The following is a 57671-nucleotide window of genomic DNA, read 5'->3' on the forward strand; positions in this document are numbered from 1 at the left end:
CAACAGCACTTGTATATTTATTACCTGCTTCTGTAAGTTTCTGGTATTCTTTGCTATAACGACAACCCGTTGATAAAGTTGCAACCACAGTAGCTAAGATAAACGTTTTGCTAAATTTATTGAGCATAATTTCTAATCCTTTATTTGATTGTTTGTATTTCTACTGCATATTTGCTGTACTAGGATATAGGAGTGATTAGATTTAACTTATGCAGTAATAATGGCTACTATGACGTGATAGTTGCAATTTAAATTAACTTATGCAGATAAAAGTGGCATTGCTGATTTCATCTATGAAAATAATTTTGCGTAATGCCAAAACCCTTGTAGAGAGACGATATATCGCCTCTCTACATCCTGATTCATATTGCGATTCAGCAACGCCAAAAGAGTTATACAACTTGTGTGCAGACGTATCGCAAATAATAACTGCTCACCCACACATCTGAACCATTACCTGTTTTATTAATGAATCGGTGTTCTAGGAGATTGAGATGCACTTAACTCCTCAATTTTTTTTCGTGCATTCTCCAAATACTTTAGCTTTTTTTGCTTTTGATAAAGGTCTGCTGCTTTCTGATAATTCTCGATCGCTTCGTGCTTCTTTCCTTTGATAAGAGTTTGGGTAAAACCCATAGCATAGTAGGCATCAGCATTGTTAGAATCAATCGCGATCGCCTGTTTATAATCTTCGCTTGCCCGTTCGTGATTGCCCATACTGGAGTAGGCAATGCCTCTGTTAATGTAAGCATCAGCATTTTTACGATCTATCTCGATCGCCTGTTCATAATCTTTGATCGCCTGTTCGTGTTTTTTTTGAGTAGAGTAGGCAATACCTCTGTTAATGTAAGCGGCAGCATTTTTAGGAGCGATCCTATCAATCACCTGAGTGTAATCCTTAATAGCCAGAGCATATTGTTTCTGCCGGAAGTAAATAACCCCTCTATTGACATAAGCATCCGCTGTTTGTTCGGCATTATTAGAATCGGGATTTTCAATAATTTTGGTATATTTCGCAATCAGTTTTTTGTCAGGTTGTTCGCTTCCTCTTGTATAGTAGTCTTGTGCGATCGCCTGTAGGGCTGGAGAAAAATCTTCTGGAGTAAGGGTAGACGAAGATGGAGGAGAGTTTTGAGATGTAACTAAAGCTGGTACATCATCGCACAGATGGCGATCGCTCTCCTCTAAATTTAGGTTCTGATTTAGATACGGGAGCATCCAATTGCAAGCCCGTTGCATCAGTTCGTCAGATGATTGAATTGGCCACAATTTAACGCTACCATCACTCCCCACAGTCGTCAGTAATTTACCATCAGAACTTAAACTAATACTGTTAACAGCAGATTGTTGAGTTTGCCATGCTGCTAATGGTAATTGCCCTTTAGGGTCTTGCAAATTCCACAATAGTATGCGACCTTTATCATCGCTGCTAATAATCCTTTGAGTGTCTGGGCTAAAAGTTACTGAGGTGATTTGAGGGCCATATATTTGAAATATTCTTTCCCATTTACCTTGTAAATTCCACAAACGAATAGTACCGTCTTCACCACCACTAACTATTTGCTTGTCATCTGAACTAAACGCCACACTATTGACATCGCCCAAATGAGCTTTAAATGGTTTGCCCAAGGGTTTACCTTGCAAGTTCCACAAACGAATAGTACCGTCAGTGCCATCATTACCACCACTAACTATTTGCTTGTCATCTGAACTAAACGCCACACTCTTAACAGCACCTAAATGAGCTTTAAATGGTTTGCCCAAGGGTTTACCTTGCAAGTTCCACAAACGAATAGTACCGTCCTCACCACCACTAACTATTTGCTTGTCATCTGAACTAAATGCCACACTCTTAACAGCACCTAAATGAGCTTTAAATGGTTCGCCCAAAGGTTTACCTTGCAAGTTCCAAAAACGAATAATACCGTCTTCACCGCCACTAACTATTTTCTTACCATCCGTACTCAAACTAATCGCACTTAAATTAACACTGCTTGCATGCTTATTATGTTCAAACTTCTTTAATTCCCGACCCTGTAAATCCCAGATGCGAACCATCGTATCATCGCTGCTACTCGCTAATTGCCGACCATCTGGACTAAAACTCACACTTCTAACTGGCCCTTTATGACCGACAAATGTCTCCAATTCCTTACCTTGTAAACTCCAAACCTTAACAGTACCGTTTCCTCCTGCGCTAGCCAATCGCCTACCATCTAAGCTGAATACTATACTCCAGAGTTTGTCTTGTTGTGCATTCCATTCTTGAACGAACTCACCCTGTAAGTTCCACAGTCGCACAAAGCCGTCTTCTCCAGCACTAGCAAGTAGTTTACCATTTGGGCTAAAACTCAGACTGGTTGCAGGGCCTTTAGTACCTGCAATTTTTTTTAACTCCTGACCCTGAAAGTTCGACAAGCGTATAGTTCCATCATCTGACGCACTTGCTATTAGCTGACCATTCGGACTAAAACTAAGATTTTTGACTGGCTTCTGATGCCCTTTTAATTCTACTGATAACTGACCCTGCAAGTTCCACAAACGTGCAGTATTGTTATCTCCTGCGCTAACCACGAACTTACCATCACGGCTAAACTCAATCTCCCACAATTTACCTTGTTGTGCATTCCATTCTGTAACTGACTCATCCCGTAAATTCCACAAACGCACAAATCCGTCATCTCCAGCAGTTGCAACTAGCTGGCCACTAGGGCTATATTTGATACTTCTTACCGAACCTTCGTGTTTTTCAAATCTCTGCAATTCCTTACCCTGCAAATTCCACAAGCGGGCTGTACCGTCATCTCCACCGGTAGCCAATTGCTCGCCATCTGGGCTAAAAACCACACTTCTAACGGGGCGATCGTAACCTTCCAAGCGGTTGCGTTCTCTGACTGTATAAACTGCTCGTTGTAGGGTTCCTTCGATTTCTTTCTGTAGCAGAGGACTGGGTGGGTAAATCTGTAAAAGTGGTTTTTTAAGAGTATTTCCTGCTTGCAAAATCTCAATCATTCCATCTAAAGATTGATTATCATCCAAGTTTATTTCTGCCGATTCTCTGAATGTACTCGCTTCTCTTATCTGTGAGATTCTCAGAAAAAATAAAAGCCCAAGAGTCAAACCGCTTAAACCCAGAATTACGGTAATAAGAAACCGCCACCGCCAACTTACGTTCCGACGTTTTTGCAAAACGCTACGCCCGACAAACTCAGCTTCTAACTTGTTGAACCAATTTTGCTCAAAGTTGAGTTGCTCATTTAAGACATCAAGATAAGGGTTAGCATTCCAAAGAAATTCTGCGGGTTTTTCTTTTGAAGACTTTTGCTGATGAGATTGCGATCGCTTCCACAGTCGGATCAACTCGGTACTAGTTTTGCTAAGTAAGTTTTCAACGGTGTAGAGTTGGCGATCCAACCAATCAATCGCAGGTTCAATCTTGGCTGTAAAACCGGATGCTTGTTCCTTGGTTTTAACACTTTGCCACTCCACCGCAGCTGGTGTCAGTCGCCGTTGTAAAATTAAACTTTCTTCCTCATCTTGTTTCCACAGCAGCAGCTTTTGCCAACCTCGTACTAAAGCATCATGGGCTGGTTCCACATAGGGTTTACCCTCAGCGTCTTGCCCTTCCACCACCAGACGCGCATCTGTAAAACGCCGAATTATCTCTTTGATGCGGGTATTTTCGGGTTCGGGATACTCTAGTTCGGATAAAGGCACCCGTCTACGCGCCAATTCTGGGCTACCCACTGCCACCATCCGCAGCATCACTTTACGGATAGTACGAGCATACGCCGTATTTTTTTTAACTAATTCATCATATTCATGGTCTGCTCTTTGAGTGAGACTGCGGCTTACTCCTCCCAATTGTTCGTAATCTGTTTGGGTAATTGCCCGGTCGTTTCTTGCTCCTTCTCTAAAACTCTTTAGGTACTTCAAATACAATTCGCTTAAGGTAAAAGAAAGTAACGGTAACGCCCCTGGCATCTGGGCTACTTCATCAATTAACTGTTCTACTAAACTGTGCGGCTCAAAATACATTACCCGCGCTGAGGCTGGTTCCTCGATGCAAGCGCGTAATTCCTCCCGCGTCATTGCTGGAACAATAAACCGAGATGAATACCAATATGGTTCTAAGGCAGAGTTGGACAATTGAGGTTCAAAATCACTGCGTAGTGTCAGTACAACTCGTAAGTTGTCTGAATTATTAGCTACTAATACAGCAAATAGCTTGAGAAAGTCTTCCCGCTCTTGCTCGTTGCAACATAAAGTAAACAATTCTTCTGCCTGGTCAATAACTAGCATTAATTTTGACTGAGGATTTTGCTGTAACCAATTAACAACATGAGCTTCTGTATTAAGCAGTAAATGATCTGTAAATAATGTCTGATTTAAAGTATTGTATAAAGCCTTTAATGGTGACTCTCCCGGACGTATCGGTTCGAGAATATGCCATTGCTGTCCCCTGTTGCTTTTTATATAAGGTATCAATCCCGCTTTCACCAAACTGGATTTTCCGGTTCCCGAAGCACCTAACACTACTGTTAATGGTTGTTTGCAAACTTGTTGATACAATTGTTCTATTAAAGCTTGTCTGCCGAAAAATAGTTGACTGTGTTCCTCTTCAAAAGCTTGTAAACCACGATAGGGATTTTTTGACTCGTCTAAAGGTGGTGCTGGTGGTAGATTTAGTTCGTGACCGGGAGAAAGAAAGATATACTCGCCTTTATCGTGTTTGTTTAAACTCCAAATACCAGGCGTTTGGCGCTGACGGTATTGTTCTGTAGGAATTTCGACTCTATCCCGTAAATATAAATATAGTTCCGTAGCAGTAATCACCCCATCTCCCCTAGATTTACCTGGTTGAGGGGGAGGATAGATATCTGCTGCACCTTCGAGGGCTTCTAATAACGCACTTGCAAAAGGCGAATGATTACCGACTTGACCGCGTTGGGTATCTAAATTAAAGTTATCTAATGCTTTTTGATCGGAAGCTGAAGAAGTAATTATTTGCCATGCTGGGTCTGTAATAAAACGGTCATAACGTTCTTTGTGGATGACTTCTGGTGTAGTTAATAAATCCCTCGTACTCGACCACCGGAAAGCGCCAGCAAAACAGCAATCGAGAATTCCCAAAAAATGACGACAAGGTAATTTACTTAAAGCATCGTGTAACTTCGTCATCGGCAGATAACTATCAGTATCGCCCCCTTTTGCATCTTGAGGAATTAAATAACCAGCAGGCCCATCATCGCCGTTGAGGGCGACTCCATGACCAGCAAAGTAAAATAACAAGCGGTCATTTTCAATAACTTGTTCTGGTAATGTTTTTTCTAAAAGTTGATTTAGGTTAGCCAGGGTTGCAACTTCGTCTAAACATACCCATACTTGGTAATTATGGTGTTTGCGGAGAATTTCTACTAGTTTTTTGGCATCGTTAACAGCGGTTTTTAGGGGGGAAATGCCGTTACTGTAGTTATTGATGCCAATGATAAATGCCAGGTTGCGTTCAAATCCATTCTTAGCGATCGCTTCTGTTTCGCTAAATATTTTATCTTCAGTGATATTCACAATACACCTCCGATTTTGATGTATTTTTTGTACTAGTTATTGTTGGTGCGTGACGCCATAGATTATTGATTTGGGATCATATATTTTCGTTGCGTTACACACCCTACGTTCTTTACTAGAAGAAGCAGCGCTAATGCGGTTAATCCTTCTTGATCGCTGAAGTAACTGATGTGTCGGAACCAACTTGATGAATTTAAGGTTGGGGAATGCGATCGCTATTGACGCTTGTGATACTCTTGACGCTTACATCTGTATCATTAGGTTGAGCGAAGAATACCAAATCTACTTTAAACGTTAATGCTATATTGCTCGAAATGTTCTGGAAACTTCAACAGCATTAACACCTTTAACTTGAGAAAGTGCATCCATTTGTGTCGATTCGACTGAGCCAGTAATTACTCCAAGTATTGGCATAATATTTTCTACATTCATGCCAACTGCTTGTAAATCTGCAACTACTTCCAGAATTTTGTCTGCATATTCATCATCTACGGAAACAGAAATATTCACATTAGACATGATGAATCTCCTCTGTTTGATCTAAAAAGCGCGTATGGGTACGGTATCATGCCATACCCCTACATTTATTATCTGTGTCCGGTGTGTCCGCTGTATTGTATTACTGAACGGGAGCTTGAGCTAGTCCAATACCGACATCTCGTGAGGGTAAATTTAAACGTAGAGCATTTTGAGTGAGTACGCTCCACAGTTCTCGTCCTCTCAATCCGGTAGTTTGAGCGTGCAGTGCAGCAATACCCGCGACGTGTGGTGTCGCCATACTTGTTCCAGCATAACGGTCATACTGCTTTGGCATGGGAACGCTAGAATAAACGTCTACCCCTGGAGCTGCAATATCAACTTGTCCGCCTTCTGCATCTGTTCCACCACAAGAAAAATCAGCAACTTGCAGTTTAGAGTCTAAAGCTGCAACTGCCATGATGGAGGGACAGTTAGCTGGGCTTGCGACGGGTTTAATTATTCCACGAGCGCGATCACTTTCATTACCAGCGGCGGCGATTACTAGAGTACCTCTGCCGAGTATTCTTTTGGCAACAGTTTCATAGAACTCAGAGAAGGGTTCGCCTGGTTCAGTAGCAGAGCCAAGGGACATAGAAATAATATGACAACCGCTAGCAAGTGCCCATTCCATACCTGCAAGAATCCAAGCACCATTACCAAAGCCTAAATTTCCAAGCACTTTTCCTACATAAATTTCTGCTTCATGAGCAACTCCATAGCGGGGTGATTTGCTTGGTTTTAATCCGCCGCAAGCTGTACCCGCACAATGAGTACCATGTCCGAGTACATCCTGTACATCTTCATCGGGAACAAAGGACTTGCTGACAATTGTCCGTCCTTGAAAATCAGGGTGTTTTAGATCTAAACCTGTATCTAGAATTGCTACCTTCATGCCTGCACCAGTAGCATCAGAATCAACTACACCTGTTGCCTGTAATCCCCAGGTATATTCAGATTCATCCAATTGTGTTGATGTTGCAGTATCTTTTAAATTGACAATTGGATAAAAGAATCTTTCTGGTTCAATCGCTAAAATTGGACTATCGGTAAGACTTCTGGTGCTTGTGCTCAACTCTTCTGGTGCAGCATCAACAACAGCAACACCTAAATTTTCAAAACTTACGATACTATCTACACTTCTAGTAGCAACACGCTCTCTTAGCATTTGTATGTCTTGTGCTACTGCGCCTTGGCGTAACAAAACTAAACTTCTACCTGTAAAACGAGGTCTATCAGCAATAGACATTTTCTACTCTCCTTGTAATCAAGTTAAAATCAGAATTCAAAACACTTGTTAGTCTAAGAATGCAGTATGTTTTTTGCATTCTGACTTTAGATAATTGCAGAATTTTTAACTTATGCAGTTGGGTTAATCACTTTATAAAAGACTCTACAAAAGTCAAAAAAATACAGGTGAATATCGGAATATTAATTCCGGATTTACCTGTGGTAGCAAGCGCTTAGGTCAGTATTAAATAGCGATCGCTTCTCTTTGAGAGATGGAAACCAACATACGATCCGCGTAGGAATTCTCACTCTTTTTCAATTATGCTGATTGTTGGTGCGTGATTACGCTATATAGATTATTGATTTGAGATAATATAATTTTGTTGCGTCACTTACCCTACAAGAAAAATTTATTAATTGCGAAGCTGAATTTGCTGTTGATTAGAAGGTTTTACATTTAGCGACTGCTGCGATATAAACCAGCCTGTCATTATTGATGTAAATCCTAAGAATGCAATTATCAAACTCATTAACCATGCCCTACTATTTCCAGTATTATTGTCTGCTCTACCTGTACCAGGAGGCACAGATACAATCTGGATGGGTTTGTCTTGAGTTCCCATCAACGCCGTAGCAAGTGCGGTTAATCCTTCTTGATCGCTGAAGTAACTGATGTGATCGGAACCAACTTGATGAATTTGAGGTTGGGGTGTGCGATCGCTATTCACGCTTGTGATACTCTTGACACTTACAGCTGTATCATTAGGTTGAGAAAAAAATAATAAACCTATTGATTGATTTCGCAGTTTTTGCATTAGTCGCTGCAATTTCTCCTTTTCAATCGTTGCAGATAGGATTGAGTTATCGCCAGCAATTATAGAATAGGCAATACCGGGGTCTGGACTCGTAGCCAAGGATTTAAGAAAATCTGACCCTATTCGCATTTGATCTAGTGAAATGTCAATAGTTTCAACAGCAGCAATCAAACTACCCAATATCTTCACGGGTAAAGCGGCTGTAGATAAGCTATTTAACCCAAGTGTTATTAACATTATTGCCCAATCTTCTACTCTAGCCCAAGGCGAACCACCGTTTGGCGTACCTAACATAATCAAATGATTGACGATTTGGTTCCCACCTTCGCGTTCGATAAACCAACGAGATATTAAACCACCCATCGAGTGCGCGACTATTTGCAGTTGCTTACCATGATTTTTACCCAAACCCACCGCTTCGAGGCGTTGTTTTAATAGTCTGGCGTTTTCCTCGATGGAAGTATGAAGATTTTCGTAGTCAAAGGAAAGAATCAAATCATACGCTTGGGCTAGTGATTTTTCTTGACCTTCTACTTCCAATTTTGCCCTTTGCATACAGGGTAGTAAACTTTCAGTTTCACCAGTAATACCGTGAATAAACAAGACTATTTTCTGTGCTTGCTTAACTCGTTGTTTAACTTGTTCTGTGTCTAATTCATAACTAACACTTTCATCTACTGCTACATTTGCTACTGCTAGATGCGGATAGGAATATTCTAATCCTAGTTTTTCACTTGCTATTTTTTGGAAGAAAATCCGCAAAGCACCTTTTAAATCGCGTTCTCCTTGGTTTTCCGGTTCTGGTAGACGTTCTAATCTAATTTCAGTTTTACCGTTGCAAGAATATCCAACTCCCAAGGGCAGATAAAATTCACCATCATAAGCAATTGGTAAAACTTTTTCTCCCGGTGCTAAGGGAGTATCAACAATTAATTTCAGGGGTTTTTCGCGGGTGACTGTTGGGATCGTTTCAGCATTTACATCCCTTAGTTCTAAAGCGTTTGAACCCGGTTCGATTGCCCGACTGCTAGTTAATACAAAGGGTTGACTGATTGTTTCGTTTTCCCGTAACAATGGTGGTAAATGATGATTGTCTAAATCTCTGGTAGATGGGGAAATATTTGTGAGGCGAGCGTTAGCTTGTAGGTGTGGATGAGCTTTTAATAATACTCCTGCACCGAGAGACACCCCATTTCCAGAGTTGGGTATGGGCGTAGTTTCTAGGGGTCTAATAGTTTTAATTACGATTTGAGAAGTCACCCAATCATCGTATTCTTGTGCTTCATCATCAAGGATTAAATCACGCTCTTGCAGGCAATTCATTAAACGATTGAGAGTACTTGTCTGCGAAGTGCGGTGAGTATATTTTTGACGCGGTAAATCGAGTTTATCCTGTTCTAGAAGCGTAGCGTCAAATTCTGAGGTGCAAACAATAAGTTTCAAGATATCTTGACATTCAGTGATTCCCTGTTCCCATAAATCTTGGGGAACGCTAGCCTGAATCGATTTTTTACCTAGCGCCCAAGCTTGTTGGTTTGGTTCAAGTTTGACACAACCAGTTTCAAAAAAGCCCGCATTAATCGCAAATTGTTCGGTTAAATCCAGCAACGCACAATAGAGGGTTTCATCGCTAGTATTTTTGAGCTTAACTTTAAAAGCAGGTTTGTTCCATTTACCACTATCATCTTGATAGTAATTGAGGTGGATTTCACCATTAGACAAGACTTTATCGCCTTGATAAATTTCCATTACAATCGCATCAGGGCGAATGCGACTATTCGCAGGGCTGGAAAGTTCGCTCAGATTTGTCCACCGGGTAATATGTTCGAGTCGTTGAATTACTTTAATGGCGCTATCTTTGGTATAGTCTTGAATTTGATTAACTATTGGTAAACCATCAGCAGGTCGAGTAATGATATATTCTCCGTTACAAGCCAATATCTTAAATTCTGCTTTTTCGCTATCGTTAACTTCTCGCACGTATAGCGAAGGTTGATGATTATCTGTAATGGTTTGTAATGCTTGTTGTAATAGTTGCACGCCTTCTGTGTCGCCTGCAAAGCGTACACTTTTGGGCGGTAAAGGCAAGCTGGTAATGACGGCTTTAAAAGTTTGTTCTTGATTTAAGTTGGTAACACTGCTAATTGTGACTTGACTCAATTGCGGTAAAACTTCCGTTACTTGGGCTACTCCGATTTTATTGGCTAGTTTTCGCAAATCTTGTCCTTGAGTTTCAATCGAGAAAAGAGCCAAATGCATAGTTTCGGAACCATCCCGACGAGGTACCCCATGTACCGCACCACCATCAATTACCCAACCATATTGTTTGTGATATGAAACAGTATAGTAGGGATGGCGATCGCTAATTGCACCACCTAAAAAGAATTGGTCTAAATCTCTTGTATTGATTGCTTCTAATTGCGGAGATTGTTGTTTAATTTTACTGCTTACTAAAGCATTAGTTCGTTTAAATAAATCTCGATAAGTTAGATTTCCCTGGGTTTGCTTAAGAGTTTGCGTCAAAAAGTAACAAAATGCTCCCCGGTGTTCGCCATCTGCATAATATTCTTTGGCGGTTTCCGAATTTTGACAAGATGCAAACAAAATATGTTGTCCTCTGGGTAAGTTCCAACCAGAAGCTTGTCGAGCTGATGATATTAAATTTTGAATCTCTTGGGGTGAAAAAATAAAACTATCTAAAGGACGCGATCGCTCATCAATCGTATATTCACGGACTGCGGTTTCCTGGAGTGGTTCTCTAGTTCCCGAACCAGAATGACAGCAATCAAAAATCAGGGTAATGTGGGGATTTTTTTGAGCAACTTCTGAAATTAACTTGGCTAATTCCTTATCTGCTAAATCCCAACCTCCTGGAAGACGACTGTCATAACAAACTAGGGTTTCATTCAATCTATCTGGTTCCAAATGCCAAAATTCTGGTGGTGCTGGCTCTCGCGAACCATGACCACTGTAATAAAATAATGCTACATCGTTGCTATCTGCCTGACACAAAGAAGAGCGAAAACTCTCAATAATTGCTTGGCGCGTTGCTTGCTCATCTTTAAGAATTTTTAAATGTAAATTCCATCCTTCTGTTTTCACCCGTGCTCGCAAATATTCTTCTATCGCTATGACATCATTAATGCAACCTTTGAGAGGACTAACAGGTGCGGGATAGTTGTCGATACCTACTAGTAATGCATAAATGTTGCTATTCATAACTATGTATCTCCTATAGTTAAATTGTTATAGAAATTGCGCGATTGAACTTATGCAGTATGTCGATGTCTGCGACAATGTGCAGTGTGCAATAGACATCGACCGAATTTAAATATGCGTTCTCCAGAAACCTTGTAGAGTTGTAGCTTGGATATAGAAACGGGAAAATGTCACCACTGTCGTCAGTAGTCTGAAAAAGATGAATTTATGCGATCGCTATTGTTCCACCAGCAACCTATTTTGCAGTGCTATATCTGTATAAAGAACCGGGAGATAAACCATTACATGCTTTGGGTGCAGAACTGTGGCTTCTGAGAAGAAAGCGTTTTACGTCTCAACAGCAGTTAAATAATGCTTGGGTAGTAGCTGGTCTGGTTGGTACTTTTAAACTTTTATTTATTCTTAATTAGTTGAATCCGCTCTAAACGTTTGAAGATACGAGTGATTAATTTTTCTCCCTCTATTGGTTTGCTGATACAATCATCTGCGCCAACTGCAAATATCCGATCAACAGTATCTGCTGCGACGTGGGCAGTAAGAAACAGTACTGGCAGTTTGCTCCAGTAAGGGTCATTACGTACCACTTGACATAATTCAATTCCATTTACATGAGGCATTTTTACATCTAGCACCAGTAAATCAGGGGAAAACTCTGTCAGGATTTCCCAGAAGCGACGCGGATCTTCAAGAGTTGTCAGCTTAATTCCCCATGTTTCTAGTAAATTCCGTATTACACTTAGCACCTGTGGGTCGTCATCTACAACCATTACTCTGGCTTCAGGAACACCTATTGGTTGCAATGCTTGGGTAACTAGCTCTAAGAGTTGTTTCGCAGGCATAGACTTGTATAAAAAACTATGTCCACCCGCTCGCGCTACTTCTAAACGGTCAGCAAAATTACTTCGGTTAGTGAAAACTAGTACTGGTATTGGCGGTGTTCGGTTCGACAATTCTGTTAACAACTTCAAACTATCTTTAACCCCATCAGAACAATCAAGGTCGAGTAGCACCACATCAGGACTTGAGGATTCTATTACACTCCTAGCATCAGCAGTATTAATAGCAATATCTATATGCATTCCCTGTGTCGCAGCTTCTTTGACTAACTGCTCAACTAGTTGGCGATCGCTGCTCACTATCAACAGCACCTTATGCCATTGCTCGCTCAAGATTTGCTCATCAGAGGTTAATTCATTCGGAGTTTGTTCTAGCTCCCGTTGTAACTCCTTCACGAGTTCACAAAAATATTGAGACTGAACTTGATTAATTGGCGTTTGACTGTGAAGTATACTCTCTATTTTTTCAGCCAATAGCGATCCATGAACAAAACCAAAACTTCCCAACGAACCCGCCAGCTTGTGAGCTTCTTGCTCTGCGTTTTGTTGCAGCCCAAAGTTCAGCTTACCTTCTATAAGAGCATTACTTGCTTGCTCTAGCACGGCGATGCGTGAACCAACTTTAGCTTGAAAATCTTTCCGTGCTTCGGCAACAGCTGCCGAAAAAAGTTCTTGCTGCGTTGGAGTTGACTCTTTTTTGCTTACCTGAGACTTTTGCTTTTTGGCATTAGACTTGAGGCGATAGCCCAATCCATAAACCGTTTCTATAAAATTATAGGGTGCGCCTGCTGCTTTGAGTTTCTGCCGCAAACTTTTAATGTGAGATTTAATAGTGTCATCTGCTGGTGGATCTGTATCCGCACCCCAAAGGTGATCTACAATCGCGCTGCGGCTAAAAGTACGTTGGTTATTGCGTAAAAAAAGCTCCAAAATACTATATTCTTTGGCTGTTATATGCAAAACTTTGCCTGCATAAGTCACCTCACAACTACTGGGATCAAGGCGCAAGCTTCCCCATTCTAAAACCGGAGGTAAGGAAGAATTTCCCCGACGTCCTAAGGCGCGAATGCGAGCTGATAACTCCCCAAAATCAAAGGGTTTAACAACATAGTCATCTGCCCCGGCATCTAAACCCATAACTTTATCAGTTCTACTATCTTTTGCCGTTAGCAGTAGAATTGGCATCTGATAGCCTTCTTGTCGTAGTTGCCGACAAAAGCTAATACCATCTAACTTGGGTAAGATGACATCTAACAAAATTAAGTCATAGTTGCAAACAGTCACCAACTCCCAACCAGCTTCACCATCAGCAGCAATATCCACTACATAATTTTGCCTGCTCAGAACAGCCGCCACCGCTTGAGCAAGCGAATCATCATCCTCCACCAAAAGAATTCTCATGAAAAATGTTTACTTGCAGAAGTAACCTAATAGCGAATGCTAGTTTGTACAAATTTATTTTGCCTGGATTAGAGCTAGAAAAAATCTATCAAAGGCAATGCCTAGCCAAAGGGTTCACATTGATCAACTATCCTTGAATGGTGCAATAGTAATCTCAGCGTGTAGTTAATCGCTATTGAGGTAAACTTAGATAGCCAAGAAGAGGTGTTAGCAACAGAGATAAAATCGTGACTAAGGCAAAACATATTTTTACTATTACAAGTTAAAGCTTACTGATAATTCCTCCACTAGTTTTCCACTTTTTAGGTTTAACCTAGAAATAAAATAATTCATAACAAGTTACGATTTTAATGTAATTGTTATGCTCATTAGCCAGCATGAAGCACATACCGAGAAAGTATCTTGGTTTGTAAGTTTGGTTTGATTTATAAAATCAATACATAATGACTGAAATATTTCATAGTCAATTGAGTAGATAATTTTATTTCAGAAAAATTTACAGAAAGAAATTATTTATATATTCGCGATCGCGTCACATAAGAGTACACAGCCCTAGTCAGTCGAACCGGACAATGTGCAGTTTCAACGAAATTGGAGGTAATGATGCTTAGGACTGTTCCAAGACATTGGTTCACCTGGAACTGTGAGGTTATTGAGGATGACATATCAGTCGCAGAAATCCAGTTTGCTGCCTGGACAAATACTGGGGAACTGCTCGTTGAAGGCGATCGCTACCAAGTCCGTCGGGAATCTTCTTTCAGCGGCAACTTCTTTTTAGAGAAGGATGGCACTCGCCTGCTCAAGGCAGTAAAAACTTCTCCATTTCGCGTGTTTTGGGTTTACTACGCAGATAGAGAGTATGAATTGAAAGCCAAATCATCCTGGAAACGAACATTTCTTTTGCTCTCACAAGCAGAAACGATTGGGGTAGTCCGACCCGAACATGCTTGGACACGGCGAGCGATCGTTGATTTACCAGACAATTTTCCCCTGGTCGTTCGACTGTTTATGGTTTGGTTGGTACTGTCAAGTTGGAAACAGGAATGGAATGCGACAAGTGCTGTCTCCGCAAGTGGAGCATCCTGATACATGCAGTGATGAAGTCTTTATGGAGTGAACAATGCTATGAAGCGCATTGAATCAAACCTGAAAACGTGGTTAATTCTCACTGTAGTAACTTTTTTGACGCTGATTGCCGTTTTCCTGGGACTGCCAGCACTTTTGGTCATTCTACGCGTACCCTCATTTGAAATTGGCAATAGTGTGCTGTGGATTTTGCGTTGGCAGAATGATGCAAGTGGATCTGGCATCCGATTCAATCTGGTGGCCTTGTTAGTCATTGCCATTATTGTTGGCTCGCTTGGACTACTCGTGAAGTCACGGGGCAGGTAACAAAACATGATACGCCCTCCGAATTTAGACGATCAACCTGAAACTATTTCTCATCAACATTTACGGCTACTTCTATTCATAGCAATTGTGGGAGGTGTAGAAGTAGGATTCGACCTAAAATGCTAACACTTGCCAGCGTCGGCTTTTGTATGTAATTATATTACGACTGCAAAATATATCATCAAACCAACAATGGAGCAGCTGCAAACTGAACTCCATAAAGCTACAACACTTCTCGATCGCCCAAAACTTCAAGCTGAGTATCAAGCTCAAAATGAATTCTTGGTGGTAGAAAACTTTTTGCCTCAGACTATCCTCGAACAGTTACTCGCTCTACTGCCATCTTTACAACCTGTCATTAACCGCAACTATATTCCCAACCATAAAAAGGGCGGTAGTATCAGCAAATTCAGTCTAGATAACCTGGCTCCGGCTTTTGGCGAGTTGTATCGACTGCCTGCCTTAACCGAATTCTTAAAGCAAATCACAGCAGAAGAACTTCTTTTCTGTCCTGATAGTGATCCCCACGCTTACGCTTTGTACTACTATACAGAACTTGGTGATCACATCCAGTATCACTACGATACCTCTTATTATCAAGGAAAACGCTACACAGTGTTGCTCGGCTTGGTCGATCGCTCGACAAGCAAGTTGGAATATCAACTTTACCGCGATATACCTAATCGGGAGACACAGACGCGATCGCGAGCATTAACTCCAGGTACGCTTGTATTATTTAACGGCGATAAACTATACCATCGAGTCACACCTCTAGGTAATAATGAAGAGCGCATTGTCCTAACTTTAGAATATGTCACCGATACTCGCATGAGTACGCTAAATCGTTTTGTCTCCAATATGAAAGATGCGATCGCCTATTTTGGTTTTCGTCAGGTGTTTCGCTCTTCATAAGAAATTAAGCTAGAGATTAAAACAAAACGCGCAGAATTTATTACTTGTGGAAGATGACAATAAATTTAATACAGTATTAAATCTCATTTGTTTGATTCAAAATACTGTCCAAATTATCGACTCAAGTATTAGCCATCCACCATTTTTGTATCCTATTCAATGGGAACTATTGAACCTGCTTGCTTGAGCATTTTCAATTTAACCATCATTCAGTTTCTGCTGCTAGTTCTTTGTCTAGTAGCTATTTGGTTTTATGCTTATGCAATTTATGCAGCGATCACATTTTTAAAACATCCCCATCCTGTTACTACAAATTTTTGCCCACCCATTACTGTTTTAAAGCCTCTTTGTGGCTTGGATGCCGATACTTACACAAATTTGGCTTCTTTTTGCCAACAGCAGTACCCAACCAATCAAATTATTTTTAGTGTTCGTGATTGGCAAGACTGTAGTATTGCTGTGGTGAAGCAAATTATCGATGACTTTCCTCAAATAGATATTCAGTTAGTAGTTAGCGATCACACCATTGGTACAAACTTGAAAGTCAGCAATTTAGCGAATGCTGTATCCTTTGCTAAATATGAATTTCTGCTGATTGCTGATAGTGATATCAAAGTCACGAATGACTATTTGCAACGAGTTATTCAACCTTTCCAAGCTAAGGAAGTAGGTGTCGTTACCTGTCTGTATCGTTCTTCAGCACAAGGATGGCTCACAATTTTGGAAGCCATTGGCACTGCGACTGATTTCCATGCAGGCGTTTTAGTAAGTAACAGACTAGAAGGTATGAAATTTGCCCTTGGCTCTACCATTGTGATTCGCAAACAAGTACTGGAAGAAATTGGGGGATTAGAGGCGATCGCAGATTATCTCGCAGACGATTTTCAACTTGGTTATCTCCCAGCCCAAGTCGGCTACAAAGTTTTACTTTCCGATTATGTAGTTGAACATATATTGGCAACCACCAAGTTAGTTGATTCCATCAATCGCCAAATTCGTTGGGCGCGCTGTGCGCGAATTTCTCGCCCTTGGGGTTATCTCGGATTGATTTTTACCTACGGCACCATCATCAGTATGTTACTACTAGTTACCACAGGAGAATCAATACTAGGCTGGATTGTCATGTTTATAACTTGGATGATGCGCTTAATCATGGGTTGGGTTGTAGGTGTGAAAATCCTCAACGATTCTGCTGCCAAAAAATTTCTGTGGCTTATCCCCATATGGGATCTGATTGACTTTGTAATTTGGTGCTATTGCTTGGTTGGCAATACAATTGAGTGGCGAGGACAGCGAATGCAATTAACTAAAGGTGGTAAATTAGTGGTGCCTGAACAGTTATTAGTAAAATTAGAAGAAAAGTTTTAAGGCTAAAAATATGATTGCAATTCTCCTTTTCTTCTAATATCTAGCGTAGCACAATGGAAAGAGCCACCAAAAGGTGCGAAATTGAGAAAAGAACACTTTATTGGTTCAAAACCCCAGTTTTTTAAAGCTTGGATCATAGACTCTTGTGATTTTTCTACAATCACTCTTTTCTCATCAAGCATTAATACATTTAAGCTGATCCATTTGCTGCACATGGATACGACAAATCCAGGAATAGGATCTGGTTCAGGTGCAATTAATATATCCCAAGATTTCAGAATCTTTGGTAACTTACTAACATTAATATATTCGGGATTAACTAATACTTTACCAGGTGCTAATGGCATAAAAGTGGTATCAATATGCATGGGAGTGCGGCATTCAGTTTCAATTTCGTGAATTTTGTATTTTTCGCCCAAATGCCTTTGTAACCAAGTAATTCCTAAGCTATTTGTAACATTACTTTTGAGTGCAAACATATCTTGACCGCAACGCACAAAATCTGCCGCATCAAAAACAGGTTCAAGTTCATTGATTACATATCGAATCGGTTCATCTTTTTTAGGTGGTATAAAGTTAGAGTCATAAAGTGAATCTAGTAATTGTGGCTTGGGAGCAGAAGTCCATTTTGCACCTTGTTTAAAGTATTCTTTGAATAGTGAGCGATAGGCATACATTTCAAAGTATCTTGAACGCCAAGACATTGGTGTTTCAATAATTTCATCTCCTATGACCAAAAAACCATCTCGTGGGCAAGCACTACAAAATCCTTTTGATTTCCAGTCAGGAGATTTATACCGAGCAGAAAAATTCGTTATCTCTGGACGTCGGACTATAATACCTTCTGATTTTAGAATATGAATAAATTCATCTAATTCTTTTTGAGCACGCTGAACAAGAAAATTAGGATAACGACGTCCTGCAAAAAACCGATATAGTTTGGCTGTAGTTTTAGGAATATTATGAGTCACACTTACGTGATATGAAGGAATTGTTGCTCCTTCTAATCGACCGACAATAACTTCCTCCAGTTTATCCCATTCATTGTAAGAATTTACAGGGCAAATTTGATTGGGACTACTATTTGTAGTTTCTGTCATAAATTTACCAGTAAGTTCGCAACATCTTACAATAATTTTATTTTCCTTAACCTAGTCATAAATCAGTAAAGCGAAATATGTTTTATCGAACATCTTGTACCATTTTCATTTGAAGACGCATAGAAAGAACCCCACTGCCTGCGGCACCTCCCCTTGGTAAGGGGAGGTTGGGAGGGGTCAAAATAATATGCAGCTTCACAGATAATTGGTATTAGGAAATTTCTTGTAGAATCCTACCTATGGATAGTTGTCAAATATAATTGCAACTTTATAAATATGCATGAAAGCGAGTTTTCTGACTGAATTAAAAAATCTTATAGATAAATGTGTTGACATAGAACATCTATGAGCATAATTTTTCCTTTCTTTTCTTTTACAGAGCATAATTAAGAATTTTGTCGCAGATATTAACAATTTAATAAAAACTTAGAGGATTCTATTTAGTTTTTTATTAATGATAAGAAGATACTATTCTAGTGCAAAATTAGCGGCTAATATATCTGACAAATGGTCTAGGATTGTATCTGTGATGTCTGATAATATGTATAAGCGTATATGAATATTTTGTTTAACTTTTTCAGAGTCTTTTAATATTCATAACTTGCGGAGAACACATACCAGTGAAGAAAACTTTGTTTTTCAGCCCTCCTTCCTTTGATGGGTTTGACGGTGGTGCAGGTTCCCGATATCAAGCCAAGCGTGAAATTACATCCTTCTGGTATCCTACGTGGCTGGCACAACCTGCTGCTCTTGTACCTAACAGTAAGCTTGTAGATGCGCCTCCACACAATCAAACTGTAGAAGATGTACTCGCAATTGCCAAAGAGTACGAGTTAATTATTATGCACACCAGCACACCTTCGTTACCTAATGATGTGAAGTGTGCTGAGGCAATCAAAGCTCAAAACCCCGATACAGTAATTGGTTTAATTGGAGCACACGTAGCAGTGTTGCCAGAGGAGACACTGCGTGAAAACCCAATCGTTGATTTTGTCTGTCGCCATGAATTTGATTACACCTGCAAAGAACTGGCAGTAGGCAAACCTTGGCAGGAAATTAAAGGTCTAAGCTATCGCGATCACAATGGTAATATACTCCACAACGAAGACCGTCCGTTAATTCACGATTGGGATTCTATGCCCAGCGTGTTGCCGATTTACGCCCGCGATCTGGATATTACAAAATACTTTATCGGCTACTTGCTGCATCCATACATTTCCTTTTACACTGGACGAGGCTGTCCGGCAAAATGCACTTTCTGTCTTTGGCCTCAGACAATAGGCGGACACTTGTATCGTCATAAAAGTCCCCAAGCGGTTGGGCGCGAGATGGAAGAAGCTAAAGCCATCTTTGGCGACAAAGTGCGGGAATATATGTTCGATGACGACACCTTTACAATTGATAAACAGCGGGCGATCGCCATTAGCGAACACATGAAGCGATTGAAGCTTACCTGGAGTTGCAATGCCCGCGCTAACTTAGATTACGATACTCTCAAACAATTGCGTGACAACGGCTTGCGCCTACTATTAGTAGGATTTGAATCGGGGAATCAGCAAATCTTAGACGGAATTAAAAAAGGTATCAAGCTTGAGGTAGCACGCAAGTTTATGGAGAACTGCCACAAACTTGGTATTACTGTACACGGCACATTTATTATTGGTTTGCCCAATGAAACTCAAGAAACTATAGAGGAAACGATTCGCTTTGCTTGCGATCTAAGTCCTCATACAATTCAAGTTTCGATTGCTGCTCCCTATCCTGGAACAGAACTCTATCGTCAAGCACAACAGCAGGGTTGGTTTAGTAACAATTCCCTAGTTGCCAACTCTGGAATTCAAATGTCTACGCTGCAATATCCCCATCTGTCTGCTGCTGAAATTGAAGATGCAGTTGAGGTGATGTACCGTCGCTTCTACTTTCGTCCGAGAGCCATTATTCCAATAGTAGGTGAAATGCTCAGTGATCCTCAAATGTTAGTACGTCGCCTACGTGAAGGACGTGAATTTTTCGCCTACCTCAAAGAGCGTCACACCAGAGCAACTACTCAAGCACAATCAGTGATTGGTTAGTGATTTTTACTTAGTTACAAATGACTCAGGAAAATGAAAATAGGAAGCAAAGAACACAAAGAACTCTTTTGCCACAGCTTCATTGAAAGTCATCTGGATTACCAGCCTGAGCGACTTTCTTGGCCAGAACTTGATACTGTCGCCCTCATAAGCCTCCGTAATATTCCCTTTTGGAAAGAGGCACTTAATACAGAGCAAGAAGCTGGAGTTATGGTGAATGCCTTTGCAGATACAATTAGTGATCCTTTATTAAAAGAAGCGATCGCTCTGCAAGGAATGGAAGAAAATCGCCACGGTAGACTAATTAATTTTCTCATCAATCATTACGAGATTGAGATTTCTCAACCTCCTGAGCCTGTACTTCCTGGTAATCTCAAAACCGCCTTCCTTGACTTTGGCTTTGGTGAATGCCTCGATTCTTTCTTAGCTTTTGGTTTATTCGGGCTTGCTCGTCGTTATGCAACTTACATCCCAGCAGCATTGTTTGAAATCTTTGATGCAGTTTTGCTTGAAGAAGCCCGTCATATTATGTTCTTCGTGAATTGGGTAACTTATCAGCAAATTCAGGAAGGTAAAAGCAATTGGTGGCGTGGAATTAACGCTTTGTGGCATTACAACAGAGCTCTGCAAGACAAGATTCAAGCTTTTACTGGTTCTAACGAAGAAAAACAAGAGGGTTTCACTGCCACTGGTGCTAGTAGTTTAATGGATAATTTAACCCCAGAACTATTATTATCCACTTGTTTGCAAGAAAATACCCGACGAATGAGCCTATTTGACAAACAATTACTACGCCCCCAACTAGTACCCAACCTTGCCAAAATTGCATTAAGCACTATCAAAATTATGCCCTGGCAAAAGTCAAACCCGACAACTCAATTATCAGAACCTTAAAAATAACAAACATATGCAGGCAAAGAAATTCGCCATAATCAATGGTGATGACTTTGGTTTCTCTAGTGGTGTCAATCAAGCAATTATCAAAGCCCATACAGAAGGTGTGTTGACTAGTACTAGTCTGATGGTGACTGCCGATGCTACTCATGAGGCAGTTGCCTTAGCACGCACTCACCCTAACTTGGCAGTTGGGCTGCATTTAGTGCTAGTGTGTGGACGATCTGCCCTCCCACCTCAGCAAATTCCTCACTTGGTTGATAAACAAGGTAACTTTTCAAAGAATTCACTACTAGCTGGGTTGCGCTATCAATTTGTCAGGAAAGCCCGCGAAGAACTACGGCAGGAAATCCACGCTCAACTAGAAAAATTCCGCTCTACTGGTTTGCCACTTTCCCATGTCGATGGGCATTTGCATATGCATATGCATCCCGTTGTACTGGGTATATTAGCTGACCTAGCAGCAGAGTTTAACATCAAAGCAATTCGTCTGCCATCTGAGGAACTAGGACTAAATTTAAAGCACAACCGTAGTCAGCTATTAACTAAACTAGTTTGGTCAGTAGTATTTGGTAGATTGCGTCGTTACGGTGAAAGATTGCTAGCATCTCAAGGTGTTAGCTTTACACCAAGAGTTTATGGGTTGCTACAAACTGGCAAGATCACAGAAAAATACTTGCTGGAATTAATACCCCAAATCCACGCAGATTTGGTAGAGATTTATTGCCATCCAGAGCGATCAGGAGTGGGTGAAGCAGAACTTGCGGCGTTATTAAGCAGTCGGGTACGTGAAGTATTTGCTAGTCATGGCTTTGAACTTACTAACTATTATTTTCTGTGCGATCGCATTGACTCAGATTAAGAACTAATTAATAAATTGTTAATAAACCTTGTATGCAGCTAGAGACTGTCATTGTAAAATTCTAAAATTCTTGATTTTCTAGTTCACTTGGTAACTTTCACAATGAAGGCATTAATATTAGCCGCTGGTGTTGGGCGACGCTTGGGAATAAACGGGCAAATCCAACCCAAATGCTTGCTGAATTTTAACGGCAAATCACTATTAGAGCGCCATTTGAACTATCTGCGCGATTTGCAGATAGACGAAGTAGCGATCGCTGTGGGTTACCAAGCTGAAAAAATCCAGGCTCAAATTCAAGCTCTAGGAGTAGAGAGTTGGGTTAGTAGTGTTTACAATCCTGATTACACCAAAGGAAGCATCATCAGTCTATGGACATTACGGGAATACCTTAAATCAGGCAATAATCTGTTATTGATGGATGCAGATGTTTTGTATGATCGCCGCATCTTAGAAAGATTGGTGAAAACAAATATTCCCAACTCTTTTTTGTTGGATCGAGATTTTGAACAAGGAGAAGAACCCGTCAAGCTTTGTGTTCAAGATGGTTACTTGGTAGAGTTTCGCAAACAAATTGCCCCAGATTTAATATATGACTTCGCAGGTGAATCTGTGGGATTCTTTCGGTTTGACAGTGAAGTTGCCCTGCGTCTTGCCGAGCGTGCGGAACACTATGTTGCAAACCAGCGACATGAAGAACCTTATGAAGAATTAATTCGGGATCTGCTTTTAGAAACTCCAGAAGCTTTTGGGTACGAAGATATCACCGGTTTATCTTGGCTCGAAATTGATTTTCCAGAGGATATTAAACGTGCCGAGAACGAGATTTTACCTCAGTTAGGGAACTTCTGAATAAAAAACACTCAACAACCTAACGCAACAAACCTCCGTATCTCAGTGTCTGGAGCGGTTTGTTTATTTGGATAATTTATTTCTTGGAAATCCCTTAAAACAATGATCAACCAAATCTCTGCATCCCTTGTCACAGACTCAAAACCAAGTAAGTGTACTCGCCTGCGGACATTACTAGAATCGCCCCAACTAGAATTTATCATGGAAGCCCACAATGGGATTAGCGCCCGGATTGTGGAAGAGGCTGGATTTAAAGGGATTTGGGCAAGTGGGTTAGCTTTGTCTGCTCAATTTGGTGTTAGAGACAATAATGAAGCTAGTTGGACACAAATAGTGGATATGCTAGAGTTTATGTCCGACATCACCCAAATTCCGATTTTGTTAGATGGAGATACGGGTTATGGCAACTTCAATAATATGCGGCGTCTCGTCCGTAAGTTAGAACAACGAGGTATTGCGGGAGTTTGTATCGAAGATAAGCTTTTCCCAAAAACCAACAGTTTTATCAACGGCAGCCGTCAACCTTTAGCTGACATCGATGAATTTTGCGGCAAAATCAAAGCAGGTAAGGATAGTCAAATAGACGCAGATTTCTGCATTATTGCTCGTGTCGAAGCTCTAATTGCAGGCTGGGATTTACCTGAAGCACTACGTAGAGCACAAGCTTATCATGCAGCAGGAGCAGACGCAATTTTAATTCACAGCAAATCATCTCGCCCCGATCAAGTGCTAGCATTTGCCAAAGAGTGGGCAGGGCGCTCTCCCTTGGTTATTGTCCCCACCAAATATTACAGCACTCCAACCGATGTCTTTCGCCAAGCAGGATTTAGCTTGATAATTTGGGCAAACCACATGATTCGTGCTGCCGTTGCAAGTATGGAAGCGATCGCCAAAGAAGTTCAAACGAGCGAAACCTTAGTCAATATCGAAGATCATATTGCTCCCCTCAAGGAAATTTTTCGGTTACAGGGAGCAGACGAACTACAAGCAGCGGAAAAACGCTACTTCACTGACGGACGCCAACCTACTCATGCTTTTGTTCTCGCTGCTACAAGAGGAGAGGAATTTCACGGCTTAACACTAGATAAACCCAAAGTCATGCTACCCATTGGTGGTAAACCCTTGCTTAGAAATCTGGTAGATAAATTTAAGAAACTTGCTATTAACAATGTCACTGTTATTGCAGGTTATAAGCCGGAAACTATTGATGTGCCTGGGACTAAAGTTATACACAATCCAGAGTATGAAACAACTGGAGAATTAGCTTCTTTAGCCTGCGCTCAAGGCAAATTCAGCGATGATATGCTAGTCGTCTACGGTGATTTGCTCTTTAGAAGCTACATCCTCCGAGATTTATTAGACTGTCCTGGAGAAATCGTTACTGTCGTCGATTCGGTTAAGCAGAGTAAATCAGTGAGCGGTTCTCCTGACTATGCCTATTGTTCAGCTCCAGATGAGCTTTCCTTGTTTGGGCAAAATGTTGATTTGTTGCAAATCTCTAAAGCAATGCAGACACAAAATCAACAGTCTCATGGACGCTGGGTTGGGATGTTGCGCTTCCGCAGTCAGGGTAGACAATGGTTAGAAGAAGCACTTCATGAGTTACAAACACAAGCAGATTTTAATAGTATGAGTATGGCAGATTTATGTAATTATTTAATTGCTCAAGGAAAGCCAATTAAAGTAATTTATATTCGCGGTCACTGGCTAGATGTTAATTCCTTAGATGATCTCGACCTTGCTTTCCAATTACAAAAATGATACCCTCATGTGATTAATGTTATAGTGGCAACTCGACAGAAGGTGTTTATTTCCCTTAAAAATTCAAGCGCTAAATCTCGACCTTTTTCTTTACGGATAATGTAATAAAGGTCACTCAATGTTGATGCCGAAATATAACCCTCTATTTGTCCTACTTCCACAAGTGATAAAACTTCCTCACTATTGATGAAAAAGGGTTGTCGCTCTAGGACGTAATCTAAAATTACGTTGGTGTCGAGTAGGACTCTCACAGATTATATTTCTCCCTCAAATATTCCCATTTTGCTTGGTCTGGGTCAAAATCAGGTGGTGGGGGTGCGGTTTTTTCAAACCAGTTTTGTAAAGCTTTGATTTTCGTTCGTCTTTTTGGCTTCTCTGACTGTGACTTTGTTAAAGTTTCTAGGGAACTAGGAACTGTCTCAACTGACTGTAAAATAATAACTTCCACCTTACCAGGAGCAATATTCAGAAGTTCGTCAATAATTAAGTGACCTGATTCATCGATTGTGGCGTTTAGTTTATAGGCTTGCATATTTTTGTTCCTTTTTGTTTCTAGAATAAATCACTGCTGCTGTGAACAGTGCGATCGCATTCTCCAATCACCGTCTTATTGTTGCGAAAATGGCGATCATACCAGCTACTACCTGCAAGCTCCATAATCATGGTCAGGCTATACTGAACACAGTTCCCAACCTAAAAAAATCATGCTTCAAGAGATCGAAGCCATATTTGACGGCACAGCCCTTCAACTGGAAACACCCTTAAATTTAGCTGTAGGTACGAGGGTGCGGATTGTCGTTGAAAGTATCTTACCAAACGAACAAAAACCCAAATCATTTCTTCAAACTGCTAAATCTTTGCAGTTACAGGGAGAGCCAGATTGGTCAGAGAAAGTTGATCGGTATTTGTATAGAGAAGTCTCGTCTGAAAATGACTGAAGTTTTTTTAGATACTTCTTTTGCGATCGCTCTGTCTTCGATTACCGATCAAAATCATCTACGGGCTGAGGTAGCTTTAAAGGAGTTAGGGATTTCAGTAAATAGAAATTTAATTAAAGTCTATATATCCTATCTAGATGAGAATGAAGAATAAGAATGGCAAGAAGTCTTTATTTATTTGCTAGATAATGCGGAACCCTATGGAGATAGAATTACCGCTCTTATTAATGAAAAGTTCGGTGATAAATGGTTAACAATGAATTGGACAGAATCGTAGTCCCGTGAGTGGGATCGCACCTTTTGCAGTAAAAAGGTCGTTATTCCTAGAACTACAGGTGCTCACAACCCTTCGAGTTGGCCAATTAAATCCCCAACTTAGCTAAAATCGGCTTCATCGAGACAATATGCAAGAATAACGAACAAAGTTCTCTCGTATGGGAAGCAATGCCAGAGGTATATTCCATTTCATTTAGCGATCGCCCTCAATTCGTCTTGAACAACAATCACAGCAGTTGAAACAACTGGAAGCTTTGCGTCAAAGTCACAAAACAGGGATAAGATTTTTTGAGAAATACCAACCTTCAAGGTTGGATTTGATCAGGAGTTGTTATCTAAAATGATTCAGGCAGAGGAATTTGTAGAAGCTGCCCGTAGGCTTGGCTTTGAATTTTACGCAGGTGTACCCTGTTCCTTTCTTACCCCTTTTATCAACTACGTTATTAACGACACTCAACTTACATATATCTCTTCAGCCAACGAAGGAGACGCATTAGCAACTGCGGCAGGAGCAACAATTGGTGGTAAAAAAGCCGTAGTGATGATGCAAAATTCTGGTTTGGGCAATGCAGTTAACCCTCTGACTTCTCTGACTTATACATTCCAAATTCCATTACTGTTAATTTGTACGCTGCGGGGAGATCCTCAACTCAAAGATGAACCACAACATGAACTCATGGGGCAAATCACAGATAAATTGCTGGAAACAATGGCAGTTCCTTGGGAATTCTTTCCTCAACAAGCCGCAGAAATAGAACCTGTCTTACAACGTGCCAACGCCTACATGAACCAAGAACGTCGTCCTTACGCCTTGATTATGCGTAAGGGAACAGTGGCTTCCCATGCTCTGAAACGTGCTTCTATTCCCACTCGTTCCTCCATCGATGCAGGAAATCATCTCAGTTCGACTCAGAAAAACTTTTTTACAGGCAACAAAGAGCAACGTGCTTCCCGCTATCAAGCAATAGAGAGGATTGTTGAACTCACTCAACAGTCAAATATAGTATTAATTGCAACCACTGGATATACGGGACGAGAACTTTTTGCTTGTAGCGATCGCAGCAATCACCTTTACATGGTAGGGTCGATGGGTTGTGCTTCCTCTTTGGGTTTGGGGCTTTCTTTAGCACGTCCGGAACTAAAAGTAGTAGTGATTGACGGAGATGGTGCTGCTTTGATGCGAATGGGTAATTTTGCTACCATCGGTACCTATGGCGGTTCTAACTTACTCCACATTCTCTTAGATAATGAAGCCCATGATTCTACAGGTACTCAAGCAACTGTTGCTGCTGGCGTTGATTTTGCCAAAATTGCTCAAGCCTGCGGTTATAGTACAACCTTAGCAGGAAACGACCCCTTACTACTAGATACCTTGTTTGCAGCAGATAATAACTCTAGTCCCAAATTCGCTCATTTGAAAATCCGGGCGGGAACGTTGGAAAATCTGCCGCGCCCTAACCTATCTCCGGAAGCGGTGTTGCAACGTTTTATGTCTCATATTGGTTTTCAGGAGAAAGCAGAAGGAAGATAGGGAGTTTTAGTGAAATTTGAAATTTCGAGTCCAAAAACTCCGCGTTCCTGTGCGCTTACCTTTGTGTTCCTTTGCGTTAAAAAATACATTATTCCGAACCAACGGAATCCCCAGTCATGATTTTACTTAATCCCGGCCCCGTCAATCTTAGCGATCGCACGAGAAATGCTTTGTTGCGTCCTGATTTGTGTCACCGTGAAGTTGAATTTACAGAGCTACAAACTACAATTCGAGAAAAATTACTAAAAGTATATGCCTTGGAGAGCGATCGCTTTGCAGCAGTTCTGCTCACTGGTTCTGGTACGGCAGCAATGGAAGCAATGATTGCGAGTTTAGTACCAAGGAACGGGAAGTTACTGGTGATTGAAAATGGTGTCTATGGCGAAAGATTATCCAAAATTGCCAAGATTCACGGCATTGATTATTTAACACTCCACTACTCTTGGGGTGCGGAAATTAATCTCCAAGATTTAGTCAAACTTTTAGATGAAAATAACGACATTACTCATCTTGCCGTTGTCCACCACGAAACTACCACAGGCCGTTTGAATAATTTAGCTGAACTTGCCCCCATTTGCCAAGAACGTAATATCCAACTTTTGGTAGATGCAGTGAGCAGTTTTGGTGGTGAGGAAATAAATTTTGCAAGTTGGGGAATTACGGCTTGTGCTGCCACCGCCAACAAATGTCTGCACGGTATTCCTGGAACATCTTTTGTTGTTGTGCAGCGAGATGCCCTACTTTCAAAAGACACTACGCCACGTACTTTATATTTAGATTTGGCAACCTATTGCCGCGAACAAGATCAAGGCGCTACTCCCTTTACCCAATCAGTTCAAGCATTTTATGCTCTAGCAGAAGCTTTGAATGAACTCGAAGAAATAGGTGGTTGGCTCTCTAGGCATGCTTACTACCACGAACTCGCTAGCTTGGTAAGGCATGGATTAGTGGCAATGGGAATTAAACCCCTACTTCCTGCACAAAGTTCGTCTGTTGTCCTCAATGCCTACTATTTGCCAGAAGGCTTGAGCTATGAGAAATTTCACGACAAATTGAAAGCACAAGGCTTTGTGATTTATGCAGGGCAGGGAGATTTAGCTAAATCTATTTTCCGAGTCTCGACAATGGGAGCGATCGCCCATACAGATATAGAACGTTTTCTTGCTGTGGTAAAACATGTGATACTTACGTAAAACTTGTATTTGATACAAATGCGTATTTTCTACCGTTACACGCGGTTTTCAGTCTTTGTATTTTATCTTTGCTTTTGGACATTGCTGTTTGGTAGTCAAAAACTTGTATCTGCCACAGTTGTTTTGCCTTTGCGCACGAAAAAGGCGATGGTAGTTTCGGCACATCCCCTAGCTAGTGATGTCGGATTGCAAATGTTACGCAAGGGTGGGAATGCAGTTGATGCCGCAGTGGCTACAACTTTTGCAATTTCCGTAGTAGAACCTTTCTCAGCAGGAATAGGTGGTGGCGGCTTTTTGCTTTTGCGTGATGCCAAAACGGGCGAAATCAAAGCTCTAGATTTCCGTGAACGCGCGCCCCTCAAAGCAACTAGAAATATGTATTTAGATGCTCAGGGTAAGGTACGTCCGAATGCAACTATCAATGGTTATTTAGCAGTGGCGACACCAGGAACAGTAGCAGGACTATATGAAGTTCACCGCCGCTATGGTAAATTGCCTTGGGCAGAGTTAGTAAAACCTGCGATCGCTCTAGCAAGGAATGGTTTTATTCTCAGTTCTGACGCAACTTGGCGTTCTATCCCAGGATATGAAAATCGCAAGCAAGCAATTCTCACCAACCCCGCAGCACGAGCTATCTTTACTCGTGATGGCGAACTTTATCAGCCAGGCGAAAAACTAGTACAGCGAGACTTGGCACGAACTTTAACAGAAATATCCCGCAATCCCCGCAGTTTCTATACCGGAAATATTGCTCGCGCCATTGCTGGTGATATGGCAAAAAAAGGTGGTTTAATTACTCTGCAAGATTTAAAGTTGTACAAACCAATCTGGCGTACTCCTGTATGTGGAAATTTTCGTCAAGCTAAAGTCTGCTCAATGCCACCTCCTTCATCGGGAGGCGTTCATTTATTGCAGATGTTAAATATGATCGGTGATACCGATTTAAAGTCTTGGGGTTGGCATCACCCCAACGCCATCCACCTGATGGTAGAAGCAATGAAAATAGCCTATGCTGATCGCTCGCAACTTTTAGGCGATCCCGATTTCGTCAAAGTTCCCGTACAACAGTTAACTAGCCCAGCTTATGCCAAACTCCGACGTGCAGAAATAGATATGAATAGGGCTAAACCAGCAAGTGAAGTCAAGCCAGCCATTATGAAGAAGACGCAAAGAGCACCAGACTCGGTGAGTCTAGCACTGCGGCAGAATCTCCCTCCGCAGGTGACTGGCGTAGACGCCCTCCGGGCGGCTTCTCGTAGAGTACCCGTAAGGGTGACGCGGAGAGTATTTATGATAAATTCCCCACCTCCCCAACTCCCCGTGTCCCCGCGTCCTCTTGTTTCCCCACCTCCCCGTGAGTCTACACAAACCAGCCACCTTAACATCGTCGATGAGCAACGCAATGCTGTCAGCTTGACGTTTACTGTTAACTTGGGATTTGGATCTGGCGTCGTCACACCAGGAACAGGAATTTTACTTAACAACGAAATGGATGATTTTGTTGCTGCGCCGGGCGTTCCGAATGCTTTTGGCTTGGTGGGTAATGAAGCAAATGCGATCGCGCCGCGTAAAACACCTTTATCTAGCATGACTCCAACAATCGTTACAGAAAATAATCAGCTTCGCATACTTTTAGGCGCGCCTGGTGGTTCAACTATTATTACCCAGGTACTGCAAGTCATCCTCCACATACTTGCATACAACATGGATGCTGGCGCAGCTGTTTCTGTTCCCCGTATCCATCATCAGTGGCTCCCCGATGAATTACGAGTAGAACCATTTACTTTGGATGCTCTGACTTTAGCAGAATTACAACGTCGGGGACACAAAATTCAACAACAAACAAGCCCTTGGGGTAATATTAACGCCATTGTCGTTACACCCCAGCAAACTTTAGAAGGAGCAGCCGATCCTCGCGGTGAAGGTTCTCCCAGAGGCTTTTAGGAGTCATTTGTCCGTAAAATAAAACCGCCCCTACTAATTGCTGTACGAGCGGTTTTAGAAGTATTATCTGTAAAGCCAAAAGGTAGAATATCGTGTAAAACCCACCTATACTAACTCATAACTACTAACTCATAGCTACTAACTAATAACTCATAATTCCACTGGAGCAACTGATGTTGAGAACTCGTTCGCTAATGCAGTAGGCACTAAAGTCCAACCCGCTTTCAACAACTTTTGGTAAGTTGCCCAACCTCTAGAACCGCCTGGTATTTTGTAATCTGGTACTGAATATTGGGGAAAAGCAGTGTAAGGACGCCAGGGTTGATTAGGCGCAGTCTGCAAGTGCAAGATTTTATCTCCTTCTTCACCTGATGCAGACAACCAGCACATTCTTCGATGCATGGCAAACTCCTTTACTTTTATCTTTAAATGCATAATGACAGACTTTTGTCAAGTCTAACATCACCCAGTGGGATAATTTGTTGCTTAATTCTATGAATGCGTAAAATCAAATACTTCTTTCTTGAGTATGAGTAAACGTTAGTAAGCCTCATAAAGAGTAGCAGCTATAGATAGTACTTACGTTCATTTCATGTTATGTGTTGTTAAGAAATATGTATGTATCGATCAATACGATTTTTTGCTAATAATTTTCGATTGAACATAATTTAGAACTCAAAGCTTACAATCTCCACAGAGAGGTACTTTCTGGATTTATTCGTGGGGATTTGGGATCTTGATTACTCCTACGAAAATAGCGAGCAGAGAACAAAGAAATATTTTCATAACGAGTGTTGTGGGTAAAAAACCCGTAGGTGTTCAGCTTGAAAAAGGCTGTAGGGGAAAGAAACCTTTTTCATGCTTAGTTGTGAATCTTATTCATAACGACTGCCTAATTTTTAAATGCATGGGGCATGAAACTTGTCACCGACGATGTCACGAATTTCTGCAACTAATCGAGAGTAGGCAAAGTCAGATAAAACTGGTTCTGAGCCTTGTAAATCAATTTGTTCTGCTAAATCAATCCATGACTTACAGCCACCGTATTCGCTGCGGTAAGAAATTTCTTGAACTTGAGGTAATTTATAAGTTCGCAGCAGCAGGACATACAATGGCTGACGTGGTTTCCATTTGAGGCGATCGCTAATAAAGTACTCATTCCAAATGTGGAAAGGGAGTAAAGCATTGACAATAGCTTCGTCAGCAACGGGGAGAATATCGCTAATTTTTGCCCAACTGCTAATACGAACTGTTTCTGGATGCCAGCCTGGTGTGACTGGGCATACAAGCTCGGCGTACTCAGGTTTGAGCAGAAAAGGCTGTTGATGCTCATAAGTTGGGTAGAGCAAAATTTGATCATGAGCTACTTGGAAGCGCCCATGTTTTTCGTGGATACCACCTTTGCGAAGCAGCATAATTGTTTTGCCATTCTCTAATGCAGTGACGGCAATTGCCCATTCTTTGAGTGCGTAAAAATTTGTAGTTAATTTCATAAGTATTTACTGTAACTCTAATTTTATTTGAGACCAATAGCTATACGTCATACAACTATCTACAGTAATGATTTTAGGATTGGTCATCAATTATATCGCTAGGAATATTTGGATTTAAAAATTACACACTAACACTTATATTGAAGAAAGCAACCTATTATAAATTTGTTAGTTCAACTTCTGTACCCTGAGACATAGGGAAGTCAAAAAGTCTTTAGTGCTTGTACACAGATTGCTTTACGGTTAATATAACGAGCTTTTCCAATAGACTTTATTGAATTAGAGTTCAGTCTTGGTGTTCCCAAATGAATAGCGATAGAGCATACAGATGAGTCAAAAATCTGCCTACGTCAAAAAAACAGAGTCTTAATTTACTTTTAAGGCAAGATAATGGATTTTTAATCATATCGACAAGTCACAACTAATTCTGTATTCAGAGTCACATAAGAGTTTAACTTTACACTCACCTTGAGACAGACGAGTAAAGTAGTTAACAGAGCTAAGTATTAATAATAAATTTGCATATCTAGTAACTGCTATTTGCATAACAAGTCAAACACTTCTGACTCTACTCAGCCAAAACACATCTATAAAAGTCGTCCTTTGTCATTAGTCATCAGTCATTTGTAATTCCAAAGAACTATTGACAGTCTTAACCAGAGAATGTGCAACTTGGAAGCACATTATCCCAGTTCATTCCAAATCAGAAGTGTTGCAATATTTTTCACATTTTGATCGACTGCTTGGCAGTTGAGGAGTTTTTGCTCTAATTTGGAGTTCAAAATGAGGATAATCAATAATCCAAATTTATATAAAATGCTTGCTAGTTTTGTGATGGTTGCAACTGCCAGTGCTTTATTCAATCTTCTAGTAGAAGCGCCATCCCATAGCACTTCATCTTCTCAAACTAAAGCAAAATCTACAGATAATTCTAAAACTCAACCTCTTGACTTAATAATTAGTCTTAGTCGCCGTCAATTAATTCTATATCGAGGAAATAATCAAATAAAAACTTATCCTGTAGCAGTAGGGCGCTCAGGTTGGGAAACTCCTACTGGTAACTTCCAAGTAATGACAAAGTTAGAAAATCCTGCTTGGATGAACCCTTTTACAGGTAAGTCTATCTTGGGGGGACAATCTGACAATCCTCTTGGTAAATACTGGATTGGATTTTGGACAAATGGTAAAACTTGGATTGGTTTTCACGGTACCCCGAATCCGGAGTCAGTAGGTAAAGCCACCTCACACGGTTGCATTCGGATGTACAACAAAGATATTCAGGAATTGTTCCATCAAGTCAGTGTGGGAACTTCAGTCACAGTAATGCAATAGCTTGGAAGTCAGAAGGAAATTAGGGCAAGGACACGGAGAGGAGGATGGGGGAGCCACCGCACTGGCTCCCCTACTAACTACTAACACTCATAACAAAAATACGTTAACAGATACTACTAATTTATTGAGAAGTTTAAAGACTCGTAAAATTCGGTTAAAAGAGGCTTACAGCTTATTTTCTAGATGGTAACTTTATAAGCAGGACACCAAACAAAGCACAACCAAACTGATGAGGGTAGATGACATGGTGTCTCCCGTCATAGCCCAAGCAAACTCATAGCATAATCATCACTGAAGTGGCAGATATCCCCATAAATAAAGGGAAGCCAAATCCCAAAGCGGAAAAACGAGAAAATGCTAAGTTTGCTGTTACTAATGTCCACCCTAGTTGTTTACTTTTTACTAAGTACGTAATTACATCAACTTGATCACTAACGAGTTTGCAGAACCTGGTCACCTCTGACCAGGTTTTTGCATTTAGGCATTACATTTTAGCTTAGTAAAGCACTAGACAATTAACCAGCAGTAAATACAATAGGACAACGACATATCCTGCTGGAAATATTGAATGATAAATTATAGTTTTTACTTTAAAATAGCTGCATTTGCTATTGTATCTACACTTTCTTTATCTTGTCAGAAAAGTATTATCAAAGAATTAGAACAGACACAGGCAACTGCCCAGCAAAAGCCACAACCAAATCTTACCTATGGCGATTTAGTTATTAAAGAACAATTAGACCATATATTGATTCCTGTTAGTTTAGCTGATAGAAATGTAGATAAAGAAAGTTACCATAGTTATTCGCGTTCTTATTCAGGAATAAATCAATATATTAATCTAATATTCTATTCTAAGAAAGATTCTAAAACTCACCTGTTATTAAATAAAAAAGCAATTGTCACTGGATTTGAATTATTGTCACAAAAACAAGGGAAAATACCCCCTAGATTTTGGTTCTATCAAATAATTAACAGTGATACCAACGGAGATAAAAAACTAGACTATCAAGATGCCAGAATTGGATATCTCTCTGATTTAGCAGGGAAAAATCTTCAACAAATTACTCCAAATCATACTCAAGTGATGAATTGGGCTGTCGTACAAAGTGTTGACGCCATTTTGATCAAAATTCTTAAGGATTCTGATAATGACAAAAAATTTACAGATAAAGATGAGACGAATTTTATCAAAGTTAAACTTGCTCAACCAGATATTGGCACGGAGATAGTTAGCGATGAAATCGAACAACAAATTAAATCATTGATTTTAAAATAAGTAGGCTGTTAGTGGTTAGTAGTCAACAACTGTACGGACGGGTTTATGAAGATAATTTGTTGGTTTTCACCGAAAGATAATCAATAAAACCCGCCCCTACTAACCACTATCTACTAACTCATAACTCTAGACAAAACCCACTCCCGCAATAGAGGGTTTACCTGTTCTGGTACTTCGTCATGGGGACAATGCCCTGCTCGTAAAAAATGTTCTGTGAGTTCAGGATAGTATTGCCGGAATTTTTGAGAACGTTCTCTGGCATTCATCCAAGGATCGGCTTCTCCCCACAACAACAATAGCGGACAAGTTAATTGCTTCAACAAAAAATCAACTTTTTCCCCTTGAGGAGTTTTGAAGACTGAGGAAAAGACATCAAAAGCACCTGGATCGCAAGCAGGACGATAAATTTCTTCTACTAATTGGTCTGTAATTGCGCTTTTGTCGAGGTAGACTTTGTTTAGAGTTTGGCGAATTACCTTCTTTTGTCGCACGTATTGAAATAAAATGAACTGAGACAAAGGCTGTTGAAAAATCCACTTCACAACGTCGCCTAGTAGTTTCTGTAATGGATCTGGTTGTTGGGGTGGTTCAATCTGAGCTTGTAATGCTTCTGGTTCAGTTGAAGGCTGGTTTTCGCTAAAAGGCCCTGCACTGTTGAGTAAAACTAAACCTGTCACTGCATCGGGACGTTGAGCTGCAACACATAAACTAGCATAGCCACCAAGGGAATTTCCTGCTAGCACTGTTTTGCGACCAATCATTTCTGTAATAAAGTCATAGAGCTGATCGCGCCACAAGTTACCACTGTACTCTAGTTTAGGTTTGGCAGAACGTCCGAAACCTAAAAGATCTATAGCCCAAACTTCAAATTCTTTACAAAGTCCAATTATATTCTTGTACCAGTGGTCACAAGAAGCACCGAACCCATGCACTAGCAGTAAGGGTGGACGTTGGGGCTGGGGTTCTCCTGCTCTGACGTAATAGATATTATGTCCTCGCCACTGCCAATATTGACCAGGAATTGGGGTTGAAGAGGCTGTCGTTGCCTGCATGATTCCAAAGAAATGTTAAGTAACTTTTAATTATTGTAATCTGACATTCTCAGCTGATAGGCTGATAACCTATAGCCTACAAATATTGCCAAAGACCAATTTCTCATCTCTTGGTTTCCTTGGTATTTAGGGAATTGAAATTCTTAAGGAAATGCAACAATTGATTACAGGAAAAACAAAATTGTTGGGAGTGATTGGGCATCCAGTCGAACATTCGCTATCGCCAGCGATGCACAATGCAGCGATACAAGAGTTGCAACTAGATTATGTCTATCTTCCCTTTCCAATCAAACCAGAGGAGCTACAAGCAGCAATTCAAGGCTTTGCTGCCATTGGTGTTGTGGGCTTTAGTGTGACAATTCCTCATAAACAGGCTATATTGCCTTTGTTATCAGCGATAGAACCAATTGCTCAAGCTGTGGGAGCGGTAAACACAGTTGTTCGCAAAGAGAATAAATGGGTGGGTACAAACACTGATGTGGAAGGATTTCTTGCTCCCTTGCAAACATATCACCAAGAGTGGAGTCAAAAAGTAGCAGTCATTTTAGGTAATGGTGGTGCGGCAAGAGCTGTGGTAGCAGCTTGTACTCAATTGGGTTGTAGGGAAATTCATGTTGTTGGGCGCAACGTGCAGCGTTTGAAAGAATTCCGTAATAGTTGGGGAAATTCACGCTTCGCAATGAATCTCGAAGTTCATCGCTGGGATGAATTGCCAAATTTACTTCCGCAAGCAAATTTATTGGTAAATACAACCCCTATTGGTATGTATCCCAAGGTGGAGGAGTCGCCTTTAAGTGTAGAGGAAATGGCAGACTTACCACCAAAAGCGATCGCCTACGATTTGATTTATACTCCTAACCCAACTAAATTTCTCCAGAAAGCGCAACAAGTAGGTGTAATCTCCATTGATGGGTTGGAAATGCTCGTTCAACAAGGTGCAGCAGCATTAAAAATTTGGTTGCAAAGGGAAAGTGTGCCTGTGGATGTGATGCGTCAAGCTTTACGAAAGCATCTGGGTTTATAAGTAGAAGGCAGATGGCAGGAGGCAGAGAGTAAAGAGCAGAGAGCAGAGGGCAAATGGCAGAAGGTGAAAAGCTTGTTCTATACACTTGTTATAAAGTTAACAGACACAGCATTGCCGTGTCTGTGTTGTAGTTTGGTTTACTTATGCTGTAACAGTCGCCATTACTTTGTCAACTAGTTGCAAAGCCGTATCTACTTCTTTGTCCGTCACAATTAATGGTGGCACAAATCGGACAACTTTCGGGCCTGCTGGTACAAGCAATAAACCTTCATCAATAGCAGCTTTGACAACATCAGCAGCTGTTAAATCAGCATCTGCGTTTAACTCTAGTCCGTTGATTAAACCCCAACCGCGCACCTCATTAAGATGATGGGGATATTTTGCTGCGATCGCCCTTAACCCGGCTCGCAGTTGTTCACCCCTTTGTCGAACATTCTGTAAAATATTTTCCTTTTCCAAAGTTTGGCAAACAGCGAAAGCAACTGCACAGGCAAAAGGATTGCCACCAAAGGTGCTAGCATGTTCTCCGCTTTGGAACACATCGCAGAACTTCTTAGCCATCATGGCTCCGATGGGAATACCACCGCCTAAGCCTTTGGCACTAGTGAAAATATCCGGCTCAACGCCAAGATGTTCGTAACCCCATAACTTACCACTGCGCCCCATGCCAACTTGCACTTCATCGAAAATAAGCAGCACACCCGTTTCATCGCAAATTTGTCGGAGCTTTTGGAAATAAGTTACATCTCCCGGACGAACACCACCTTCTCCTTGCAATGGTTCTAATAAAATTGCTGCTACTTGGTAGTCACCTTCATCTAATTCGCCAATAGCTGATTCAACTGCCGCTATGTCGTTATAGGGTACATGGTAGAATCCAGGTACAAGGGGATCGAAGTTTTTTTGATACTTCGGTTGTCCCGTGGCAGTAATTGTTGCTAGAGTTCTGCCGTGGAAACTAGAGTGAGCAGTTAAGATAATTGGATGTTCTATTTGCAGGACTGTATGGGCGTATTTTCGCGCTAGCTTAATTGCAGCTTCGTTAGCTTCCGCTCCAGAGTTGCAGAAAAATACGCGATCAGCACAGGAATGTTCAACTATCCACTTGGCCAGTTCTCCCTGCTCTGGAATGTAGTACAAATTAGAAATGTGGTGTAGCTTTTGAATTTGGCGGGTTACCGCCTCCACCATTGCCGGGTGAGCATGTCCTAAGGTACAAGTGGCAATTCCGGCGACAAAGTCGAGATATTCTCGCCCCTGCGTATCCCAGACGCGACATCCAGCACCTCGTTCTAAAGCGAGGGGAAATCGCCCATAGGTGGACATGACAACTGCATTAAAATTATCGGCGTCAAAAGGGCTAGATGATACAGAACCAGACTCAGAGGGAAAGGGGGGTTGTTGAACAAGAGTGTCTAGGCTCACTGCGATCGCTCCTGAATATCCTCTACGGTATACTAAATCACTAGCTTGATAGAAATCTTTAAAAATTTCTGATTCTCAGCTATTACTTACTTCATCTTAGGCTGACCCTCAGTTATCCTCAAACGAGTGGCGGTGGTAAAAATTGTGTACTCAACTCTGGAACAAAAATATCAACGCATTCAGAAAGAGTTAATGGCAGGGGTAGTTGCCCTGGTGGGTGTGCTCCTGATCGGTACTTTATGGTATCGCTTTGTGGAAGGCTGGTCATGGGAAGATGCACTTTACATGACAGTTATCACTTTAGCTACTGTTGGTTACGGTGAGACACATCCATTAGGTGACAGAGGACGGCTGTTTACCATCGCCCTAATTTTAATGGGAGTGATGACTATCGGTTATATTGTCAACCGATTTACAGAAGCGGTTATTGAAGGCTACTTTCAAGAAAGAATTCGACTGCAACAGGTGCGGCGCACAATGGAATCATTATCAGGGCATTATATCATCTGTGGATTTAGTCGGACTGGTCGCCAAATTGCCACAGAATTTCGGGCAGAAGGTGTCTCTTTTGTAATTATTGACTCAGATATTGAATCAGTGCGTAAAGCTCAGGAGATGGGTTATACAATATATCAGGGTGATGCCACATTGGATGAAACTTTGCTAAGGGTGGGTATTGAAAGGGCAGCTTGTATAGTTGCAGCCCTACCTTCCGATGCAGAAAATTTATATACAGTACTTTCCGCCAAATATCTCAATCCAGGTATTCGAGCGATCGCACGAGCAAGTACAGAAGAAGCTTTGCAAAAGTTGCAGCGCGGTGGTGCAGATGCTGTGATTTCTCCTTATATCACTGGTGGAAAGCGGATGGCTGCTGCTGCTCTTAGACCCCAGGTGATGGACTTTGTAGATGGTATTATCTCAGGTACAGACCGACAATTGTATATGGAAGAATATTTGCTCGAACCGAGTGTTTGTCCGGTTGTTGGGCAAACTTTAGGGCAAGCAAAATTGCGAGTGCAAACAGGAGCATTGATTCTCGCTATTCGCCGCACTGATGGCAATCTCATCGGTGGCCCTACTGCTGATACAGTGTTTATGCCGGGAGATGTAGTTATAGCAATGGGTACCGCAGAACAATTGCGTGCTCTTAACCAATTGTTAGGGCCGATTAGTTCCAAAAAGTTGCGCAGACCGAAGAAAATGTAAGAAGGGGATAGGGGATAGGGGACAGGGGATAGGGAACAGGGGACAGGGAACAGAAAGAAGCAAGGGTGCAGGGCGCAAGGAGGAGAAACCACTAATTGTACAGACGCGATTTATCGCGTCTCTAACAAATGACCAATGACTAATGACTAATGACAATTGACTAACCTCCATCTTACGTAAGGTGCGATCGCTTATCAAACACATTAAGCTACCTCTAGTTGAAGAGACTTTGGGTTTAATATCTTCGGTTTGGGTAAAAGATGGATTTTTGTCAGATTCTAATTGAAAAAAATGATGCCATTGTAGATCGATGGGTAGAAGCAGTTTACCAAGACCAACAAATTGCAGCTACTAGAGAACTTACTTTTAATGCTGTAAGGAATAGCTTACCCCGTGTTTTAGAAGCATTAGCAACTGTGCTTTCTGAATCTATGAGTAGTGATTTGGAAACGGTAGTTGATGCAAGTCTCGAACACGGTAGAATTCGGGCAGAACAAGAATTTGAGCCAGCAGAAATTGCGCGAGAGTATCGTTTACTCAGGTTTGTAATTTTTTCCCTTTTAGAAGAAGATTTATTAAAGGCAACTCCAACAGAAATGCTGCGGGCTGTGCGCCTAATTGATACAGTCATTGACGAAGCGATCGCTCGTTGCTTCAACAGCTATACCCAAGGAAGAATACAAAAACTAGAAAAACTCCAAAGTCAGTTGCAATTGACTAATCAAGAGCTAACTCGTTTGGTTAAAGCTAGTCAAGATACTATCTCTCATTTAGCTCACGAACTAAAAACGCCTCTGACTTCAATAATTGGTTACTCAGATCTATTTTTGCGCCAGCATCGTCAAAAACAACTCGAAACTAAGGACTCTCATCCAAACCTTGAAAGTATTGAGCGAGTCTTAAAAAGCGGTAGGTTGCTGCTGCGACTGATTAACGACACTTTGGAAATTTCGCGTTACGATGCCGGTAAGATGAAATTACAACCTACTCCAACTAATGTGCGGGGGTTAATCAACTCAGTCATAGAGATTATAGAACCACTAGCGCGTGCCAAGGAATTATCCTTAGTTGTGAATTGCGATCGCGCTCCCGAAAAAGCGATCATCGATCCGCTTCGACTTCAGCAAATTCTCACTAATCTACTCAGCAATGCCATTCGCTACACAGAATCTGGTTCAATTGAACTGGAGTGCTGGGTAGTCTGCGAGAAAAAGTGGGCTATTTCTGTTAGTGATAGTGGTGTTGGCATTTCCCCTGAAGCTCAAGCAAAAATTTTCGATCCTTATTTTCGTGCAGTCAATGATATACAACTACAAGGTTCTGATGGTACAGGATTGGGTTTAGCGATTGTATCCCGGTTAGTTCAGTTAATGAGTGGTGAAATCAAAGTGCTTTCACAACTTGGTAAAGGATCTACGTTTACAGTAATTTTGCCATTAGAAGTGATCGCATTATGATCATAAAGTGTTTCGTTCGCGATTTTCTTCTATTCAGCTTTTGTCAGCTTTTGCGATCGCCGCATGAGCAATTTGTGGAAATGGTAGTTTAGGGCTTGTCTGTAAGTTTATCTGTAAGAACATTCTTAAGGTTATTGACAAAACAATTACTCTTTTAGGAACCTTAATGTTGACAAGAGAAGAAGCTCTAATTATGAGCTTGCACCCGATCAGGCACTGTGAGGGAAAATGCAGCAAAATCAAGCGATCACTGAACAACCATCATTAAGCCATGCGCAGTATCATTGTCAAGATCTCGAAATTTTCCAAGCTCACAATGTCGCACCTCAAGAGCTTACAGTTGGCTCACTTCCTAATCATCTAATCGTTATTCATACAACTCCACAACCAGTCGAAGTGATGGAGCGGGCTGACAGCCTGCGATTCCAAGGACTAGCTCAAGCAGGTAGTATTAATATTAATTCCGCAGGTAGCATGGCTTCTTGCCAATGGAGCGAAGCAATATCGTTTATTCGACTAGATGTATCGCCTAAGTTGATTGCACAAGTTGCAGAGCAAACAGGCACCAATTCCTGTAGCTCCTATGAAATAATTAATACTACTCATACTCACGATGCCAAAATTCTGCAAATCAGTCAGTGGCTTTTAGACGAGCAAAACAATGGTGGTGCTGGTGGTAAGCTTTACCTTGACTCGCTACTTAATGTTTTGTCAGTTCACTTGTTGAGAAATTATACTACCCAGTTTCGGGAAGCGCGATCGCCTAGTAGCCTAACTCATCAACAAATTGCTCGTGCGATCAATTATATGCACTCCCACCTCGACCAAGATCTTTCATTAGAGGTACTTGCCCAGACAGTCAATCTCAGCCCATCTCATCTGCGTCGCCTGTTTAAGCAAGCGACAGGAATGGCTCCCCATCAATACTTAATTCACTTGCGAGTGAATCGGGCGAAGGAACTTCTACTTACTCGCAGCTTTTCGATCAATGAAGTTGCAGTTGAAGTTGGTTTTGCCGATCAGAGCCACTTGCATCGTCATTTTAAGCGGATTTTTGGAGTAACGCCAAAGGCTATTCTCTCTCATCAGAGTTTATATATTCTCGACTTTTTTAAAAAGTCGGGAATCTGAAGGTTTGAAAACACGCCCTAGTCCCCAATCCCTAATTAAAGAGTCATTTTGTACAAAAAGTTGCTCAGATCGTTCAAGGCTACAACAGCTACTCCAATTTATGCTTGTGAATGTGAACCATTCAGGAGCAACATTCATGTCTCTCAATTCATATTACACATTAGGAAGTTCTGGACTACGAGTTAGCCGACTGGCGCTAGGTGCAATGACTTTTGGGACAGAATGGGGTTGGGGAGCCGATGAAGATACGGCACGTCAATTATTCAACACTTATATTGATGCAGGTGGAAATTTCATTGACACCGCAGACTTGTATACAAACGGGACAAGCGAGACTTGGATTGGCAAATTTGTGGCAGAGCGGGGATTACGCGATCGCGTCGTGATGACAACCAAATTCAGCTACAATGCAGAACCAGGAAATCCAAATGCAGGCGGTAACGGACGCAAGAATATTCTGCGGGCTGTGGAAGGTTCCCTAAGACGGCTAGGAACCGATTACATAGATCTATACATTCTTCATACTTGGGATCAAATCACACCTGCTCAAGAAGTGATGCGAACACTCGATGATTTGGTGCGAGCGGGCAAAGTGCGTTATGTGGGGTTGAGTGACACGCCAGCATGGTATGCAGCACGAGCGCAAACGCTTGCCCAGTGGCGCGGTTATGAGCCGTTAAGTACTCTGCAATTAGAGTATTCCCTGGTTGAGCGAAGCATTGAACGTGAGTTTATTCCGCTAGGGCTGGAACTTGGTATGGGCATCATGGTGTGGAGTCCACTGGCAAGCGGGCTTTTGAGCGGCAAATATAAGCCGAGTCAGGGTGCATTCACTGGAGAGGGACGACTGGATACCCTCAAAGACAGCCAAAATCCAGCATTTCAGAAGTTCACAGAGCGGAACTGGAAAATTGTTGCAGAACTGGAAAATGTAGCGAAAGAATTGGATCGCAGCATGGCTCAAGTTGCTGTAAACTGGACAGCAAACCAACCTGGGATTGCTTCAGTGATTGTGGGAGCGACGAAGCGATCGCAACTGGAGGACAATCTTAAAGCATTAGATTTTGATATACCTGCTGAATTGAGCGATCGCCTTGAGGTAATTAGTCGTCCTGAGCCTCAATTTCCCTATAGTTTCTTCGAGCCAGAGATTCAAGGCATGATTCATGGTGGTAAGCCAGTCGGTTTGAAGCCAAAGGGATATTACCCTGATGTAATTATTCGAGCGGCTGGTGCAGGAGTGTCATAAATCGGAATAATTTAAGTGCGGATGGACTGTCATTGAGTAAGGCGGCTCTGTTGGGCAGTCCTAGCCACATATACCTAAACGGGGAAAAGCCGATGAATCGAATAGTTCGCTTTGTTATGATAGTTTTTGTTGTATTGTGTTGCACTGCCACTGTCCTGTATCAGACTGTGCAATCAGTTGCAACAACACCAAATTCAGCGAATAAGTCTCCAAATCATTTAGAGGTGGCTCAAAACATCGATTTTGCACAGCATTTTCGAGAGCTAGGGGTTGAAGGTTCAATTCTAATTTACGACTCAAACAACAATCGCATCTTTCAACACAATCCATCCCGGAACAAAACAGCTTTTTTACCTGGTTCCACTTTCAAAATTCTAAATTCTCTAATTGCGTTGGAAACAGGAGTCATTCCAGATGAAATTGCGATTTTAACGTGGGACGGCATTCAAAGAAAGCTGCCAGAATGGAACCGGGACTTGAATATGAAAGAAGCAATCAATCTTTCTGCAATTTGGTTTTATCAAGTTTTAGCCCGTCGAGTCGGATACGAACGGATGCAAAAATGGGTGACTCAAGTCGGATACAGCAACCAAAAAATTGGCAATAAAGAGGATATTGACAAATTCTGGTTACGAGGAGAGTTACGAACCACCCCTGAACAGCAAATTCAGTTTCTTCGCCGCTTTTATAATAATGATTTACCATTTTCTAAGCGATCGCTCGACCTTGTCAAAAAGATTATGATTCTGGAGAAAACTCCAGACTACACAATTACAGGAAAAACAGGTTGGGTTGGATTTGACGATGGCGTAAAACCCCAAATCGGGTGGTTAGTTGGGTATTTGGAGAGAGGAAAAAATGTTTACTTTTTTGCCACAAATATAGAGATTCGTAAGGATAAAGACGCTTCTGCTCGAATGGAGATAACACGCCGTTGTTTTAAGGATCTGAGATTGTTATAAGTCCAATACGGATGTCCAACGTTTGGACGGAATACTTCACCAACCAATCGTCGTAGGACGCCGTAGTGCTGCATAATAACCGTGGTGCAATGGACTGTTGTAAGCTTTATATCATTGACTCATGATATATGCCGAACACAATAGAAGGACTATAAAACGCTCCTGTTTTAGCCAAAGCTATAATTGCGGTAGCCTCTAGCTGTTTTGCAATACCCCTATGAGCCAAATTCTGACTCTAGAACTGAGTGATCGAGTTTTTAGTTCCATTCAACAACAAGCTAAAAAGATTGGTATCTCTCCAGAACGCCTAGCTGCAATTTTGCTAGAGCAGCAGTTTGATCAAGTTTTCAAATTGCTTCTAACTGAAGCAGAAAAGGAGGTAGCACGAGCAAAATTTGAGCGTCATTTCGGGGAAATCAACCTTGGTTATGCGACAGATGTAGATAACGAGAGCATTGATGCAGATTTAGCTAAAGAGTATGCCAATACGCACGAGGAGGATTAATGCTCCTCGATACTTCTGGGTTGCTTTGTTTGCATTATCAAACCGAGCCTTTTCATACTCAGGCTCGTGCTGTGTACAAGAAAGCTACAGTTCTACTGACTCACAGCTATATCATCGCTGAATATGTTGCCCTAGCAAATGCAAGGCGTTTTCCGCGTTCATTTGTCCTTGATTTTATTGTTGACTTGTTGGATAACCCTGATATAGAAACGGTTTGGGTTGATGAGCCATTGCACCGAGCCGCAGTAGAGCTACTTCTAGTGAGGCAAGACAAAACTTATTCTCTGTGTGATTCAGTTAGCTTTGTGTTAATGCGCCAGCGGGGAATTACTGAGGCACTAACTAGCGATCGCCACTTTGAGCAAGAGGGTTTTAGTCGCCTTTTAGTGTAGGGCAAAAATCAATGGTTTCTTTAATCCTTCATTAACAGCAATCTCTCTTCCTAATAGTTCGTCGATAATTAACAGTTCTGCATCTAGCTCAAGAGCTAGAGCGATCGCTTCAGATTCGCCACCATCCAACTTCCGCCCGCGTAGCCGCTGCACAGTTGTCGGATCGCCAACAGATTGAACATTAATCCAGGGTTGAGAGGGTACTAATGCTGCTTGAGCATAGATTGTTGCCACTTTTGCTATCTCATCAGCAACAGCCTGTGGAATAGTGATATTGCCATATACTTGCTGAAGCACCAACAGTTGACCGATAGCAGCTAGATTGCTGATGGGTAAGGTATTACAAACAATAGTCATAGCCGCTTTAGGCGTTTGAGGGTGGCAACATCAGCTTTGAGATCTTCAATATCGTAGTGAATGTGGATATCACGGCTGGCAATTAGATGTTGAAACTGGATCAGATTCATTCCCAGTAAATTGCTAGCTTTGCCAATGCTGATTCTCTTTTTCTCAAACAGCATGAGCACGATTTCCTGTAGTAGTTCCTCTTCGGATAGTCCAGAGGCTTGAAGGATATCATCAGGGATTACAACGCTCATGAGGGATTAGTCCGAAATGATAAGTTTTTTTATTTCAGAATAGACAATTGTACTGTAGCCAAGTCTAGCTCTGAATAAGAGATAATATGCTTTTTTTAAGCTCTTAAAATATAGCAGTAAATTTTCTATCACTACTATCTTTAACTTTGCTCAGACCAAATTGGCAGTTGATTCACTTTTTTTAAAGTTAGCTCTACGTACTTGGTTTGACTTTCCCTTACCAATGCTGTACCGAAGTAACCTTCAGTACCATCGTGAGCATGAGGCCCTGTATTTACAACAGTATAACGTCCCAGTTGACGAGCTTGGTTGAAAGGTGAGGCTACTGTTACAGGCCAGCGTGAAGCAAATACAATACTGGTTATGTCCTCAACCCAATCTCGACTGCCTTGGAGATGGTAAACATGATCAACAGACTCAAAGCCAATTTCGCCATCAAAGCTACCACCAACAGATACTACAATCAATCGAGCATTTAGCCATTGATCCAAATAGGAAGCTGCGCCCAGAGCAACTTGTACTCCACCACTAGTGCCAATCAAAATTACCTTCAAGCGTTCTTTTGGGTATTTGGGGATGGGATGGGCGGCATTCATGCGATCAATAATTGCGTTGGCAATTCCCAAGTTATAAACCTCGCCATAGCGATCGTCGGCAGAAATCGCAAATCGCCAAAGATTGCGAATTTTAATGATAATATCTGCATTGGCGAGCCAACCATCAGCATTTTCGGCAGCACGCCATAAAGGAGCCAGTAACCTTTGTCCGCCTAAACTCTCATTTGCAGCAGAATAGGGAAACACATCCGAAACGGCAACACAGTTAGGATGAAGTTGCACCAACCTATTCAGAAAAATTTCCTCACCCGGAGTTAGTTGATTGGCAGAAAAATCTCCCACTCCAGATAGGTAAATAATATAACAATCTATATTTGCAGACTCAGTAGCTGTGTTGGAGCGATCGCCTGATAATAATTTCTTGTTCTGGTTACTCTTTAACCCCAAACTTTCAGCGCTTTGACTCAACCACCACACTAAGGTTCCAACAGGAGCAAAGGTTCCCCAAACTAGAAGTATTACTCCTGCTAAAATCAACAGTTTTAAAGTTTCACCTTGCAGCTTTAGCAGTATCAATCCTATAAACTTCAGCATTTGAAATAAATTTTTTACATTTTCAAAAATAAAATACTTTTAAGGAAGTACGTGTTAGCTTGTTGTAGCTTATTAAACTTCCTTTTTTTGAGTTCTTCAACTCTCTTTAGCTAGAGGCGCTTAGGCTAGGGACTAGGAACTAGAGGCTAGGGAAGAGAGGTTTTCATGACGAGCGTTGTGGGCAATTGTCCGTGGGAGTCTAGCAAGAAAAATGAGCGGAAATCACAAAAAGTCAAAGCGAGGGTTGTGTAGCACTCTTAAGTACGCTTTAGTTCTGAATGCCGACTTCTACGAAAATGCTCACAACACTGCTCACAATCGAAGATTAGCCCTGACTATTGTAATTTTGGCTGCCGTCTCTCATGCCATCGGTACTGGGGTGATTTTATTAATCAATCGGGCTACGATTTTTGCCTTGTTGGTAGGGCTGTTGATTGATGCGATCGCTGTTGTAGCGGGATACTATTTTTGGACGTTGACAATTTGGAAAATCGGACAGTGGCTCAAGCCCATCGATCCAACCTACGGCGATTTATTAAGTCCGATTGGCTTTGCCTATGCGCCGCAAGTGCTAAATTTTTTGACTTTAATTCCTTTGTTGGGAAGACCGATAGAGTTAATATTGGCAGTATGGAGCCTTTTGGCGGTAATTATAGCAGTGCGCCAAGGATTAGATATTAGCACTCGTCGAGCTATGTTTATCTGTTTGGTGGGTTGGCCGTTGATTCAAATTGCGATCGGTTCTGTGCAAATTTTGCAGCAAGAATTGGTAAAATTGTCAAGTTAAAGGTTTGTCCAACTCATTTGGTGCAACATGAGTCAAGATATGCAACGCGAGTTTGCCAACCGCGATGAGTTGGTAGCTTATTTGCGTGAACAATTCCCCCAAGCTGCTGAACGTAGCGATCGCATTAGCGAAACTGTGGGTGGGCGCAAAGCTGCTCAAAAAGCACTGCAAAAAGTAGATCCAGAACGCTACAGTAAAACACGTAATTTTTTTACAGGCGCGGTAACCCAGCTTTCTCCCTACATTCGCTATGGAGTTCTTAGTTTACGGGAAATTCGAGAGTATGCCCTTGATCACGTTCAAAACCTAGACGATGCAACCAAATTAATTAACGAGTTAGGTTGGCGCGACTATTGGCAAAGGCTGTATGCGAAGTTGGGAGATAGGATTTGGCAAGACCAAGAAGAATATAAAACAGGTTATACTGCCAACGAATACACAACTGATTTATCAACTGATTTATCAGACGATATCAAACAGGGTACAACAGGCAGAGTTTGCATTGACAGTTTTAGCAAGCAACTCAAAGAAACAGGCTATCTTCACAATCACGCTCGGATGTGGCTGGCAGCTTACATCATCCATTGGCGGCGCATTCGCTGGCAAGCTGGAGCTAAATGGTTTCTCGAACATCTTTTAGATGGCGATCCTGCTAGTAACAATCTTTCCTGGCAATGGGTAGCTAGCACCTTGAGTCACAAACCCTATTACTTCAACCGCGAGAACTTAGAGCGCTATACTGCCAGTGTTTACTGTAAACAATGCCCCCTCTACGGAGAATGTGATTTTGAAGGCAGCTATGAACAATTAGAACAGCGGCTATTTCCCAAAGGTGAATTTGTGAAAAAACACAATAGCCAAAGCTGGCAAAAGGGAAAGAAACGGCGTTAAAGACAGTTGAAAAATCCTACAACTCGTGCGATCGCTCCAGCTGTTGTCTACAAGATGGACATTGCTCATCAATCTCTTATATATTTATTTACGATTTGTTATCTGAGTGTCGTGAAATCTTCTGTACACTCAATCCAACTTTTGATAGCGGATTAGAGTTTAGTAGACACACAACTTAGATACCAAAGCTAGCCATAGAGCCTGTTTGACTTTGCTTATCTTGCAATAGAAAGTTATTGAGAAAATTAGCAGTTAAACTTATAGTTTTTATGTATGAAAATACTCTGCTAAGAGTAAAAAAAATAATATATGTCCAGGTACTAAGCGTTAATTTAAAAACATCCCATTGGTAGATTTTCAAAAATTATCTAAATTATAAAGTAGGGTAAAATTTTTAAGTAATAGTTGTAGTTCTACAACCAAACTGCTTAAACTTATCATTGTCAGGACTTATTGAAAAAATAGCAAATCATTATAGATTTTTGTTCAAATAACAGGATTAGCCTGTAAATTCTTTTCTATGGAAAAGATACAAATTACAGTTCTTCTCGTAGAAGATAACCCCTTAGACGCTGAACTATTACAAAAATTATTTATTCGCGCCCATCAACAAGAATGGGAAATAGTAAATGTAGAGCAATTAAGTGAGGCGATCGATGTTTGCACTGGACAAGCTATTCATAGCTGTGATAATTCTTCTCCATTGAGATTAAATCATAATAGTATTGACGTCGTATTGTTAGATTTGAGCCTACCTGATTCTATAGGGCTAGACACGTTAAAAGAATTTCGGATAGCTGTGCCGGATATTCCAGTTGTGGTGCTAACAGGGTTGAATGATGAGAAGATGGCACTGCAAGCAATGGCAGAAGGTGCGCAGGATTATCTTGTTAAAGACGAGATTACAATTCAAAGTTTGCCGCGTGCGATTCGTTATGCCATCGAACGAGCAGAAATTCTCAAACAGCTAAGGAAAAGTGAGCAACGTACCCGTGAAGCATTATTAAAAGAACAGGAACTTAACAAACTCAAATCAGATTTTGTGGCAATGATTTCTCACGAGTTTCGCACCCCCATGAGTACTATTTGCACATCTTTAGATTTACTTCAAGCTAGTGATAAACTAACACAAGAATGGAGAGAGCAATTTTTTAGACGAATAGAAAATGCTTTGAAACAAATGCTTAAGCTTTTAGATGAGGTATTATTTCTAAGTAAAAACGAAGTCAGCAAATTTCAATTACAACTTACTCATTTAAATTTAATAAATTTCTGTTCCGAAATTGTAGAAAGTATTCAATTCAGTGAAGGAAAGAATCATAATATTGAATTTACTTCGTCCGGAAAATTTTTTGAAGCAGAAATGGATGAAGAATTGCTATGTTCAATTTTAAACAACTTACTTTCTAATGCTATTAAATATTCTCCTGCCAGAAGTACTATTTATTTTCATTTGACTTGCCAAGATCACATGGCAATATTTCAGATCAAAGATAACGGAATAGGTATTCCCGAAAAAGACCAAATCCATCTATTTGAAACTTTCTTCCGTGGTAGTAATGTGGGTAAAATTTCAGGTACAGGATTGGGACTTGCAATTGTCAGAAGGTGCGTGGATCTACATCGGGGTTACATTCAAGTAGAAAGTGAGGAAAGTGTTGGCACAACGGTAACAGTTACCCTGCCATTACATTAAACTTTTTGAATTAATCGTCGTCCCAATAAACCTTGGGGTCGAACTAAAAGCATAATGAATAGAATACCGAAGGCAACAGCATCTTTGTAACCTGAGTATTCGGCTGGAACAAATGCCTCCACCAATCCGATGAGTAAACCTCCTAATACGGCACCGGGAATGCTGCCTAAACCACCCAAAACAATCACTGCTAACCCTCGCAGCCCAAAAGCAATGCCGAAATACGGCCCTGCTATGCTAACACTGGAGGCAACTAAAGTACCCGCCAATCCAGCTAAAAAACTACTGATAAAAAATGTCAGCACGATAAAGCGATCGCTGTTAATTCCCAACAAACTGGCGGTAGTTGTATCTTCAGCGATCGCTTGCATTGCCTTACCGTATTTTGTGCGGCTAATAAAGTAGGTAAGAATGGCGACAAACACCATTGAAACCAGAAAAATTACTACCTGCACGGTGCGAATAGGAATTGGACTATCTGGGCTACCAAAGTTAATCGCAGGTGGTAAATTGCCGTAAGTATCAGCAGGATAAGTATAACTTTCTGCACCTACCAAATACTGAATTAAATTGACAATCACAACTCCAACACCCAAGCTAGAAACCACTGTTAGCAAGGGATCGGAACCACGCTGGCGCAAAGGTAGAAAAGCAATTCGTTCTACTACTACTCCAACTATTCCTGCGAGAATGCTTCCCACAATTAAAGCCAAAGCAAATGGTAATTGTATGGGTAGTACAGCATTTGCTAACAAGCCATTAAATCCAAACCTACCACCCATCAGCGCATAGGTAAAATATGCACCCAGGGTGAAAATTGCACCATGAGCTAAATTAATAATGCCCAGAATTGAGTAAACCAGGGTGTATCCTAAAGCAAAAATAGCATAGACGCTACCAATAGATAACCCGTTTAAAAACTGTTGCAAAATTAGAGATATATCCATATTGCAACTATTTTAAATATGCAAACTTACCATCATTGCCATTCTGCTGCATTTTGATTTGGGCGATATAAAATTCTTTTTGAATAACTTCACCTTCTGGTGTAAAAGCAATTTCACCCAATGGAGTATTATACTTTCCTGCTAACAACTCTTTGTTTAACTCTGTTCGGACTTGATTGAGCGGAAGAGTGCTAATTTTTGTTTTTTTATCTAGAGATTTGAGAGCATCTATATATACCTGCACAGCTGTAAAAGCTTGAGCACTAAATTGTGGTGGTTCTGTTTTATATTGCTGTAGATAAGCTTGGCGAAATGCTTTGTTAATTTCCCCAGGTTGTTCAGGGCTATAGGCTTGGGCAATCATCACACCATCACAAAAATTCTTACACACTTTAAACACATTAGAAGTATTCAATCCATTACCGCCAATAATTATGCCTTTATAACCTAATTCTCGTAATTGCCGAACTAAGTTTCCACCATCAGCAGCTAAACCAGAAATAATTACTAAATCTGGTTTTAAATTTAATGCATTAGTGGCTTGAGCTTGAAAATCTGTATCCGTAGTTTGAAACTTTTGTACTGTTACTAAATCCAGTCCCGAATCTTTGACTGTTTTTTGAAAAATCTCTGTTTCAGATTTACTATATGCATCATTTTGGGCATAGAAAACTGCGACTTTCTGAATGTTAGGGTTCTGTTTGAGCGCTGCCTTGACAGCATTCGGGGCAACTACAGAAATTGGTGCAGATACACGCGCAACATAATCTCCAATTTCTGGAACACCATTAGCAGTATTTGAGGGGCCAACTACTGGTACTCTAGCACGCTCGGCGATCGGATCGGCGCTAAAGGCTTGTTGTGATAAAGTCGGGCCAACAATACCTACAACCTTATCTTTATTAATCAATGTTTGAAAAGCGTTAATAGCACTGTTTTCGTCACCACCAGCATCTTGGAACATTAATTTGATTGGTGTTCCGTTAATACCACCTTGAGCGTTAAAATATTTCTCAGCAATTTTTGCCCCAGTCACCTGTTCTTGACCGAGTAATGCTACATTGCTAGTCTGTGCAACAGCAATACCGATGGGAATAGAACCAGATACGCCTTGGCTTGCTGAGGTGTTGGTACTAGTATTACTAGCAGTGCCTCCACAAGCTGTAAGCAAGACAGCATAAGAAGCAAATAATGCGGTTGTCCGAGCAGTAAGTTTTTTCATAAACACTCCTTTAATCATATTTATTTGAGCATATACAGGTAAAAATTTGGTATATTAATCTGAAATTGGCATTTTTTATTTTTTATCTTTCAGATTTTACTTCAGTGAAATTAACTCAGTAGTGTAGCAGGCGATCGCAACCGTTTTGTTGCATACAGTTGTTAATTTATATGGCAACTTTACAAGCTTTTACTTTGGCTAGGATTTATTAATCTGACACGATTGATTTTTACCAAAACCTTAGTAAATATTTAGCTTTTGAAAAAGCTGTCAATCAACACATACGTCTGGTGTGATCGCAAGAAGGCAGGGGCAAAACATCCTCTGTGGTTTTTGCTGGCGACGGAGCCGCCGCGACAACAGTACCGCAAGAGCGATCGCCCTTGTAAGCAAAGTAGTCAAAATGCTGTTCAAAGAAATTATCAATGAGTTAGCACTTGACAGAGTGCATATCAATTAGAGTGAATGTGATCTCGGCAGTATAAATCAGGTATATCCAGCGCGTGAAGCTATTTGTATATCACACTCCGGAATTAACTCCAACGGGTAAAGTGCCAGAATGTGCGATCGCAGTCGATGTACTGCGAGCCACTACCACAATGGCGACAGTGTTAGCAGCGGGAGGCGAGGCTGTTCAAGTCTTCAGCGATCTAGATCATCTCATGCAAGTTAGCGAATCTTGGCCGATTGAAAAACGGCTACGAGCGGGAGAACGAGGAGGCGCAAAAGTTCCTGGCTTTGACATGGGTAACTCCCCTTTAGACTGTACGCCAGATATTGTCAGAGGACGGCGCTTATTTATCAGTACTACTAATGGCACTCGTACTTTACAGCGAGTACAGGATGCCCAGTCTGTTTTGGCAGCAGCATTTATTAACCGTAGCGCTGTAGTGAAGTATCTTCTGGAAATTCAGCCAGAGACAGTATGGATTGTCGGTTCTGGTTGGGAAGGCAATTTTTCTCTAGAAGATACTGCTTGTGCTGGTGCGATCGCTCACAGTATTTGCCAAAAAACTCAATTGTCACCCGATGAAATCGCCGGTAACGATGAAGTAATCAATGCGATCGCTCTTTACTCTCAGTGGCAAGACAATTTATTGGGACTTTTCCACCATGCTAGTCATGGCAAACGCTTGTTGCGATTAAATTGTCATGAAGACTTAAAATATTGTTCCCAAGCCGATATTTTAGATGTTTTGCCCATGCAGCAAGAACCAGGAGTTTTAAAAAGGTACTATTAATCTAAGTAAACAATTCTGTTTTATCAACTAAAGAACTCTGAACATCCTGAAGCCAGTTGCAATATGAGGAGGGAAATTCTCAGGGCATACTGCCACTCTTACGGGAAGCCGCCCAGAAAATATCTACACTCAGACAAGACAAACCAGCAGGTGTGCAGGTTATTTTTGATTAGTCCATGCATATGGACAAGTCTTGTGCAGCAGCGAATTACATTCGTCGAGTTCTTTTCATTAATTGCATTCTGAGTTCTATGTTCTGAGTTCTTCCTTAAAATTCAATTTTCACTTTTCCATAAAATCAATGTTATTCAACATTGACCCAGAAATCAGTCGTGTTCACTTTTCCTTTACGATTAAATTGTATCCAAAGTTTATATGTACCTGGTTGAGGAAAACTAGTGAAAAAATTTACCTGTCCTTCTGGAGAATCTTTGAGGGCATGAGCATGAATATAATCCGATTCTGTCAAAGGCGATGAACTTTTGATAATAACTAAATGTGCTTTTTCTCCTAATACGGCTGTAAGTCTTTGACGGGTTGATTATTAGTAGCGTCTTTTAAATCAAATTTCAACTTGACTTCCTGACTAGCCTTGAGAGTTGGTTGAGCAAAATTCAAATTAACCTGAGTTTCAGATACATTTTTAGTATTACTATATTTACGGAGAGAACTCTGTAGACGCGTTCGCCGTCAGGCGTTGCGTTAGCTAGCATCTTCCCATAAGGATGCGGAGGTTTCCTCCGTTAGCGTTAGCTCCACTCTGCGAGAAGCTCTTCGGATACCCTGCGGGTTCTCTGTTGGGTGTAGCCCTTCTCGTAGAGTAGGAGTACGGGGGTTCGCATACCCTGATGGGAAGCGGAGGCACTGCGGTGGACGAGTTCCCCGGCATAAAGCACGTGGCGTCCAAGACTACGATCCCCTCACCGCCCTCCGGGCGTCTCCGCGGAGCGAGACTCAGAGGTTCGGAGGAACAGCAAAAAAAATGTGTAATTAATTTTGTTTAGGTACTTAGTATTGTTAACGCGGAACTATTCTATTTATTCAACGTCTGAATACAATTACTTAAAAAGCGGTTAAAATGTTTTCCAATCAAACTTAGGTTATTTCGGAAAACACGGTTATTTTTCCGGATATACTGGGATACACCTGAAAAGGTGTGCAAGCAAATTTTATCATAGCCCAGAAATAACACGGATGAAGCTACGGTTTTTTTTACTTAGTGTAATCAGTATCTTACTTTTATCTTCTCCAGCAAAAGCAGCCCGCTTAGAATCTTGGCGCTTTGATCCGAGTCAGAATCAGCTGAACTTAACTACTGACTCTGGAGTGAAACCTAAAGCTTTTTTAATTAATAATCCAACCCGACTGGTAATTGACTTACCGGGTACTCATTTAAAAAGCGATACCATCCGTCAACGTTTTAGTTCCACAATTCGGGAGATCCGCATTGGCAAAGTTGACTCTAAAACAACCAGAATCGTAGTTGAATTAGCACCTGGTTATACGGTTGCTCCTGACAAATTATTGATTAAAGGAGATTCTTCCTCCCACTGGGTAGTACAATTTTCGTCCATTGAACGTGTAGCAGTTAATACTTCTCTTGCTCCTGTTTCCTATACCAAATCTACAGAAGAACAAACTCCTATCTTGATTGGTGATAATTCAACCTTTGCTGGAGTTGTTTCTTTAGGCAAGGAAATATCACAGCTAAATTCTCAAGTAAAAGCATTGATGGCTCGTTATAGTTACCTCCAGCCAGGAATGTTTTTTTTGGATTTAGAAACAGGTAATTATTTAGATATAAATGGAGAGAAAATATTTCCGGCAGCTAGCACAATTAAGTTTCCCATTTTGATTGCTTTGTTTCAGGAAATAGATGCTGGCAGAGTGAAGCTGAACGACTCTTTAGTCATGCGGCGCGACTTGATGACAGGAGGTTCAGGAACGATGCGTTATAAACGCCCAGGAAGCAAATTTAGTCTTTTGGAAACTGCAACCAAAATGATTACCATCAGCGACAATACCGCTACCAACATGATTATTGATCGCTTGGGTGGTAAAGCTAAATTAAATCAGCGGTTTCGCACTTGGGGATTGCAAAATACTATCATCCGCAATCTACTTGGTGATTTTAAAGGAACCAATACAACTAGTGCTAAAGATTTAGTGCGTTTGTCGGCATTAATTACTAACGATCAGTTGCTGAGTAATAATAGTCGCTCTAAAGTTTTGGATATCATGAGTCGTGTTCAAAACAGGAGTTTATTGCCAAAAGGGCTTGGTAAAGGGGCAGTAATTTCTCACAAAACAGGAACTTTAGGTATAATTCTTGGGGATGCAGGTATTGTTCAGATGCCAACAGGTAAACGTTATCTAGCAGGAATTATGGTACGAAGACCTTTTGGTGATGCAAGAGCCAAGTCTTTTATTAGCCAAGTTTCTCGTTTGGTTTACGGATATTTAGAGCATTCAAGGCTCACTCAACTACCCAAGTGAACACCACTGGTAAGGTATGATGTAGGGGCATCGGGAATTGGAAATTGGACATTGCTCTATGCTCGTTACCTGTTCCCCATTGCCTTTGTGAGATACTCCACAGCGACTCAAATGCAACACTAAATACTAACCCAGATTATGGACTGTATTCATGTAACGGGTATTCGTGCCTATGGCTACACTGGGTATTTGCCAGAAGAACAAGTTTTAGGACAATGGTTTGAGGTAGATGTAAAGTTATGGCTAGATCTAAACCCCGCTGCAAAAAGTGATGCGATCGCAGACACTGTAGACTACCGCCGAACGATTACTTTGGTGAAAGATTTGATCAAGACATCTAAATTTGCTTTAATCGAACGATTAGTAAGTACAATTGCAGACACTATTTTACAAGAGTGCGAGCAACTTACTCAAGTTCAAGTCATTCTAAGTAAACCCGCTGCACCCATTCCTGATTTTGATGGCAAAATTAGCATTGAAGTGACGAGAACAAAGCCTCATATGTAAATTCATATTTTCTTTCTGAGCATATTAATTCAGTTGTATGGAAGCAATATAGCAATCCGGTTTGATTACTGAAAAAAATTGAGTATTTGTAGGGGAAGAAGTTTGCGGTGTAGATCTTCTTCCCGCAAAACTGCCATTGTGTTATGACTCTAGTCTCACGCATCTAACCCTTGAAAACGGTGCGTTACGCTCCGCGAGCATATATTCTACGTGTTTTTCAAAAATCAAATATGAGTCGTATATAATTTTTGGCTAGAACGGAACAATCCTAATTTTTCTATGTTTTTAAATAAGACAATTCAGAACGTCAAATCTTGTTGCATGAAAGTTGCATCTGACTTTACAAGACAACAGACTATATGGAATTCTTATTCTCATATCATCACTCTCTAAAGCACTATCCTGTATTGCGTTTCTTATAGCCAGTGGAGTTCCTCGTACTGGCTTTTTTCTATGCAGTTATGATTTTAGTAATGTTAGTTAATGTCCCCCAGCTATATTCTGCCTGAACTTTCATAACGCGAGACTAATTGCAACAGGGTTACGAATTACAGGATTTTGCAGCATAACAAGTATTATTCACTATCTCGAACAGATATGCGCTCATCCTCAACTAAGATCACAGGAATGGGGCTGGATTCCAATACCGCCTGGGATACAGAACCCACCAGCACCTCATCCCAAGGCTGATGCCCTCGCTTACCAATGACAATATCAGCAACTTGATAGTTCTGAGCAACACGGATAATTTCCTCTGGAATTGAGCCTGTAATCGCAAGAAACTTGTAGCGAATGTCTGCTAAAAGTCGTTGAGTTTTTTCTCGCAGATGTTCTACTCCATGAGGATCATTGGTGCGAATGATATGTAATACAATCACTTCGGCATCACTACGACGGGCAAGATCAGCGGCTTTAGTCAATACTTGATTAGCTAAAGCAGAGGTATC

The 57671-nt window shown here is 41.1% G+C and carries 51 protein-coding genes and 1 pseudogene (2 of these 52 cut by a window edge); 32 read left to right on the forward strand and 20 right to left on the reverse strand.

The genetic code is table 11. The annotated features are described in order from the left end of the window. The 5 genes from U2718_RS22340 to U2718_RS22360 form a co-directional block, all read right to left on the reverse strand. On the reverse strand, positions 1–127 hold the 5' end (the start) of the coding sequence (locus U2718_RS22340) for a hypothetical protein (protein ID WP_342002375.1). Its footprint begins 743 nt before the window's first position; the window shows 127 of its 870 coding nt (coding positions 1–127); it begins with the start codon at positions 125–127; its stop codon lies off the left edge, out of view. A gap of 338 nt (positions 128–465) precedes the next feature. After that, positions 466–5568, reverse strand: coding sequence for a tetratricopeptide repeat protein (locus tag U2718_RS22345; protein WP_342002376.1), 5103 nt, complete (start codon positions 5566–5568; stop codon positions 466–468). A 300-nt stretch (positions 5569–5868) separates the two neighbouring features. Further along, complete coding sequence (locus U2718_RS22350) at positions 5869–6087, reverse strand: ketohydroxyglutarate aldolase (protein ID WP_342002377.1); 219 nt, start codon at positions 6085–6087, stop codon at positions 5869–5871. A gap of 100 nt (positions 6088–6187) precedes the next feature. Further along, entirely contained in the window at positions 6188–7333 is a 1146-nt protein-coding gene (locus U2718_RS22355; protein WP_342002378.1) for a S8 family peptidase, read from the reverse strand. 394 nt (positions 7334–7727) lie between these two features. After that, positions 7728–11348 carry a caspase family protein gene (locus U2718_RS22360; protein ID WP_342002379.1) on the reverse strand — a complete coding sequence of 1207 codons (3621 nt, stop codon included), beginning with the start codon at positions 11346–11348 and terminating at the stop codon, positions 7728–7730. Between the two features lie 245 nt (positions 11349–11593). Between U2718_RS22360 and U2718_RS22365 the strand changes: the two genes are divergently transcribed. Then, positions 11594–11758, forward strand: coding sequence for a hypothetical protein (locus U2718_RS22365; RefSeq protein WP_342002380.1), 165 nt, complete (start codon positions 11594–11596; stop codon positions 11756–11758). Here U2718_RS22365 and U2718_RS22370 read toward each other — a convergent pair. Beyond that, positions 11741–13585, reverse strand: coding sequence for a response regulator (locus U2718_RS22370; RefSeq protein ID WP_342002381.1), 1845 nt, complete (start codon positions 13583–13585; stop codon positions 11741–11743). The genes U2718_RS22365 and U2718_RS22370 overlap by 18 nt on opposite strands. A 603-nt stretch (positions 13586–14188) precedes the next feature. Here U2718_RS22370 and U2718_RS22375 point away from each other — a divergent pair. From U2718_RS22375 to hpnI, 4 genes are all read left to right on the forward strand, one after another. Continuing rightward, positions 14189–14671 (forward strand): hypothetical protein, encoded by a 483-nt coding sequence (locus U2718_RS22375; protein WP_342002382.1) that lies wholly within the window; start codon positions 14189–14191, stop codon positions 14669–14671. A 39-nt stretch (positions 14672–14710) separates the two neighbouring features. Then, on the forward strand, positions 14711–14977 hold the full coding sequence (locus U2718_RS22380; protein ID WP_342002383.1) for a hypothetical protein: 267 nt from the start codon (positions 14711–14713) through the stop codon (positions 14975–14977). A 192-nt stretch (positions 14978–15169) separates the two neighbouring features. Next, positions 15170–15889, forward strand: a complete 720-nt coding sequence (locus U2718_RS22385; RefSeq protein WP_342002384.1) for a 2OG-Fe(II) oxygenase — start codon at positions 15170–15172, stop codon at positions 15887–15889. A gap of 159 nt (positions 15890–16048) precedes the next feature. Next, positions 16049–17257, forward strand: coding sequence for a bacteriohopanetetrol glucosamine biosynthesis glycosyltransferase HpnI (hpnI, locus tag U2718_RS22390; protein ID WP_342002385.1), 1209 nt, complete (start codon positions 16049–16051; stop codon positions 17255–17257). A 2-nt stretch (positions 17258–17259) separates the two neighbouring features. Here the strand turns inward: hpnI and U2718_RS22395 are convergent, their stop codons facing one another. Continuing rightward, positions 17260–18357, reverse strand: coding sequence for an amidinotransferase (locus U2718_RS22395; RefSeq protein ID WP_342002386.1), 1098 nt, complete (start codon positions 18355–18357; stop codon positions 17260–17262). Positions 18358–18977: 620 nt separating this feature from the next. Here U2718_RS22395 and hpnJ point away from each other — a divergent pair. The 5 genes from hpnJ to aepX all read left to right on the forward strand — a co-directional run bounded on the left by hpnJ (position 18978) and on the right by aepX (position 24795). Beyond that, entirely contained in the window at positions 18978–20429 is a 1452-nt protein-coding gene (gene hpnJ / locus U2718_RS22400) for a hopanoid biosynthesis associated radical SAM protein HpnJ (RefSeq protein ID WP_342002387.1), read from the forward strand. A 33-nt stretch (positions 20430–20462) separates the two neighbouring features. Next, positions 20463–21323, forward strand: a complete 861-nt coding sequence (locus U2718_RS22405) for a ferritin-like domain-containing protein (protein WP_342002388.1) — start codon at positions 20463–20465, stop codon at positions 21321–21323. Between the two features lie 13 nt (positions 21324–21336). Further along, entirely contained in the window at positions 21337–22185 is an 849-nt protein-coding gene (gene hpnK / locus U2718_RS22410) for a hopanoid biosynthesis-associated protein HpnK (RefSeq protein ID WP_342002389.1), read from the forward strand. 102 nt (positions 22186–22287) lie between these two features. Then, positions 22288–23034, forward strand: coding sequence for a phosphocholine cytidylyltransferase family protein (locus tag U2718_RS22415; RefSeq protein WP_342002390.1), 747 nt, complete (start codon positions 22288–22290; stop codon positions 23032–23034). A 102-nt stretch (positions 23035–23136) separates the two neighbouring features. Further along, positions 23137–24795: a phosphoenolpyruvate mutase gene (gene aepX / locus U2718_RS22420; protein WP_342002391.1), complete on the forward strand. Its 1659-nt coding sequence runs from the start codon at positions 23137–23139 to the stop codon at positions 24793–24795. A gap of 5 nt (positions 24796–24800) precedes the next feature. On the opposite strand, the gene U2718_RS22425 is transcribed toward aepX, so the two are convergent. Both U2718_RS22425 and U2718_RS22430 read right to left on the reverse strand, forming a co-directional pair. Continuing rightward, on the reverse strand, positions 24801–25046 hold the full coding sequence (locus tag U2718_RS22425; protein WP_342002392.1) for a PIN domain-containing protein: 246 nt from the start codon (positions 25044–25046) through the stop codon (positions 24801–24803). Beyond that, on the reverse strand, positions 25043–25327 hold the full coding sequence (locus tag U2718_RS22430; RefSeq protein ID WP_342002393.1) for a hypothetical protein: 285 nt from the start codon (positions 25325–25327) through the stop codon (positions 25043–25045). Before U2718_RS22430 ends, U2718_RS22425 begins: the two co-directional genes overlap by 4 nt. A gap of 172 nt (positions 25328–25499) precedes the next feature. Between U2718_RS22430 and U2718_RS22435 the strand changes: the two genes are divergently transcribed. From U2718_RS22435 to ggt, 5 genes are all read left to right on the forward strand, one after another. Further along, positions 25500–25733 (forward strand): hypothetical protein, encoded by a 234-nt coding sequence (locus U2718_RS22435; protein ID WP_342002394.1) that lies wholly within the window; start codon positions 25500–25502, stop codon positions 25731–25733. Next, a complete protein-coding gene (locus U2718_RS22440; protein WP_342002395.1) occupies positions 25726–25887 on the forward strand; it encodes a hypothetical protein in 162 nt (53 codons plus the stop codon). The genes U2718_RS22435 and U2718_RS22440 overlap by 8 nt, the downstream gene beginning before the upstream one ends. 462 nt (positions 25888–26349) lie before the next feature. Next, positions 26350–27540, forward strand: a complete 1191-nt coding sequence (gene aepY, locus U2718_RS22445) for a phosphonopyruvate decarboxylase (protein ID WP_342002396.1) — start codon at positions 26350–26352, stop codon at positions 27538–27540. Between the two features lie 116 nt (positions 27541–27656). Further along, the gene (locus tag U2718_RS22450) at positions 27657–28733 is read left to right on the forward strand and encodes a 2-aminoethylphosphonate aminotransferase (protein ID WP_342002397.1); all 1077 of its coding nucleotides are present in this window, start codon (positions 27657–27659) and stop codon (positions 28731–28733) included. An 18-nt stretch (positions 28734–28751) separates the two neighbouring features. Further along, on the forward strand, positions 28752–30677 hold the full coding sequence (gene ggt, locus U2718_RS22455) for a gamma-glutamyltransferase (protein WP_342002398.1): 1926 nt from the start codon (positions 28752–28754) through the stop codon (positions 30675–30677). A gap of 150 nt (positions 30678–30827) precedes the next feature. Here ggt and U2718_RS22460 read toward each other — a convergent pair whose 3' ends face one another. After that, positions 30828–31079 carry a hypothetical protein gene (locus U2718_RS22460; protein ID WP_342002399.1) on the reverse strand — a complete coding sequence of 84 codons (252 nt, stop codon included), beginning with the start codon at positions 31077–31079 and terminating at the stop codon, positions 30828–30830. A gap of 497 nt (positions 31080–31576) precedes the next feature. Next, positions 31577–32170 (reverse strand): DUF1802 family protein, encoded by a 594-nt coding sequence (locus U2718_RS22465; RefSeq protein WP_342002400.1) that lies wholly within the window; start codon positions 32168–32170, stop codon positions 31577–31579. Positions 32171–32953: 783 nt separating this feature from the next. On the opposite strand from U2718_RS22465, the gene U2718_RS22470 reads away from it, so the two are divergent. Continuing rightward, entirely contained in the window at positions 32954–33502 is a 549-nt protein-coding gene (locus tag U2718_RS22470; RefSeq protein ID WP_342002401.1) for a L,D-transpeptidase, read from the forward strand. Positions 33503–34070: 568 nt separating this feature from the next. Then, the gene (locus U2718_RS22475) at positions 34071–34781 is read left to right on the forward strand and encodes a hypothetical protein (protein ID WP_342002402.1); all 711 of its coding nucleotides are present in this window, start codon (positions 34071–34073) and stop codon (positions 34779–34781) included. 113 nt (positions 34782–34894) lie between these two features. On the opposite strand, the gene U2718_RS22480 is transcribed toward U2718_RS22475, so the two are convergent. Beyond that, the gene (locus tag U2718_RS22480; protein WP_342002403.1) at positions 34895–35833 is read right to left on the reverse strand and encodes an alpha/beta fold hydrolase; all 939 of its coding nucleotides are present in this window, start codon (positions 35831–35833) and stop codon (positions 34895–34897) included. Positions 35834–35984: 151 nt separating this feature from the next. Between U2718_RS22480 and U2718_RS22485 the strand changes: the two genes are divergently transcribed. Next, positions 35985–36857, forward strand: coding sequence for a shikimate dehydrogenase (locus U2718_RS22485; protein WP_342002404.1), 873 nt, complete (start codon positions 35985–35987; stop codon positions 36855–36857). Positions 36858–36998: 141 nt separating this feature from the next. On the opposite strand, the gene U2718_RS22490 is transcribed toward U2718_RS22485, so the two are convergent. Next, positions 36999–38282 carry an aspartate aminotransferase family protein gene (locus U2718_RS22490; protein ID WP_342002405.1) on the reverse strand — a complete coding sequence of 428 codons (1284 nt, stop codon included), beginning with the start codon at positions 38280–38282 and terminating at the stop codon, positions 36999–37001. Between the two features lie 144 nt (positions 38283–38426). Here U2718_RS22490 and U2718_RS22495 point away from each other — a divergent pair, with 144 nt between their 5' ends. The 7 genes from U2718_RS22495 to U2718_RS22525 all read left to right on the forward strand — a co-directional run bounded on the left by U2718_RS22495 (position 38427) and on the right by U2718_RS22525 (position 45187). After that, entirely contained in the window at positions 38427–39491 is a 1065-nt protein-coding gene (locus U2718_RS22495) for a potassium channel family protein (RefSeq protein ID WP_342002406.1), read from the forward strand. 260 nt (positions 39492–39751) lie between these two features. Further along, entirely contained in the window at positions 39752–40948 is a 1197-nt protein-coding gene (locus tag U2718_RS22500) for a HAMP domain-containing sensor histidine kinase (RefSeq protein WP_342002407.1), read from the forward strand. A gap of 228 nt (positions 40949–41176) precedes the next feature. Further along, positions 41177–42079 (forward strand): AraC family transcriptional regulator, encoded by a 903-nt coding sequence (locus tag U2718_RS22505; RefSeq protein ID WP_342002408.1) that lies wholly within the window; start codon positions 41177–41179, stop codon positions 42077–42079. A 136-nt stretch (positions 42080–42215) separates the two neighbouring features. After that, positions 42216–43328, forward strand: coding sequence for an aldo/keto reductase (locus U2718_RS22510; RefSeq protein WP_342002409.1), 1113 nt, complete (start codon positions 42216–42218; stop codon positions 43326–43328). 92 nt (positions 43329–43420) lie between these two features. Beyond that, positions 43421–44290 (forward strand): class D beta-lactamase, encoded by an 870-nt coding sequence (blaOXA, locus tag U2718_RS22515; RefSeq protein ID WP_342002410.1) that lies wholly within the window; start codon positions 43421–43423, stop codon positions 44288–44290. 217 nt (positions 44291–44507) lie between these two features. Then, a complete protein-coding gene (locus tag U2718_RS22520; RefSeq protein WP_342002411.1) occupies positions 44508–44795 on the forward strand; it encodes a hypothetical protein in 288 nt (95 codons plus the stop codon). Further along, the gene (locus U2718_RS22525) at positions 44795–45187 is read left to right on the forward strand and encodes a type II toxin-antitoxin system VapC family toxin (RefSeq protein ID WP_016877051.1); all 393 of its coding nucleotides are present in this window, start codon (positions 44795–44797) and stop codon (positions 45185–45187) included. Before U2718_RS22520 ends, U2718_RS22525 begins: the two co-directional genes overlap by 1 nt. Here the strand turns inward: U2718_RS22525 and U2718_RS22530 are convergent. From U2718_RS22530 to U2718_RS22540, 3 genes are all read right to left on the reverse strand, one after another. Beyond that, positions 45179–45544, reverse strand: coding sequence for a hypothetical protein (locus U2718_RS22530; RefSeq protein ID WP_342002412.1), 366 nt, complete (start codon positions 45542–45544; stop codon positions 45179–45181). The genes U2718_RS22525 and U2718_RS22530 overlap by 9 nt on opposite strands. Continuing rightward, positions 45541–45786, reverse strand: coding sequence for a UPF0175 family protein (locus U2718_RS22535; RefSeq protein WP_016877053.1), 246 nt, complete (start codon positions 45784–45786; stop codon positions 45541–45543). Before U2718_RS22535 ends, U2718_RS22530 begins: the two co-directional genes overlap by 4 nt. Positions 45787–45926: 140 nt before the next feature. Beyond that, positions 45927–46937 carry a hypothetical protein gene (locus U2718_RS22540; protein ID WP_342002413.1) on the reverse strand — a complete coding sequence of 337 codons (1011 nt, stop codon included), beginning with the start codon at positions 46935–46937 and terminating at the stop codon, positions 45927–45929. A gap of 211 nt (positions 46938–47148) precedes the next feature. Between U2718_RS22540 and U2718_RS22545 the strand changes: the two genes are divergently transcribed. The 3 genes from U2718_RS22545 to U2718_RS22555 all read left to right on the forward strand — a co-directional run bounded on the left by U2718_RS22545 (position 47149) and on the right by U2718_RS22555 (position 50311). Further along, positions 47149–47724: a Yip1 family protein gene (locus tag U2718_RS22545; protein WP_342002414.1), complete on the forward strand. Its 576-nt coding sequence runs from the start codon at positions 47149–47151 to the stop codon at positions 47722–47724. A 27-nt stretch (positions 47725–47751) separates the two neighbouring features. Continuing rightward, on the forward strand, positions 47752–48615 hold the full coding sequence (locus U2718_RS22550) for an FAD-binding domain-containing protein (protein WP_342002415.1): 864 nt from the start codon (positions 47752–47754) through the stop codon (positions 48613–48615). Between the two features lie 520 nt (positions 48616–49135). Continuing rightward, a complete protein-coding gene (locus U2718_RS22555; RefSeq protein ID WP_342002416.1) occupies positions 49136–50311 on the forward strand; it encodes an ATP-binding protein in 1176 nt (391 codons plus the stop codon). On the opposite strand, the gene U2718_RS22560 is transcribed toward U2718_RS22555, so the two are convergent. Together U2718_RS22560 and U2718_RS22565 are read right to left on the reverse strand one after the other, a co-directional pair. Continuing rightward, positions 50308–51258 (reverse strand): branched-chain amino acid ABC transporter permease, encoded by a 951-nt coding sequence (locus U2718_RS22560; protein ID WP_342002417.1) that lies wholly within the window; start codon positions 51256–51258, stop codon positions 50308–50310. The genes U2718_RS22555 and U2718_RS22560 overlap by 4 nt on opposite strands. Positions 51259–51265: 7 nt before the next feature. Next, positions 51266–52480 carry an ABC transporter substrate-binding protein gene (locus U2718_RS22565; RefSeq protein WP_342002418.1) on the reverse strand — a complete coding sequence of 405 codons (1215 nt, stop codon included), beginning with the start codon at positions 52478–52480 and terminating at the stop codon, positions 51266–51268. A 258-nt stretch (positions 52481–52738) separates the two neighbouring features. Between U2718_RS22565 and U2718_RS22570 the strand changes: the two genes are divergently transcribed. Together U2718_RS22570 and U2718_RS22575 are read left to right on the forward strand one after the other, a co-directional pair. Continuing rightward, the gene (locus tag U2718_RS22570) at positions 52739–52909 is read left to right on the forward strand and encodes a hypothetical protein (RefSeq protein ID WP_342002419.1); all 171 of its coding nucleotides are present in this window, start codon (positions 52739–52741) and stop codon (positions 52907–52909) included. Positions 52910–52983: 74 nt separating this feature from the next. After that, positions 52984–53721: a 2-phosphosulfolactate phosphatase family protein gene (locus U2718_RS22575; RefSeq protein WP_342002420.1), complete on the forward strand. Its 738-nt coding sequence runs from the start codon at positions 52984–52986 to the stop codon at positions 53719–53721. A gap of 304 nt (positions 53722–54025) precedes the next feature. On the opposite strand, the pseudogene U2718_RS22580 reads toward U2718_RS22575, so the two are convergent. After that, positions 54026–54390 (reverse strand): annotated as a pseudogene (locus U2718_RS22580) (hypothetical protein); the annotation flags it as partial. Between the two features lie 525 nt (positions 54391–54915). Here U2718_RS22580 and U2718_RS22585 point away from each other — a divergent pair. Together U2718_RS22585 and folB are read left to right on the forward strand one after the other, a co-directional pair. Next, positions 54916–56217 carry a serine hydrolase gene (locus tag U2718_RS22585; protein ID WP_342002421.1) on the forward strand — a complete coding sequence of 434 codons (1302 nt, stop codon included), beginning with the start codon at positions 54916–54918 and terminating at the stop codon, positions 56215–56217. A 138-nt stretch (positions 56218–56355) separates the two neighbouring features. Continuing rightward, positions 56356–56724, forward strand: coding sequence for a dihydroneopterin aldolase (gene folB / locus U2718_RS22590; protein ID WP_342002422.1), 369 nt, complete (start codon positions 56356–56358; stop codon positions 56722–56724). A gap of 575 nt (positions 56725–57299) precedes the next feature. On the opposite strand, the gene U2718_RS22595 is transcribed toward folB, so the two are convergent. After that, a protein-coding gene (locus U2718_RS22595) for a cation:proton antiporter (RefSeq protein ID WP_342002423.1) crosses the window boundary here: on the reverse strand, positions 57300–57671 show its end. The gene runs 1272 nt beyond the window's last position; 372 of the gene's 1644 nt are visible here — the last part of the coding sequence; its start codon lies off the right edge, out of view — the gene reads right to left on this strand; the stop codon is at positions 57300–57302.

This window comes from Chlorogloeopsis sp. ULAP02 (assembly GCF_038404745.2).
Classification (GTDB): Bacteria; Cyanobacteriota; Cyanobacteriia; order Cyanobacteriales; family Nostocaceae; genus Chlorogloeopsis.

Bases quoted from the DNA above. Each gene is read 5' to 3' on its own strand.
- aepY (WP_342002396.1), top strand. From the start codon at position 26,350: ATGATTCAGGCAGAGGAATTTGTAGAAGCTGCCCGTAGGCTTGGCTTT.
- U2718_RS22350 (WP_342002377.1), bottom strand. From the start codon at position 6,087: ATGTCTAATGTGAATATTTCTGTTTCCGTAGATGATGAATATGCAGAC.
- U2718_RS22460 (WP_342002399.1), bottom strand. From the start codon at position 31,079: ATGCATCGAAGAATGTGCTGGTTGTCTGCATCAGGTGAAGAAGGAGAT.
- folB (WP_342002422.1), top strand. From the start codon at position 56,356: ATGGACTGTATTCATGTAACGGGTATTCGTGCCTATGGCTACACTGGG.
- U2718_RS22585 (WP_342002421.1), top strand. From the start codon at position 54,916: ATGAAGCTACGGTTTTTTTTACTTAGTGTAATCAGTATCTTACTTTTA.
- U2718_RS22370 (WP_342002381.1), bottom strand. From the start codon at position 13,585: ATGAGAATTCTTTTGGTGGAGGATGATGATTCGCTTGCTCAAGCGGTG.
- U2718_RS22380 (WP_342002383.1), top strand. From the start codon at position 14,711: ATGAAGCGCATTGAATCAAACCTGAAAACGTGGTTAATTCTCACTGTA.
- U2718_RS22450 (WP_342002397.1), top strand. From the start codon at position 27,657: ATGATTTTACTTAATCCCGGCCCCGTCAATCTTAGCGATCGCACGAGA.
- U2718_RS22435 (WP_342002394.1), top strand. From the start codon at position 25,500: ATGCTTCAAGAGATCGAAGCCATATTTGACGGCACAGCCCTTCAACTG.
- U2718_RS22440 (WP_342002395.1), top strand. From the start codon at position 25,726: ATGACTGAAGTTTTTTTAGATACTTCTTTTGCGATCGCTCTGTCTTCG.
- U2718_RS22520 (WP_342002411.1), top strand. From the start codon at position 44,508: ATGAGCCAAATTCTGACTCTAGAACTGAGTGATCGAGTTTTTAGTTCC.
- U2718_RS22385 (WP_342002384.1), top strand. From the start codon at position 15,170: ATGGAGCAGCTGCAAACTGAACTCCATAAAGCTACAACACTTCTCGAT.
- U2718_RS22530 (WP_342002412.1), bottom strand. From the start codon at position 45,544: ATGACTATTGTTTGTAATACCTTACCCATCAGCAATCTAGCTGCTATC.
- U2718_RS22360 (WP_342002379.1), bottom strand. From the start codon at position 11,348: ATGAATAGCAACATTTATGCATTACTAGTAGGTATCGACAACTATCCC.
- U2718_RS22415 (WP_342002390.1), top strand. From the start codon at position 22,288: ATGAAGGCATTAATATTAGCCGCTGGTGTTGGGCGACGCTTGGGAATA.
- U2718_RS22535 (WP_016877053.1), bottom strand. From the start codon at position 45,786: ATGAGCGTTGTAATCCCTGATGATATCCTTCAAGCCTCTGGACTATCC.
- ggt (WP_342002398.1), top strand. From the start codon at position 28,752: ATGCGTATTTTCTACCGTTACACGCGGTTTTCAGTCTTTGTATTTTAT.
- U2718_RS22565 (WP_342002418.1), bottom strand. From the start codon at position 52,480: ATGAAAAAACTTACTGCTCGGACAACCGCATTATTTGCTTCTTATGCT.
- U2718_RS22555 (WP_342002416.1), top strand. From the start codon at position 49,136: ATGGAAAAGATACAAATTACAGTTCTTCTCGTAGAAGATAACCCCTTA.
- U2718_RS22355 (WP_342002378.1), bottom strand. From the start codon at position 7,333: ATGTCTATTGCTGATAGACCTCGTTTTACAGGTAGAAGTTTAGTTTTG.
- aepX (WP_342002391.1), top strand. From the start codon at position 23,137: ATGATCAACCAAATCTCTGCATCCCTTGTCACAGACTCAAAACCAAGT.
- hpnK (WP_342002389.1), top strand. From the start codon at position 21,337: ATGCAGGCAAAGAAATTCGCCATAATCAATGGTGATGACTTTGGTTTC.
- hpnI (WP_342002385.1), top strand. From the start codon at position 16,049: ATGGGAACTATTGAACCTGCTTGCTTGAGCATTTTCAATTTAACCATC.
- U2718_RS22510 (WP_342002409.1), top strand. From the start codon at position 42,216: ATGTCTCTCAATTCATATTACACATTAGGAAGTTCTGGACTACGAGTT.
- U2718_RS22550 (WP_342002415.1), top strand. From the start codon at position 47,752: ATGAGTCAAGATATGCAACGCGAGTTTGCCAACCGCGATGAGTTGGTA.
- U2718_RS22545 (WP_342002414.1), top strand. From the start codon at position 47,149: ATGAGCGGAAATCACAAAAAGTCAAAGCGAGGGTTGTGTAGCACTCTT.
- U2718_RS22395 (WP_342002386.1), bottom strand. From the start codon at position 18,357: ATGACAGAAACTACAAATAGTAGTCCCAATCAAATTTGCCCTGTAAAT.
- U2718_RS22485 (WP_342002404.1), top strand. From the start codon at position 35,985: ATGCAACAATTGATTACAGGAAAAACAAAATTGTTGGGAGTGATTGGG.
- U2718_RS22505 (WP_342002408.1), top strand. From the start codon at position 41,177: ATGCAGCAAAATCAAGCGATCACTGAACAACCATCATTAAGCCATGCG.
- U2718_RS22405 (WP_342002388.1), top strand. From the start codon at position 20,463: ATGAAAATAGGAAGCAAAGAACACAAAGAACTCTTTTGCCACAGCTTC.
- U2718_RS22560 (WP_342002417.1), bottom strand. From the start codon at position 51,258: ATGGATATATCTCTAATTTTGCAACAGTTTTTAAACGGGTTATCTATT.
- U2718_RS22480 (WP_342002403.1), bottom strand. From the start codon at position 35,833: ATGCAGGCAACGACAGCCTCTTCAACCCCAATTCCTGGTCAATATTGG.
- U2718_RS22470 (WP_342002401.1), top strand. From the start codon at position 32,954: ATGAGGATAATCAATAATCCAAATTTATATAAAATGCTTGCTAGTTTT.
- U2718_RS22500 (WP_342002407.1), top strand. From the start codon at position 39,752: ATGGATTTTTGTCAGATTCTAATTGAAAAAAATGATGCCATTGTAGAT.
- U2718_RS22375 (WP_342002382.1), top strand. From the start codon at position 14,189: ATGCTTAGGACTGTTCCAAGACATTGGTTCACCTGGAACTGTGAGGTT.
- U2718_RS22465 (WP_342002400.1), bottom strand. From the start codon at position 32,170: ATGAAATTAACTACAAATTTTTACGCACTCAAAGAATGGGCAATTGCC.
- U2718_RS22525 (WP_016877051.1), top strand. From the start codon at position 44,795: ATGCTCCTCGATACTTCTGGGTTGCTTTGTTTGCATTATCAAACCGAG.
- blaOXA (WP_342002410.1), top strand. From the start codon at position 43,421: ATGAATCGAATAGTTCGCTTTGTTATGATAGTTTTTGTTGTATTGTGT.
- U2718_RS22540 (WP_342002413.1), bottom strand. From the start codon at position 46,937: ATGCTGAAGTTTATAGGATTGATACTGCTAAAGCTGCAAGGTGAAACT.
- U2718_RS22430 (WP_342002393.1), bottom strand. From the start codon at position 25,327: ATGCAAGCCTATAAACTAAACGCCACAATCGATGAATCAGGTCACTTA.
- U2718_RS22475 (WP_342002402.1), top strand. From the start codon at position 34,071: ATGATAAATTATAGTTTTTACTTTAAAATAGCTGCATTTGCTATTGTA.